The sequence below is a fragment of the Pseudomonas sp. FW305-96 genome (assembly GCF_058783825.1).
The window spans coordinates 1-54,923 of record NZ_JBYSYW010000039.1; the positions used below are offsets into that span (position 1 = coordinate 1).

Sequence of the window (54,923 nt, forward strand, 5' to 3'; positions counted from 1 at the left end):
CGGGCTAAGGGGTCAGGCCGGCTGGGTGTAGGCGGCCAGTTCCTGCAGGCGTGGGTCTTCGCTGGCACGGTGGTCCTTGGCCAGCAGCGAGTACACGGTGGGCAGGATGAACAGGGTGAACAGCGTACCGACCAGCATGCCGATGACGATCACCAGGCCCAGGCTGAAGCGGCTGTGGGCACCGGCGCCGCTGGCCAGCAGCAGCGGCACCAGGCCCACGACCATGGCCGCGGTGGTCATCAGGATCGGCCGCAGACGGATCTGCGCGGCGCGTTCGATGGCCGTGCGGCGGTCGAGCTGGTCGGCCTGCTGCAGCTCGTTGGCGAACTCGACCATGAGGATGCCGTGCTTGCTGATCAGGCCGACCAGGGTCACCAGGCCGATCTGCGTATAGATGTTCACCGTGGCATAGCCCAGGTACAGCGGGATCAGCGCGCCGCATACCGACATCGGCACGCTGACCAGGATCACCAACGGGTCGCGCAGGCTTTCGAACTGCGCCGCCAGCACCAGGTAGATGACCAGGATGGCGAAGATGAACGTCACCACCAGGGCGCTGCCTTCCTGGACGAACTGGCGGGCATCCGACAGCCAGTCATGGCTGAAGCCGGTGGGCAGGGCATTGGCCTGGGCGGCGAGGAACTGCACCGCGTCGCCGATGCTCACGCCCGGCGCCGGCACCGCCTGCAGGGTGGCCGAGTTGAGCTGGTTGAACTGGGTCAGCTTGTTGGGCTCGATCGACATGTCGAAACTGACCAGGGTCGACAGCGGCACCTGGGCGCCGTTGGCGGCCTTGACGTACTGGCCGACCAGCATTTCCGCCGACAGGCGCTGGGCCCGTGCCACCTGCGGGATCACGTCGTAGGAACGGCCGTCGAGGGCGAAGCGGTTGACGTAGTTCTCGCCCACCAGCACCGCCAGGGCGTCGCCGATGGCCTGCATGCTGATGCCCAGGTCGTTGGCCTTGCTGCGGTCGATGTTGATGTTGACCAGCGGGCTGTTGAAGTCCAGGTCGCTGTCGACCACGGCGAACAGGCCGCTGGCCATGGCCGCCTGCTTGATCTTGTCCATGGCGTCGAACACCACGCGGTGGTCTTGGGAGCTCTGGATCACCATCTGCACCGGCAGGCCGCCGGTGGAGCCGGGTAGCGGCGGCAGCTGGAAGGCGAAGATGGCCACGCCCTCGATCTCGCCCACGGCTTTCTGGATCTCGGCCTGCAGCTGGTCGGCGCTGCGCTGGCGCTTTTCCCAGGTGCTCAGGTTGGCGCCGCCGAACGCGGTGCGCGGGCCGTCGTTGCCGTTGACCACCCAGGTGATGTCGGTTTCCGGGAAGGTGGCGAACAGGCGGTCCATGCGGTGCGCGTACATCTGGGTGTAATCGATGTTGGCGTACTGCGGGGCCTTGGCCACCGCCAGCACCTGGGCCTGGTCCTCGACCGGCGCCAGTTCGCGCTGGGCGCCGAGGTAGAGGATCGGCAGGCTGACGAACACCGCCACGGCGATGGCCAGGGTGACCCAGCGGTGGTGCAGGGACACGTCAAGCAAACGGCCATAGCCGTTGCCCAGCCAGTGGAAGAAACGCTCGGCGCCACGCGCCATCGGCCCTTCGCTGGCCTGGCGGTTGAGCAGGAAGGCGCTCATCACCGGCGACAGGGTCAGCGCCACCACGCCGGACACCACCACGGCGCCGGCGAGGGTGAAGGCGAACTCCTTGAACAGCGCGCCGGTCAGCCCGCCCATCAGGCCGATGGGGGCGTACACCGCGGCCAGGGTCAGGGTCATGGCGATCACCGGGCCGGCGATCTCGCGGGCGCCGACCAAGGCCGCCTGCAACGGCGACTTGCCTTCCTCGATATGCCGGTGCACGTTCTCCACCACGACGATGGCGTCGTCCACCACCAGGCCGATGGCCAGGACCATCGACAGCAGGGTCAGCAGGTTGATGCTGAAGCCGAACAGGCTCATGATCGCCGCCGCGCCGATCAGCGACAGTGGGATGGTCACCAGCGGGATCAGCACGCTGCGCAGCGAACCGAGGAACAGGAAGATCACCACGGCGACGATCACCACGGCCTCGACCAGGGTCTTGACCACCTCGTCGATGGACGCCTGGATGAAACGCGCCACCTCGAACACGATGTTGGCGGTCATGCCCGGCGGCATGGTCTCGCGGATCTGCGGCATCATTTCCTGCACGGAGCCGACGATGGTCAGCGGGTTGCCGGCGGGGGTGGCGTGCAGGCCGATGAACACCGCAGGCTCGCCGTCCATGATGCCGCTGGTGTCGTAGGAGGTGGCGCCGAGCTCGGCGGTGCCGATGTCGCTCAGGCGGATCAGCGTGTCGCCGTCGCGGCGCACCACCATCTGGCGGAACTGGTCGACGCTGGTCAGGTCGGTGTTGATGTTGATGTTGGCCGAGACGTACTGGCCCTTGGTCTGCCCGGGGGCAGCCTGGAAGTTGTTCTGGCGGATGGCCTCGGCCACGTCGCTGGCCGACAGGTTGCGCGCAGCCATGCGCGCCGGGTCCAGCCACAGGCGCATGGCCAGTTTCTGGCCGCCGAGGATCTGCGCCTCGGCCACGCCATCGATGGCCGCCAGGCGCGGCTGCACCACGCGGGAGATGTAGTCGGTGATCGCCGGCAGGCCGATGTCCTTGCTCGAGAAGCCGACGTAGATCACCGCCGTGCCTTCGCCGGAAGACTTGGCCACCACCGAGTCGTAGGCGCCTTCGGGCAGGCGGTACTTGACCTGGTTGACGGCGGCCATGATCTCGGTGAGGGCCTTGTTGGAGTCGGCGTTGAGCTTCAGGCGCACGCTGATGACGCTCTTGCCCTGGGTCGAGGTCGAGCTCAGGTAGTCGACGCCGTCGACCGAGGCCACGGCCTGCGAGATGGGCTGGGTGACGAAGCCCTGCATCAGCTGCGAGCGGGCGCCGGGGTATTCGGTGGTGATGGTGATGGTCGCGCTTTCCAGCTGCGGGTACTGGCGGATCGGCAGGTTCAGCAGCGCCAACAGGCCAAGCATGACGATCATCGCGCAGACCACCAGGGTCAGTACCGGGCGGCGGATGAACAGGTCGGTGAATTTCATGGTGCTACAGGTCCTTTTCAGTGGCACGCAAACCCATTACTGCTGGGCCAGGTCCGGCTTGCGCGTGGTGCTGGCGGCCAGGGTGTCATCGGTGACCCGCACCGGCATGCCGTTGCTCAGGCGGATCTGCCCCGAGACCACCACGCGGTCGCCCGGGGTCAGCGCGTCGAGCACCACCACGCGGTCGTCGCGGCGCGCGCCGAGCTTGACGAACACCTGCTCCACGCGCAGGGCGCCGTCCTTCTCGCGCAGCACGTACAGCGAGTTGCCGTAGGCGCTGTAGCTGATGGCCGTCTCCGGCACGCTCAGCACATCGGCGTGGCTCGGCAGTTCGATGCTGACGTTGGCGAACATGCCCGGCTTGAGTTGCTGGCCGGGGTTGTCGAGGGTTGCCTGCACCAGCATGGAGCGGGCGCCCGGGTCGATCTGCGGCTCCAGGGTGGTCACCGCGGCGTCAAAGCGCTGCTGCGGCCAGGCGTCGACCTTGAGGGTGATGGCCTGGCCCGCCTGCAGGGCGGCGGCGGACTGCTCGGGTAGCGGGAAGTTGACGTGCAGGCGCGACAGCTCGGTGAGGGTCACCAGGCTGTCGCCGGGGCTGACGTATTGCCCGAGGTTGACCTTGCGGATACCCAGCACGCCGGCGAACGGGGCGCGGATGGTCTTCTGCGCGATCTGCGCCTGGACCTGGGCGATCTCACCGAGCAGCTGGTCGTAGTTGGCCTGGGCCTGGTCCAGCTGGGCCTGGGTGGAGGCCAGCGGCAGCACCTTGCGCGTGCGTTCCAGGGCCAGCTTGGCGTTCTTGGCCTGGGCCTGCAGCTTGGCCAGCTCGCCGCGCTCGGGCGCGTCGTTGAGCTTGACCAGCACCTGGCCTGCGGTCACGGCCTTGCCGGCGGTGAACTCCAACGCGGTGATACGCCCGCCGACCTCGGGCGAGACATTGACCTGGTGTACCGCCTCCAGGGTGCCGACGGCGCTGAGCACCTGCGGCATCGGGCCCGACTGCACACGGGCGATTGCCACCGGGGTGGCGTTGGCCTGGGCGGCGGGGGCGTCGTTGGCCACTACCGCCGGGGCGGGCAGCAGGGCCATGGCCAGCAGCGACAGGGAAGTGCCGGCGGCGATCCAGTAACGGCTTTTCATTGGGCGGCTCCTTGTGCCTGGTTCTGGTTGGCACGGACCTGGATGAAGGTCTGGCGCAGTTGCTCGAGGCTCAGCGCGCCGGGGACCAGGTAGCGGCCGTCGATCACCAGGCTGGGCACCGAACTGATGCCCAGGCGCCGGCCCTGGGCCAGTTCTTCCTCGAGCATCTGCGGGGCCTGCTGGTCGAATGCCGTGGCGAAGGCCTGCGGGTCGAAACCGGCTTCGGCGGCCACCGCCAGCACGGTGGCGCGGTCACCGATGTTGCGGGCCTGCACCAGGTGGGCTTCCTGCAGGCGGTCGAACAGGCGCTCGTGGCCTTCGTTGCCGCCCAGGGCCTTGGCGGTCTGGCAGGCCAGGCCCGCGAGCAGGCCGGTGGGGTACTCGAAGTCCTGCTGGCGCATGGCTTCGATGTTGATGCGCTTGACGTCCTCGGCGCGCGAGCACGACAGCCAGTGGCTGAGGATGGTCTCCTTGGCCTTGGGCATCGAGCCGAAGCGCTCGACCATTGCCTCGCGGCTGGTCTGCAGGATGAAGCTGCGGTGCTGCACGTCCAGGTTCAGTTCGTCCTGCAACTGCTTCAGGCGCGGGGCGAGGACGAAGCACCAGCCGCAGACGACATCGTGGAAGAATTCGACTTTCAGGGGTGACATGGCAGTGATCCGGTTTCAGGGAGGGATGGCCGCACTATCCACAGCGCCCCGGCAAGAAAAAAGCGACAAAAGTGCCGCAAACCCTCTCATCCCCTTCATCGATGGCCGCCCGGCCCGGCCGCGAGCGGGTAGAATGGCGCTTTTGCCTGACCGTAGCCGACATGAGCCCAGCCATTGCCACCCTCGAGCAGCACCTGCTCGCCGCCCTCGACCCCGCCCCCCAGGAGACTCGCCGCCTGTTCCATGGCCGTGGCCGCTGCTGGCCGGGGCTTGAACAGATCACCGTCGACTGGCTCGACGGCGTGTTGCTGGTGGCGTTGTTCCGCGAGCCGCCCGAGGGCCAGCTGGCCGAGCTTGAAGCAATGCTGATGGCGTTGGCCGAGCGCCCGCAGTGGAGCGGCCAGGCCATCCTGCTGCAGCACCGCTACCTGCCCGACAGCCCTGGGCAGTGGCTGTGGGGCGCGCCGTGCCAGCAGCGCGAGGTGGTCGAGGATGGCCTGAAGTACCTGCTCGACCTGGGCGTGCGACAGAACAATGGCCTGTTCCTCGACATGCGCTACGGCCGGCGCTGGGTGCGCGAGCAGGCGGGCGGCAAGCGCGTGCTCAACCTGTTCGCCTATACCTGTGGTTTCTCGGTGGCGGCGATTGCCGGCGGCGCCGAGCAGGTGGTCAACCTGGACATGGCCAAGTCGGCGCTGTCCCGGGGCCGCGACAATCACCGGCTCAATGGCCATGACGCCTCGCGGGTGGCGTACCTGGGGCATGAGCTGTTCAAGTCGTGGGGCAAGGTGCGCAAGTACGGGCCGTACGACCTGATCATCATCGACCCGCCGACCTTCCAGCGCGGCAGCTTCGTGCTGACCCAGGACTACGCCAAGATCCTTCGGCGTTTGCCGGAGTTGTTGACTGAAGGCGGCACGGTATTGGCCTGCGTCAACGATCCTGGGATCGGGCCGCAGTTTCTCATCGAGGGGATGGCCGAGCAGGCGCCGGGGCTGGCGTTCGTCGAGCGGCTGGAGAATCCGCCGGAGTTTCCCGATGCGGATCCGGAGGGTGGGCTGAAGGCGCTGGTGTTTCGCCAGGGGTGATCAGTAGCCCTTACCGGCCTATCGCCGGCAAGCCGGCTCTCACAGGAGATCGCGTTCCCCGTCGGAGCAACTGTCTTGTGTTGCTTGTAGTGGCCTCATCGCTGGCAAGCCAGCTCCCACAGGCATAGCGCAAGGGTTGAGGTTTGCGCGGTCGGTGTGGGAGCCGGCTTGCCGGCGATAGGCCGGTACAGGTCAGTGATCAATGGCTGGTATAGATCTGGTCGAACACGCCACCGTCATTGAAGTGGGTCTTCTGCACGGTGCGCCAGTCGCCGAAGGTCTTCTCCACCGACAGGAAGTCGACTTTCGGGAAACGGTCGGTGTACTTGGCCAGCACGGTGGCGTCACGCGGACGCAGGTAGTTGTTCGCGGCGATCTCCTGGGCCTCCGGCGACCACAGGTACTTCAGGTATTCCTCGGCCACGGCCTGGGTACCTTTCTTGGCCACCACCTTGTCGACCACGCTCACCGGCGGCTCGGCCTCGGCCGACACGCTCGGGTAGACCACTTCGAACTGGTCGCGGCCGAACTCGCGGGCGATCATCTCGGCCTCGTTCTCGAAGGTCACCAGCACATCGCCGATCTGGTTGGTCATGAAGGTGGTGGTGGCGGCGCGGCCACCGGTGTCCAGTACCGGGGCCTGCTTGAACAGCTTGCCGACGAAGTCGCGGGCCTTGCTTTCGTCACCGCCCTGCTTGAGCACGTAGCCCCAGGCCGAGAGGTAGGTGTAGCGGCCGTTACCCGAGGTTTTCGGGTTGGGCACGATCACCTGCACGCCATCCTTCAGCAGGTCGGGCCAGTCCTTCAGCGCCTTGGGGTTGCCCTTGCGCACGATGAACACGGTGGCCGAGGTGAACGGCGCGCTGTTGTTCGGCAGGCGCGTTACCCAGTTGTCCGGCACCAGTTTGCCATTGTCGGCCAGGGCATTGATGTCGGTGGCCATGTTCATGGTGATCACGTCGGCCGGCAGGCCATCGATCACCGCGCGCGCCTGCTTGCTCGAGCCGCCGAAGGACATCTGCAGGTTGACCTTTTCGTTGTGCTCCTTCTCCCAGTGCTTCTGGAACGCCGGGTTGTAGTCCTTGTAGAAGTCGCGCATCACGTCGTACGACACGTTGAGCAGGGTAGGGGCGGCCTGGGCGAGGTTGCCCAGGGCCAGGCCCGCGGCGAGCAGCGAGGCACTGAAGAGTTTTTTCACTAGGGGCATTCCTTGTTCTGATTCAAAGGGTTGGCGATATGCCAGCGACTATAGCGTTTGGCGCTAGGGTGGCTAAAGACCAAATGGCTCTTTGCTTATGCTTGCCCTGCATTGGGGGCGCTGCCTATTGCTTGGGAAACAACGCATTGCCACAGCGCGAACAGAACGCCGCGCCATGCTCGTGGTGGTGCTTGGCGCAGGTCGGGCAGTCATGCTGCAACTGTTCGCCGCGCATGGCATTGGCCAGTTCGGCGGTGAAGATCCCGGTGGGCACGGCGATGATCGAGTAACCGGTGATCATCACCAGCGACGACAGCACCTGCCCCAGCGGCGTGGTCGGCACGATATCGCCGAAGCCCACGGTGGTGAGGGTGACGATGGCCCAGTAGATGCCCTTGGGGATGCTGGTGAAGCCATGCTCCGGCCCTTCGATCACGTACATCAATGTGCCGAACACGGTCACCAGGGTCGACACGCTGACCAGGAACACGATGATTTTCTGCTTGCTGCCCTGAAGTGCCGCCAGCAGGTAATGGGCCTGCTTGAGGTAGGGGCTGAGCTTGAGCACGCGGAAGATCCGCAGCATGCGCACCACGCGGATGATCAGCAGGTACTGGGCGTCGCTGTAGTACAGGGCGATGATCCCCGGCACGATCGCCAGCAGGTCGACCAGCCCGTAGAAGCTGAAGGCATAGCGCAGTGGCTTGGGCGAGCAGTACAGGCGGGTGATGTATTCGGCGAGGAAGATCGCGGTGAAGCCCCACTCGATCCCGGCCAGCAGCCCGGCGTAGTTCTGGTGAACGTCGTCGATGCTGTCGAGGATCACCGTCACCAGGCTGGCGAGGATGATCAGCAGGAGAATCTTGTCGAAGCGTCTGCCAGCCGTGGTGTCGGTCTGGAAGACGATGACGTAGAGCCGCTCGCGCAGGCTCGCAGGGTTGTCCATGGGCTCGTTCCAATAGGTGGATGGGCAGAGCCTAGGGGCTGGGTATCAGCTGTGCAAGCGGGGTGCGTTGCGGCGCTGGTTGACCTGGACCAGGTGGTTGCCCAGGTGCATCAGCCAGCACGCGGTCACAAAAGGCGCGGTCAGCCCGGAAATCGGCAGCAGGTTGAACAGCGGCTGCAGCAGCAGGGCGCAGGCGATGGCGAGCAAGGTCATCCAGGGTTTCTCACCCTGGCGACTGAAGGCCAGGGCCGCCAGGGCGGCGTTGAAGCCATACAGCCCCAGCCACGCGGCCTGCGTTTCTCCAGCCAGCAGCGCGACACCACCGCCGATGGCCGAGCCGATCAACGCCCAAGTGGCGGCATACGGGTTGGCGAAGTACATGCCGATGACGATCAGCAGGCCGGCCATGGGCTTGTCGAGCAAAAAGATCTGCCCCACGCCGCGCAGCAGGGCATACACCGGATCCGCTTCGACATAGCCGTTGGCCGACGGCTCGGTCAGCAGCAACGCGGCCCAGCCCAGCAGCACGAATGGCGCGGTGTAGGCGATCAGCAGCTTGCCGCCGCGCTTGCGCCATTGGTGGGTGAGCATGCTCGACAGGCCGCCGGCGGCGATGATCAGCGGTGGCAGGATTGCCGACCAGGGCAATACGGCGCTGATCAGGATGCCGATCAGCACGCCGTTGTAGCAGTACAGCCCGGCTTGGCGGTCGGCGCGGTCGTAGCCGCGGCGCTGGGCGGTGAGCAGGCCGGCCAGGGCGCCGAGCAGGGCGCCGCCGACCAGGTTCGGCGCGGTCAGCAGGATGGCCAGCAGGCAGCACAGGCCGCACAGGGGGTTGCGCAGCAGCAGCACCTGGCTGAAGCCGTTGAGCAAGGCCGTGGCCCAGTCGGGGCACGGGTTGACGAAATTCTTGGTGTACATGGGCAGTCGGTAAGGTGAGTGGGGGAGCGGTGGCCTCTTCGGGCCTCGGTTTTCCGCGATGTCATGGGTTGCTAGCACGTCTCGTGGGAGCGGCGCACCGCCGCTCCCACAGGAGTCGTGCAGGTTGTTACACCAGCGTCTCGATCCGCAGCGTATTAGTCGAACCCGGCTTGCCGAAAGGCACACCGGCGGTGATCAGCAGCGTGTCGCCACGGCTGGCCATGCCTTGGGCCTGGGCGATTTCCAGCGCCGTGGAGACCACCTCGTCGACCTGGCGCAGGCGGTCGTTGACCACCGAGTGCACGCCCCAGGCCACGCTCAGGCGGCGGGCGGTGTTCAGGTTCGGCGTCAGGTTGAGGATCGGCGCCCGTGGCCGCTCGCGGGCGGCGCGCAGGGTGGAGTTCCCCGACTCGCTGTAGTTGACCAGCACCGCCACCGGCAGGATGCCGCTGATGCGGCGGATCGCGCAGCTGATGGCATCGGACACCGTGGCTTCGGCCTTGGGCCGGCCAACGTCGAGCTGGGCCTGGTAGTCCGGGCCGTTCTCTACCTGGCGGATGATCTTGCTCATCATCTGTACGGCCTCCAGCGGGTAGTCGCCCGAGGCGGTCTCGGCCGACAGCATCACCGCGTCGGCGCCTTCGGCCACGGCATTGGCCACGTCGGTGACTTCGGCGCGAGTCGGGGCCGGGGAGAAGCGCATGGATTCGAGCATCTGCGTGGCCACCACCACCGGCTTGCCCAGCTGGCGGCAGGTATTGATGATGCTTTTCTGGATCTGCGGCACGCTCTCGGCCGGCACTTCCACGCCCAGGTCGCCACGGGCGACCATGATCGCGTCGGACAGCTCGGCGATGGCCTGCAACTGCTCGACCGCCGAAGGCTTCTCGATCTTGGCCATCAGGTAGGCGCGGTCGCCGATCAGCTCGCGTGCTTCGAGGATGTCCTGCGGGCGCTGCACGAACGACAGGGCCACCCAGTCCACGCCCAGCTCGAGGCCGAAGGTGAGGTCGCGGCGGTCCTTTTCGGTGAGCGGGGAGAGCTCGAGCACGGCTTGCGGCACGTTGACGCCCTTGCGGTCGGACAGCTCGCCGCCGGCCAGCACTTCGGTGTCGATGGCGTCGCTGTGCTTGGCGGTGACGCGCAGGCGCAGCTTGCCGTCATCGAGCAGCAGGTCCATGCCGGGCTCCAGCGCGGCGATGATCTCCGGGTGTGGCAGGTTCACGCGGCGGCTGTCCCCCGGGGTCTTGTCCAGGTCCAGGCGCAGGGCCTGGCCGCGTTGCAGTTGTACCTTGCCGTCGGCAAAGCGGCCGACGCGCAGCTTCGGCCCCTGCAGGTCCATGAGGATGCCCAGCGGGTAGTTGAGCTGCTGCTCGACTTCGCGGATCCACTGGTAGCGCAGGGCGTGGTCGGCGTGTTCGCCGTGGCTGAAGTTGAGGCGGAAGATGTTCACCCCGGCCTCGACCAGCTGGCGGATGTCGTCGATGCCCTTGATCGCAGGCCCGAGGGTGGCGAGGATTTTTACTTTTTTATCAGGCGTCATGAGGGGTCGGTCTCGAGGATCAGGATGGCGCGGAAGTCGTTGACGTTGGTGCGGGTCGGCTCGGTGACGATCAGCGCGTCGAGCGCGGCGAAGTAGCCATAGCCGTTGTTGTTGTCCAGCTCATCGCTGGCCGACAGGCCCAGGGCCTCGGCGCGGGCGTGGCTGTCCGGGGTCATGAAGGCGCCGGCGTTGTCCTCGGAGCCGTCGATGCCGTCGGTATCGCCGGCCAATGCGTACACCCCCGGCAGGCCCTTGAGGCTTTCGGTAAGGCTGAGCAGGAACTCGGCGTTGCGCCCGCCACGGCCATTGCCGCGCACGGTGACGGTGGTCTCGCCGCCGGAGAGGATCACGCAGGGCGCCTTCAGCGGCTGGCCGTGCAGGACGACCTGGCGGGCGATGCCGGCATGCACCTTGGCCACCTCGCGCGACTCGCCTTCCAGGTCACCGAGGATCAGCGGGCTGAAACCGGCCTGGCGGGCTTTCACCGCGGCGGCCTCGAGCGACTGCTGGGGGCGGGCGATCAGCTGGAAGTGGCTGCGCGCCAGCGTCGGATCGTCGGCCTTGACGGTTTCCGAGGCCGGGTTGTTGAGCCAGTCGATGACGGCCTTGGGCGCTTCGATGTTGTAGCGCTTGAGGATCGCCAGGGCATCGGCCGAGGTGCTCGGGTCGGCCACGGTGGGGCCGGAGGCGATGACCGTGGCCAGGTCGCCCGGTACATCGGAAATCGCGTAGGTGTAGACGGTGGCCGGCCAGCAGGCCTTGGCCAGGCGCCCGCCCTTGATGGCCGAGAGGTGCTTGCGCACGCAGTTCATCTCGCCGATGGTGGCGCCGGATTTCAGCAGGGCCTTGTTGATCTGCTGCTTGTCGGCCAGGGTCAGACCTTCGGCGGGCAGGGCCAGCAGGGCCGAGCCACCGCCGGAGAGCAGGAAGATGACGCGGTCGTCTTCGCTCAGGTTGCTGACCAGGTCGAGCACGCGCTTGGCCACGGCCAGGCCGGCAGCGTCGGGGACCGGGTGGGCGGCTTCGACCACCTCGATCTTCTGGCAGCTGGCGCCATGGCCGTAGCGGGTCACGACCAGGCCAGAGACTTCGCCCTGCCAGCTCTTCTCGACCACTTCGGCCATGGCGGCAGCGGCCTTGCCGGCGCCGATGACGATGACCCGGCCGCTACGGTCGGCGGGCAGGTGGGGTTCGAGGACCTGACGGGGGTGGGCGGCGGCGATGGCTGTGTCGAACAGCTCGCGCAGGAATTTTTGTGGATCGACCGACATGGCAGGCTCCCAGATTCTTGTTGTTCTGCAAAATCGAAAACGCCCCTGGAACTGCCTCCGTGCAGGCCGAACCAGGGGCGGGTGTTGCTCGGGGTCACCCTTCGACCTGTGGTTGCAGGAGAACGGTGTTGGATTCATCGCCGGCAAGCCGGCTCCCACAGGTACAGCGCAGAATTCAGCAATTGCGCGGTCCTTGTGGGAGCCGGCTGGATTTTCCTACTGTGCTGAGTAACGCCTGGTTTCACAAAGCTTAGGGCTTGCCGCCGTTGCCCGACCCTCCGCCATCACGCCCCATCCCCTCCGAGCCGCTGTCCCCCATCCCCGGCAGATCACGATCATCGTTCTGCTCGGCTGGCGGGCTGTCCGGGTCATTGCCTTTGATCCGCGGGTCGGTATCCCGTGGCATGGGCTTCTCGATCGGGTTGAGGGTGCTGTCCACGCCGGGCTTGGGCGCCGGGTTGTGCGGGTCGTCAGGGTAGGTGGAGCCGGTACCGGCGGCGAAGGCCAGGGGCGAGGCGAGCAGGGCGGCAAGCAGGAAGGAACGGTTCATGCGGGCAAGCTCCTTTGCGGTGACAAGAAGTCGGCCCCGCCTGCGCAGGGCCTCGTTCTCATATGGGCCATGGGCCCATCAGCAAGGTGCCATCACGGCGACCAACGGTCACACCACCATCGACAGCAGCATGATGAAGATGATGCCGACCACCGAGAGGATGGTTTCCATCATGCTCCAGGTCTTGAACGTCTCGGCCACGGTCATGTTGAAGTACTGCTTGACCAGCCAGAAGCCGGCGTCGTTGACGTGGGACAGGATCAGCGAGCCGGCGCCGGTGGCCAGCACCAGCAGTTCGCGGTTGACGCCCGGCACCAGGTCGATCACCGGGGCGACGATGCCGGCGCCGGTGATGGTGGCCACCGTGGCGGAGCCGGTGGCGATGCGGATCACCGCTGCCACCAGCCAGGCCAGCATGATCGGCGAAATCTCGGCCTGCACCGCCATCTGCCCGATCACGTTGCCCACGCCGGTGTCGACCAGCATCTGCTTGAAGCCACCGCCAGCGCCGACGATCAGCACGATGGCGGCGGTGGGGGCCAGGCTCTGGTCGAGCATCTTCATGATCTGCTGGCGGTTGAAGCCACGGGCCGAACCGAAGGTGTAGAAGGCCAGCAGCAGTGCGGCGAGCAGGGCGGTGATCGGGTGGCCGATCAGGTCCATCCACTGACGCACGATGTGCTCGGCCGGCAGCACCACGTCGGCGAAGGTCTTGAGCAGCATCAGCACCACCGGCAGCAGCACGGTGATCAGGGTCACGCTGAAGCTGGGCAGGTTCTGCTGGTTCGACTCGCGGGCGATCTGGTCCATCAGCTCCTGGGACGGGTTGCCCGGGATGTAGCGCGAAATGAAATTACCGAACAGGGGGCCGGCAATCACCGCCGTAGGCAGGGCCACCACCAGGCCATAGAAGATGGTCTTGCCGATGTCGGCGTGGAAAATGCCGATCGCCAGCAGCGGGCCCGGGTGCGGCGGTACCAGGCCGTGCACCACCGAAAGGCCCGCCAGCAGCGGGATGCCGATCTTCACCAGCGATACGCCGGAGCGGCGGGCGACGATGAACACCAGCGGGATCAGCAGCACGAAGCCGATCTCGAAGAACAGCGGGATGCCCACCAGGAAGGCGGCGAACATCATCGCCCAGTGCACCTTCTGCTTGCCGAAGGCGCGGATCAGGGTCTGGGCGATCTGGTCCGCGCCGCCGGAGTCGGCCATCAGCTTGCCGAGCATGGTGCCCAGGGCCAGGACGATGCCGACGAAGCCGAGCACGCCGCCGAAGCCGTCCTGGAACGACTTCATCACCTTGGCCACCGGCATGCCGGAGGTCAGGCCGAGAAAGCCCGCGGCTATGGTGAGGGCGACGAAGGGGTGGACCTTGAAATGGGTGATCAGCAGGATGAGCCCGACGATGGTGACCAGCGCGTCGAGTAGCAGGAAGGTATCGGTAGCCAGTCCGAACATGGTTCGTGAACCTCGGTCTTTTCGTTGTTGTTTTGGTATCGCATGTCTTGCGGTAATCAGCCTTGAGAGGCCTGGAGACAGCGCTGTCTTTGGTGAGCCGGAAAAACCGCCGGGTCAGGCAGTCCGCGCCAGCGCCTGCTCACCGCAAGGCTTTAGCCACTGGTGCACGTCCTCGGCCAGCGTGGGCAGCGGGCGGGTGGCGTCCAGGGCCAGGGTCAGGGGCTCTGCGTGCGGCGGCTCGAGCGCTGCGAACTGGCTGTCGATCAGGCTGGCCGGCATGAAGTGACCGGGGCGCGCGAGTACGCGTTTCTCGGCTTCCTGCGGGGTCAGCTCGAGGAACACGAAGCACAGCTCGGGCACGGCCAGGCGCAGGGTGTCCCGATAGCGGCGCTTGAGGGCGGAGCAAGTGAGGATCGGGCGTTCACCGGCGGCGAGGGTGGCCTGCAGCTCCTCGCCCAGGCGCACCAGCCAACCGGCACGGTCGTCGTCGTTCAGGGGAATGCCGGCGCTCATCTTGGCGATGTTGGCGGCGGGGTGGAAGGCATCGCCTTCGATCAGGCGGCCGCCGCTGCGGGTGGCAATGGCAGCACCGACGCTGCTTTTACCGCAGCCGGCCACGCCCATGACCACGATCGCGGACAGGGAAGGGTTCATCTGTACCTCCTGCTGGGTGAGATAGCGCTGTCTCGGTCGCGACGAGCCGAACACCATGCGCCACCCTCCCGGGTGTTATTGATCTTGTCTTTGGCAGTATGGACGCTGAACGCATGCCTGCTACCAAGATTGCATTGCCTGCATCCAGAGACAGCGCTACCTTAGTGACCGTTCCCCATTCCTGCAAGCAGTAAAATTACAATACTCATGTCCCGTACTGGCTCGCGTACTACCGGTCGTCCCACCCTGGCGGAAGTCGCCAGGCTTTCCGGGGTTTCCCCCATCACCGCCTCCCGCGCCCTGCGTGGCGTCAGCACGGTCGCGCCGGAGCTTGCGCAGAAGGTCATGGCTGCGGCGGCGAGCCTCGGCTATGTCGCCAACCCGGCCGCCCGTGCCCTGGCGTCGGCGCGCAGCCAGTCGGTGGTGGTGTTGATCCCCTCGTTGTCCAACCAGCTGTTCATCGACACCCTCGAGGCCATTCACGAGGTGATGCGCCCCCGTGGCCTGGAGGTGCTCATTGGCAACTATCACTACGATGTCGCCGAGGAAGAGAACCTGATCCGCAACTACCTGGCCTATCAGCCGTGCGGCGTGCTGCTCACCGGCTTCGAGCGCAGCGAGGCCTCGCGGCAGATGCTGGCCGCGAGCCAAGTACCGTGCGTGCACATGATGGAGCTGGGCGGCGAGGGCGATGCCTTGTCGGTAGGGTTCTCCCAGCACGCGGCCGGGCGCGCCGCGGCGCGGCACCTGATCGAGCGTGGCCGCCGACGCCTGGGGTTCATCGCCGCGCAGCTCGACCCTCGGGTGATGCAGCGCGCCGAAGGCTTCCGTCAGGCCCTCGCCGAGGCCGGTCTGCAAGCCCCCGAGCTTGAAGTGCTGGACCCGCAACCCTCGTCCATCGGCCTGGGCGGCACGCTGTTCAGCCGCCTGCTGGCCCAGGCGCCGGATGTCGACGGTATCTTCTTCTGCAACGACGACCTGGCCCAGGGCGCGGTGCTGCAGGCCCTGCGCGAAGGCATCGAAGTGCCGCGCCGGGTGGCGATGGTCGGTTTCAACGACCTGCCGGCCTCGGCGCACATGGTCCCGCGCCTGACCTCGATCCGCACCCCGCGCGCGGCTGTCGGGCGCGGCGCGGCGCAGGCTCTGCTGGCGTTGCTCGATGGCAAGCGGGTGGCTACCGGTCAGCAGGACCTGGGCTTCGAGCTGATGGTCAGGGAGAGCTCCTAGCACGCTTGGCTGGGGACGTTCATTGATGGGATTGGCCTGTTATTTTTACCAGTTTCGTCCTTCTTGCAGGCCGGTCATCCTTTCCGGAGACAGGGAGAGGACCAATGATGGCAGAAACTTGTTTATTACAGGTGGACTACAGCGGTACTGTCACCTACGCCCACACCAACTCAGGCGATGTGGGCCTGGCATATAGCGTCTACGGCCTGGATGCCGCATCTTTGATTCGCGCACCTTACTTGAGGTTCAACGGCCAATGCCTTGAATTGGCTCTTGGTTACTATCTGCTGGGAAAAGGCTACCGGGGATACCATCCGGTGCTCATGCGTTTCAACTCGCCGGACAGCTACTGCCCATTTGGTCCCGGTGGATTGAACGCTTACACATACTGCGCTGGCGACCCAGTTAATCGCTCAGACCCATCCGGACATGTGGGGCGCACCAAGTCAGCGGTTAACAAACTGTTCAGACAGAAAGCAGACAATGGCAAACCGACCCTTTCAGGCTTTCGACGCCTGTTGGAGGAGGGCGAGCGACGGCCCGCATTCTCTGCCGGGGTACTTGCGATACCTAGCGCTCCTGTCATGGATGATTCAAGTTGGCGCGGCTCGCAAACATTAATTGCACCCGACTACACACCCAGCGCGCCGCCGGTAGCTGAATTTGTCAGGCGTGGTTCGAGCGCTTCACAGGAATCGGAGCACGTACCTTCTGCTCCCCCCGAGAGCGAGTTTGAGCGGCGAGCCCCGATGTCCGAAGGCCCTCCAGATCAAGTGCGGGAGGCGCCTGTGGCGGTTCACCCACACGCCTCAACAAGGACTGCGCTGATCTCGATCGCAGGGCTTGGACAACAAGTGAGAGAGGCTGATTGAACCTGCCTGCGTAAAACGGATAGCACTCTGCAGGATTCGGATACCTCCACCCAGGGACATAACCTGACCCGGCTTGAACAATAACGATCGAGGCTCTGACCATGTCCCTGGGATTCGACTATCTCACGATGGCTGCTCTGCCACGTTCTCCAGTGCTTGTCCGCGACTGACCCACCAGCCGAAACCTGCCGCGGTGAAGAACATGATCAGGCTGTAGATCGCCGCCGGCACCGCCATGGTCGCGTTGTTCAGCAGCGACGGGCTCAGGGCCAGCGCGATGGCCAGGGTGCCGTTGTGGATGCCGATCTCCATGCCGATGGCGATCGCCTGGCGTTTCGGAATGTTCAACAGGCGTGGCACCCAGTAGCCCACGCCAAGGCTGAGCAGGTTGAACAGCAACGCGGCGCAACCGACGATCGGCGCGTACTCGACCACGGTCTGCCAGTCCTTGGCCAGGGCGAGGACGATGGTGAAGGCCAGGAACAGCGCCGCGACGATCTTCATCGGCTTCTGCATGCGTGCGGCGAAACGCGGCGCCCAGTGACGGATCAGCATGCCCAGCGCCACCGGCAGCAGGACGATGGCGAACACCTGCATGACCTTGGCGAATTGCAGGGGGATGGCCTGGTCCGATGCCATGAACCACATCAGCGACAGGTTCACCAGCAGCGGCATGGTGAGGATGGCGATCAGCGAGTTGACCGCGGTGAGGGTGATGTTCAGCGCCACGTCGCCGTGGGCCAGGTGGCTGAACAGGTTGGCCGTGGTGCCGCCGGGCGAGGCGGCCAGCAGCATCAGGCCCACCGCCAGCGCCGACTCGAGGCCAAAGCCGTTGGCGATCAGAAAGCACACCAGCGGCAGCAGCAGGATCTGGCAGGTCAGGCCGATCACCACCGGCTTGGGGTACTTCACCACCCGGGCGAAGTCGGCGAGGGTCAGCGACAGGCCCAGGCCGAGCATGATGATGCCGAGGGCCAGCGGCAGCAGGGCGGTGAGCAAGGGGGAGGCGGTCATGGGCGGTCTCTCGGGCGAAGGATCCCGAGGAGTGTAGGTGGGGGCGCAATGATAGCTAATCGTGTCTGCACGATCTTGGTAACCGTTTGTTACTGGCCTGGTGACGCCATGTCGCGTTGCGATGCCGGGCCTGTGGCAGTAGCATTCGCGCTTTTGCCGAGGATTAGCCCGTCATGCCGTTCCAGCAAGGTCTGCTTGCCACCCCGGTGCCGGCCCACGCCCGTCACCTGTTCTTTGCCCTCGATTCCCTGGAAGCACTGCCCGCGGTACTGGATCAGCTGTTGCCGCAGGTCGATGGCCACAGCCTGATCCTGGCCGTCGGCGCGCCACTGGCCAAGGCCCTGGGCCGCGAGGTGCCGGGCCTGCGCAGTTTCCCGCAACTGGACGCGGTGGTGGAGAATCCGGCGACCCAGCACGCCCTGTGGCTGTGGCTGCGCGGTGCCGAGCGCGGCGAGCTGTTCCTGCGCGCCCAGGCCTTGCAGCAGGTAATGGCGCCGGCCCTGCGCCTGGTCGACAGCGTCGAGGGTTTCCTGCACCGCGGCGGCCATGACCTGACCGGCTACGAGGACGGCACCGAGAACCCGGTGGACGCAGACGCCGTCGCTGCCGCCATCGTGCCGGGCGACATCCCAGGCCTGTCGGGCTCGAGCTTTGCCGCCTTCCAGCTGTGGAAGCACGACCTTGGCTACTTCAAGTCGCTGCCCCAGGCCGAGCAGGACAACATCATCGGTCGCCGCCTGAGCGACAACGAAGAACTCGACGACGCCCCCGAATCCGCTCACGTCAAGCGCACCGCCCAGGAGAGCTTCGCCCCCGAGGCGTTCGTGGTGCGGCGCTCGGTGGCCTGGACCGATGAACGCGGCGCGGGCCTGGCGTTCGTCGCCCTGGGCTTCTCGCTGGACGCCTTCGAGGTGCAGCTGCGGCGCATGAGCGGGCTGGAAGATGGCGTGGTCGATGGCCTGTACCGCTTCAGCCGGCCGTTGAGCGGCGGCTATTACTGGTGCCCGCCGCTGGGTGAGCAGGGCGCCGACCTGAGCCTGTTGCTGGGCTGACAGGTCCTCATCGCGGGGCAAGCCCGCTCCCATGCCTCGGGCCTGATGCGCATCGGCGTGGGCTTGCCCCGCGATGACTCAGAACGGCACCGCCACCGTCAGTTGGCTATAAACGTTGGTCCCGCTACCCACCTGGTTGCCACCATTGCTTTCATCCTTGCGCGGCTTGAACAGCCCCAACAGCGGGGTGACGATCAGGTGCTCGTTGACCGCCCATTCCACATACAGGTCCAGCTCCTGCGCATCGAGGTCCAAGGTGTCGCGGCTACGCACCGTGTCGAAGTCGAAGAACAGCGCGCCGAGGGTCAGATTGTCCCGTGGCGTGGCCTTCAGGCCGACATGGTGGATGCCGCTGTTGGTGTTGAACGGCCCGGCGTAGTTGCCGGCGACCTCGCCCTGGATCCAGGTGCCGTAGCCGCTGGAAAGCCCCGTGAACAGCAGGTCCCAGCCTGCGGAGTAGCGGGTGTAGCGGTAGGTCAGCTGCGGCGTCCAGGGGGTGTTGGCGAAGGTGTAGGCCGCTTCGGCGTACCAGGCCGTCTCATGCCCGCCGCGCTTGTCCTGCCAGGCATACTCAAAGGCCAACCGGGTGTTTGCCAGGCCCGCGCCGCCTTCGCCGCGCAGGCTGTAGACATCCATGCCTTCGCGGGCCTTCTGGAACTCGCTGGCCCACTGGTCGGTCACGTCGATGCCGTGGATGTAGGTCAGGCCCAGGGTGCCCAGGTCATGGGTGTAGTCCAGGGTGCCGGCCGCCAGCTCGGTTTCGGCCTGGGCGCGGTTGTCGGACTTGAGCCACAGCACACTGCCATGCAGCCCCTCCTGGCCGCCCAGGCGCAGCACCGCGGTACGGTCGAAGGCGTGGCGCGCGCCCAGATAGAAGCCGCCACCACGGTTGAGCTGGCCGTCGGCCGGGCCCTTGCCCAGGTTGGGGCCGTCGTCGTTGATCAGGAAGCCGCTGCCCAGGCGGATCACCTGGCGGCCGCCGGACAGGTCCACGCCATCCTTGCCCAGCAAGGGGAACAGGTCGCCCGAGCGCCAGCCCAGGTAGGCGTCCTCGATCTTGGTGGTGCGTTCGGAGCCGTCCTGGTTGCCGCCGGCGTCGCCGTCGCCCCAGGCGCCTGAGCTGACCCAGTTGAGGGCGCCATACAGGCTGCCGTTGCCGGCCAGGCCCTGGTCGCCGCTGAGGCCGTACTTGATGAAACCTTCGCGCCAGGTCGAGCCGCCCGGGGTGCCGTCGTAGTTGTGGCGGCTGTTGAACATGCCCCAGACCGCGAGCAGATCGGCGTTCAGGTGGCTGTCGTCGTCGGCGTACAGCTCGTAGGCCGGGCTGGCCTGGCCATGGACCAGCAGGGTCAGTGCCGTGACCATTGCGGTGTGACGTGGAGTGAGACGCATGGATCGATCCTCGTTTTTTGTGTGCGGTCTTGAGTGCCGCGTTGTTGTGGAGGCAGTGTCGAAAGGCGACGGGCTATTAGCGCGTGGAACGCTGGCAGTGGTCTTGCCCGTGGCTGCCAGCGCCCTTGCATGTCGCCGCCATCACAGGCGTGCGGCGGTCTCCGGCAGGGTGGCGCCGCCGTCGACCACAAGGGTCTGGCCGGTGATGTAGCGGGCGGCGTCGGAGGCCAGGAACAGCATCGCGGCAGCGATATCGGCGGGTTCCCCCAGTCGTCCCAAGGGCACGCCGGCGGCGATCCGCGCGTTTAACTTGGTATCGCCGAGGTTGTCCATGGCCGGGGTGCGCACCATCCCCGGTTCCACGCCGTTGACCCGTACATTGAATTGCGCCAGTTCCAACGCGGCGTTGCGGATGAAGCCGTTGACCCCGGCCTTGGACGCGGCGTAATGGCTCAGGCCTGGATAGGCCACCCGCGGGCCGGTCACCGAGGAGGTGGCCAGCACGCAGCCGCCTCCTTGGTGGCGGAACAGTGGCAGGGCGCCCTGGGTGAGCCAGAACAACGCCTCCAGGTTCACCGCCAGGGTGCGTTGCAGCAGCGCCGGGTCAATCCTGGCGAACGCGGTGAGCGGGAAATACGCGGCGTTGTGCACCAGCACATCCAGGTGTTCCAGCTTGGCCAGCAAGGTGCCGATCGCAGCATGGTCGGCTAGGTCCAGCGTTTCCCCGCGCACGTCGTGACCCAGGGCCCGTTGTGCCTCCATCAGGCGCTCAAGTGCTGGCGAATCGAGATCCACGGCCAGCACCTGGGCACCGCCCCGGGCGAAACCTTCGACGATGGCCTGGCCAATCCCGCCCGCCGCGCCGGTGACCAGCACCGTGCGCCCCTCGAAGTCGTAGGGCGTGTTCATGCCGACGGCTCCAGGTGGGTGAAGGCCAGGGTCGGCAGGTCGACCACGGTCGAACCGCCGTCGGCGGCGATCACCGCGCCGGTGACGATGCTGGCCTCGGTGCCGACCAGGAACTGGCACACGGCGGCTATTTCATCACTGCTGGCCGGGCGGCGCAGCGGTACGTCGGCGGTGACCCGGCGGTAGGCAGCGTCGAGGTCTTCCTGATAGTGATGCATCAGTAACTGCATCTCCTGGTCCGCCATGGGCGTGCGCACCCAGCCCGGGCAGACGCAGTTGACCCGCACGCCGAATGGTCCGTAGTCGCGGGCCAGTGAGCGGGTCAGGCCGACCAGCGCATGCTTGGCGGTGGTGTAGCCGCACACCTCGGGCCCGGCGCCCAGCGCGGCGATGGAGCCCAGCAGCACCAGGCTGCCACGCCGCTCGCGCAGCAACGGCAGGCACGCCCGGGCGGTGTGGAAGGCGCTGTCGAGGTTGCTACGCAGAGCCTCGCGCCAGGCGCTGTCGCTGGTCTGCTCGACCGCGCCCAGGCCATGGCCGCCGGCGCAGGCAATCACCGCGTCGAGGCCGCCGAAGCGCGCGCGTACCTGCTCGATGAACCCCACCCAGTTGGCACTGTCCGCGGCATCGCCGGCCAGCACCAGGCCATCGCACTGCTGCGCGACGCGCTCCAGCGCTTCACGACGGCGGCCCGCCAGCGCCACCTGCCAGCCCTGGCGGGCCAGGCGCAAAACACAGGCTTCACCGATGCCGCTGCCGGCCCCGGTGACCAGCACGCTGCGGTTCACTGCGCATGCTCCGTGCGGTTGAGCACCCGGCAATGGGATGACACCGGGAAGTTGGCCAGCGCATCGAAGCCGCCGCCCTGGTAGCCGAAGATCTTGCCGTCGCTGCGGTGCCGCGCCAGGTCGATCATTACCAGGCCCAGGGTGGGCACGATCTTCTCGCACCAGACGAACAGGTACAGCTGCTCGGCGATCTTGTAGTAGTACGCCCGGTCGGTGTCGCACAGGCCTTGCTCGACACCCTTCAGGCATTGCCAGCTGTAGTAGTCGGCATTCAGGTAGACGTGCTCGTATTCCTCGGTGGGGCTGTAGCGGTAGTGGTTGCGCAGGCCCACCAGTTCGGTGGTCGGCGCGTGGGGGCAGGCGCCAGCCTGCCAGGGGCGGTCGAGGCTGCCGTGCAGGAAGCTGGCTTCGACGCCGGTCAGTGCTTCGCCAGCCAGGGCCAGGGCGTACAGGCCGCGCTGGGTGCGGGCCTGGTCGGGCAGGCGGCCGAGCACGGCGGTGAAGGCCTGCGCCAAGGTGTCGAGCACCAGTGACACCGACCAGGCCTGGCCGGCCTCGTGCTTGATGAAGTCGACCAGGTAGATACCGGGGCGCACCGAAGTGGCTCGGTAGTCGGCGCTGCCGCTGCTGTGGCCGTCCGCCGCGTGCCAGTGCAGGCGCTCGCTATCGAAGCGGTGCTCGATGATCCAGCCATTGGCGAAGTGCAGGGTGAGCGAGCGCCCGGACAGATCGGCCAGTTGCGGCAGGATGAAGGCCTCAGGTGCGAAGCCTTCGGCAAGGGCGCCCACGGTGATCCAGTCGGCTTGGTTCGGCATGCTGTTGACTCCTGTGTTGGGATGCCGACAGCGTGCCGCGCCGTTTCGCACGGGGGTATCAACCGGAAGGTTGAGTCACAGGTAGAGGGCCGCCACCAACTCGGTGCGGTTGCGCACGCCGACCTTGCGGAACAGGTTGATCAGGTGGGTTTTCACCGTCGGCAGGCCGACGCCCAGGGCGCGCGCAAGCAGTTTGTTGCTGGTGCCCAAGCGCAGCAGTTCGGCGATCTGCCGTTCGCGTGGGGTGAGTTCGACGTGCCCGTGGCCGGCGCTCAGCGGCTGGCTGGCCACGGCTAGCTGCATCAGCCCGTGCAGGGGCAGCAGGCGTTCAAGCTCGTCGCGCTGGAACTCACCCAGGCTTGGGCTGCGCAGCAGCGAGACGCCGGCCACGGGGCGGCCATCCGCCTGGGCGATGATCTCCACCACGTCCACCACCTGGTGCTGCGCAAGGAAGCGGCGGTAGGTCCGGCCCTGTGCTTCGGGCAAGCAGGCCAGGCCCTGGCGCAACGACACCACGGGCCGGCCGATGGCCAGGCAGCGCCCGGGCTGTAACGGGTCGAACGCCCGGTAGTGCGCAAGGTAGCGGGCGTGCATTGGCGCCTGCAGGTCCTGCAGCAGGAAATCGCAGGCCTGCTGCCCGGCATCGATACGGTAGAACGCCGCCAGCGACGCCGGTACCTGCTGACTGAAGGCCTGCAGGCAGTAGCGGCCCAGGTCGTGGTTGGCGCCGGCCATGGTCAGTAGCGGATCATCACCGACTTCAGCTCGGTGAAGTCGTCGATGAAGGCCGAGCCGAATTCGCGGCCGATACCGGAAGCCTTGATGCCGCCGAACGGCACCGCCGGGTCGAGCAGGGTGTGCATGTTGACCCACAGGGTGCCGGCCTGGATCTGCGGGATCAGGCGCATGGCCTTGCCCAGGTCGTTGCTCCACAGGCTCGCGCTCAGGCCGTAGGGCGAGGCGTTGATCAGCTGCAGCAACTCGTCCTCGTCGTCATAGGGCAGGAAGGTCGCCACCGGGCCGAAGGTTTCCTGGTTGAGCAGGGTATCGTCCGCGCTGTTGGCGAGGATCACGGTAGGCTCGACGAAGCAGCCCGGGCCTTCGCCAAGCCGCCCGCCATGAACGATGCGGTTGCCTTCGGCACGGGCGGTGGCGAACAGCTCGCCGAGCCTCTGTTGATGCGGCTTGTTGGCCACAGGGCCGAACTGAGTGGTTTCGTCCAGCGGGGAGCCGATCTTCAGTCGGCCCAGGCGCTGGGACAGCGCGTCGAGCAATGGGTCAAGGCGTGAGCGATGCACGTAGAAACGCTCGCCGGCGGCGCAGATCTGCCCGGAGTGCAGGAAACCGGCTTCGATGATGCCGTCCAGCGCCTTGTCGAGGTCGACATCGGGCAGGAACGCCACGGCGTTCTTGCCGCCCAGCTCCAGGGTCGCCCGCGTCAGCCTGGCGCCCATTGCCGCCTGGCCGACGGCGATGCCGGTGGGCACGGAGCCGGTGAACGACACCTTGTCGGTGCCGGGGTGTTCGACCAGCGCCTTGCCCACCTGGCCACCGCCGGTCAGCACGTTGAGGGCGCCCGGTGGCAGGCCGGCCTCGCTGGCCAGTTCGGCGATGCGCAGCAGGGTCAGCGGGGTGAACTCGCTGGGCTTGAGCACGATGCTGCAGCCGGTGGTCAGGGCCGAGGCCAGCTTCCACAGGGCGATCATCGTGGCGAAGTTCCATGGCACGATGCCCACCACCACGCCCACCGGCTCGCGCAGGGTAAAGGCGCTGTAGCGCTCGCCGGCGAAGGAGGGCAGCGACGGGGTGATGGTCTGGCCGGTGATCTTGGTGGCCCAGCCGGCGTAGTAGCGCAGGAAGTGCGCGGCCTGCTCCACCTCGAAGGCGCGGGCGATGCCGATCAGCTTGCCCGATTGCAGGGTTTCCAGCTGGGCCAGTTCCTCGCGGTTGGCCTCCAGCAGGTCGGCCAGGCGCAACAGCACCGCGGCGCGGGCGGCGGGGCGGGTGCGCGACCAGCTGGCAAAGCCCTGGCGGGACGATGCGACGGCGTGCTCGACATCGGCCGGGTTGGCATTGGCGACCTGGGCGATGGCTTCGCCGTTGGCCGGGTTGTGCACGGTGATGCGGGTGCTGGATTGGCTGGCGACCGTTTTGCCGTGGATGTACAGGCCGTGGTCACGGGCGAGGAAGGCGCTGACGCTGGGGAGGAGGGGGATATCGCTCATGGCAGGACTCCGGGTGGGTTGCCGAGGACTTCGTGGCAGTGGACTGCCCCGCGATGGGCCGCAGCGGCCCGATTTGCGCAGGTTAAAGCGCGGCAAAGGGGCGTTCTTGTCTGCCCATGCCAGCCACCATGACTCAGCCTGCCAGCCCCATGAAAAGTGCAATCCGAGGTGCGGAAGTTGCATTTTCGGCCTCGGCCACGGCTCCCATACTGACCCGGCATTCATCAGCGAGTCGCGCATTTCAGGCAGCGCTCGCCAGGGTCCAATAACAATGAGTCAGACCATGAAAAAGCCAAATTCCCTGCTTGAAGACCTCAAACCCCTGTTGCCGGCCATCGCCGCCCGCGCCGACCAGGCCGAGCAAAAGCGCAGCGTGCCCGCCGAGAACATCGCCGCGCTCAAGGCCATCGGCCTGCACAAGGCTTTCCTGCCCAGGCATTACGGCGGCCTGGAGATCAGCCTGCCGCAGTTCGCCGAATGCATCGCCGCGCTGGCCGGCGCCTGTGCCAGCACTGCCTGGGCGATGAGCCTGCTGTGCACCCACAGCCACCAGTTGGCGATGTTCCCGGCACGCCTGCAGGACGAGATCTGGGGCCACGATCCGGACGCCACCGCCAGTAGCAGCATCGCCCCGTTCGGGCGTACCGAAGAGGTCGAGGGCGGCGTGCTGTTCAGTGGCGAGATGGGCTGGAGCAGCGGCTGCGATCATGCCGAGTGGGCGATCATGGGCTTTCGCCGGACCAACCCCGAAGGCGGCCAGGACTACTGCTTCGCCGTGCTGCCGCGCAGCGACTACCAGATCCGCGACGACTGGTTCGCCGCCGGCATGCGCGCCAGTGGCAGCCGCACGCTGATCGTCGAGCGCGCCTTCGTGCCCGAGCACCGCATCCAGAAGGCCAGGGACATGATGGAGGGCCACTCGGCGGGCTTCGGGCTGTATCCGGACAGCGCGATCTACTTCAACCCGTACCGGCCGTACTTTGCCAGCGGCTTCTCCACGGTCAGCCTGGGCATCGCCGAACGCATGCTCGAGGCGTTCAAGGACAAGACCCGCCACCGCGTGCGCGCCTACACCGGCGCCGCCGTCGGCGCGGCCACTCCGGCGCTGATGCGCCTGGCCGAGTCCACCCATCAGGTCGCTGCGGCGCGCGCGCTGCTGGAAAAGAGCTGGGAGCAGATCGCCGAATACAGCGCCCGCCGCCAGTACCCGACGCGCACGGAGCTGGCCTACTGGCGTACCAACCAGGGCTATGCGGTCAAGCTGTGCATCCAGGCCGTGGATCGGCTGATGGAGGCGGCCGGCGGTGGCGCCTGGTTTGACGGCAACGAGCTGCAGCGGCTGTTCCGCGATGCGCACATGACCGGGGCGCACGCCTATACCGACTATGACGTCTGCGCGCAGATCCTGGGGCGCGAGCTGATGGGGCTGGAGCCGGATCCGGCGATGACCTGAGCTTCAACCGATGAACATGGCTGGAGCAATGTGAGAGCGCCCCAGCCAGACCAATAACAATGATGGAGCCTTGCATGTCCATTCCCTTCGATAGCCGCGCCTTCCGCCGCGCCCTGGGCAACTTCGCCACCGGCGTTACCGTGATCACTGCCACCGACCCTGCGGGGCGCAAGGTCGGGGTCACCGCCAACAGCTTCAACTCGGTATCCCTCGAACCGCCGCTGGTGCTCTGGAGCATCGACAAGCGTTCCAGCAGCCATGCGGTGTTCGAGGCTGCCAGGCACTTCGCCGTCAATGTGCTGGCGGCCGACCAGATCGACCTGTCCAACACCTTCGCCCGCCCCAGCGAAGACCGCTTCGCCGGTATCGAGCACGAGACCGGCGAAGGCGGCGCGCCCTTGCTGCCAGGCTGCGCGGCGCGCTTTCGCTGCGAGAAGTTCCAGCAGATCGACGGCGGTGATCACTGGATTCTCATTGGCCGGGTATTGGCCTTCGATGACCTCGGAGGGGCGCCACTGCTCTATCACCAAGGCGCCTATTCCAGGGTCCTGCCGCATGAGCTGATGGATCGCTGCGCGCAGGGGTAACTGCGTCGAGGTGTTCGACGCAAGGGGTGTAGTACCTGGCACCTGGCAACACGGATCAAGATCGGCGGCAGACAGTGGCAAGACCTGCCTGGGTGGAGGCCGCAAAGTGAAGGGGAAGACCCGGCGCACGCCAGCACTTGCGGCGCGCCGGGTAAGCGGTCATCTTTCTCTCGTCCACCCAGGGCCCACCCATGACATCCAATAATAAGCTCACCGAGCACTTGAACCGCGGCAGCGTCGGCTTCCCCACCGCGCTGGCAAGCACCGTCGGCCTGATCATGGCCAGCCCGGTGATCCTCACCGCGACCATGGGCTTCGGTATTGGCGGCAGCGCCTTCGCCGTGGCCATGCTGATCGCCGCAATGATGATGCTGGCGCAATCGACCACCTTCGCCGAGGCGGCGGCGATCCTGCCCACCACCGGCTCTGTCTATGACTACATCAACTGCGGCCTGGGCCGCTTTTTCGCCATCACCGGTACCCTGTCGGCGTACCTGATCGTGCATGTGTTCGCCGGCACCGCCGAGACCATCCTGTCCGGGGTCATGGCCCTGGTGAACTTCGAGCACCTCAATACCCTGGCCGAGTCGGCCGGCGGCTCCTGGCTGCTGGGGGTGGGCTTCGTGCTGGTGTTCGGCGTGCTCAACGCCTTTGGCGTGAGCGCTTTCGGCCGCGCCGAGGTGGTGCTGACCTTCGGCATGTGGACCACGCTGATGGTATTCGGCGTGCTCGGCCTGATCGCCGCGCCCGCCGTCGAGCTGGAAGGGCCATTCGGCGTGTCGCTGGTCGGCACCGACCTGATGACCATCCTGTCGTTGGTGGGCATGGCCATGTTCATGTTCGTCGGTTGCGAGTTCGTCACCCCCCTGGCCCCGGAGCTGCGCCGCTCGGCCTGGGTGATGCCCAAGGCCATGGCGCTGGGGTTGTTCGGCGTCGCCAGTTGCATGTTCATCTACGGCGCGGCGATGAAGCGCCAGGTGGAGAACGTGGTGCTCGATGCGGCAAGCGGCGTGCACCTGCTGGACACCCCCATGGCCATCCCGCGTTTCGCCGAGCAGGTGATGGGCGATATCGGCCCGGTGTGGCTGGGCATCGGCTTCCTGTTCGCCGGCGCGGCCACCATCAACACGCTGATGGCCGGGGTGCCGCGGATTCTCTACGGCATGGCGGTGGATGGGGCGTTGCCCAAGGTGTTCACCTACCTGCACCCGCGCTTCAAGACCCCGCTGCTGTGCATCCTGGTGGTGGCGCTGATCCCGTGCCTGCATGCCTGGTACCTGGGCGGCAACACCGACAACATCCTGCACCTGGTGCTGGCGGCGGTATGCGCCTGGAGTACCGCGTACCTGCTGGTGACCCTGTCGGTGGTGATCCTGCGCATCCGTCGCCCGGACCTGCCGCGGGCCTATCGCTCGCCGCTGTTCCCGCTGCCGCAGATCGTCTCCAGCATCGGCATCCTGCTGGGCATGTGGTTCATCACCCCGCCGGGCATGAACCCGGCCGATGTCTATGTGCCGTTCGCCGTGATGCTTGGCGCCACCGCCGTCTACGCGCTGTTCTGGACCCTGTGCGTGCAGAAGGTCAACCCGTTCCGGCCGGCCAGGGTCGAGGATGTGCTGGAGAAGGAGTTCGCCGCCGAGCCCGGTCAGCCTCATAGCGAGCAGGTGCGCCATGTCGGCAAGCTGGCTTGAGCGCCTGAGCGGGCCACGCGCTCCGGCCGGGTATCGGCCTGGGGCGACCCTGGCGCGTTTGGGGCGCAACCTCGGAATGCCGGATTTGCAATCCGCAACATCCTTTACCTACCGCGAGGATGGTCCGCGTATCGAGGTGCGTGAGCGCACCGAAAGCCACCTGCTGATGCACCTGGTCATGTGCGAGTTCATCCTGCGCGTGCCAGCCAGTGGCCAGGGCACGCTACGCGCCGAACTGCACCACACCGGCATGCTGCGGCGCAGCGGGCTGGGCTGCCGCCTGCGCAGCGGTGACCGGCTATTGTTCGAAGCGCTCAAGGCGCGTCTGGCAGCAGTGCAGGCCGCCCTGATGCCCTTGGACTTCAAGCGCCTGGCCATCGACTGCAGTAACGGTCAGTGGCAGGTGACCCTGGAGCACATGGGCGCTAGCGAAGTGGTCAACCGGATGCCCGCCTTGCGTCGCTATATCCCCCTCACAACCGAACAGCGCCACTATCTCTGGCTGGCGTTCGACGGGTTGGCGTACGCCCTGCGCGACCTCTGAATCCTGTAGGAGCGGCTTTAGCCGCGATCACCCGCAAAGCGGGTGCCAGGCACCGCGACACCTGCATCGCGACTGAAGCCGCTCCTACAAGAGATGACAGTTGTACGTTCATTGATAACATGTTAACAATTGCCCCATAACAACAACCGTTGCTGTGGAGGTCGCCATGCCCATGCCCCAGCCCGCTTCAGTTCACAGCGCAAGCCCGCCCCAGGACGGCCTGGAGCGCTGGACGACGGCCATGCAGAAAGTCTGCGGCCAGTTCCAGACCGAACTTGCCTTCAACCGCTCGCTGTTTATTGGTGAGATATCGACCTACAACCGCGCCGGCCTGGCCCTGGCCAATCTGCGCACCAATGCCGGCAATATCCGCCGCCTGGGCGACAACCCCGACCGCGACGACGACCAGCATTGCTTTCTGGTCAGCCAGCGCATGGGCTATTCGCAAATCACCCAGGGCGGCGCGAGTATCCAGCTTTCGCCAGGCGAGCTGCTGTTGATGGATTCGGTGGGCCCGTGCGAGATCACTCCGTTCGGCCTGATCGAGCATGTTTCGCTGTCACTGTCCCGCGAGCAGGTGCGCAAGCATCTTGCGAAGCAGGGCGCGACCTTCGGCAAGATCTCCTCGACCAACGCCTGCGGGCGCATGCTGCACCTGCTGATGGACCAGCTGTGCCGTGAAGGCGACGAGGCCGGGGCAACCCAGGGTGAGGCGCTGCAGGCGGCGTTCATCGCTCTGCTGGAGCCGGGCTTCGAGCGCGGTGATGACAACCCCGGCTCGGTGGCCGGGCTCGGCGGCGTCAGCCTGCGGGGCTATGTGCAGAAGGTCATCGACGAGTCGCTGAGCCAGCCCGGGTTGACCCCGGCAAACCTGGCCGAGCGCCTGAGCATTTCGGTGCGCCATCTATACCGGTTGTTCGAGGAGGAGGGTGACAGCGTGTGCCGTTACATCCAGCGCTCGCGGCTCAAGCGCAGCGCCGATGATCTGTCCAACCCGTTCCTCAAGCGCGAGTCGATCACCTCGATCGCCTACAAGTGGGGGTTCACCGATTCGGCGCATTTCAGCCGGGCATTCAAGAAGCAGTTCGAGCAGTCGCCGAAGGATTTCCGAGCGATGGCGTTGATGGCGGGGCGCTAAAGCATCGCCGGCTTGTCCTTGCGACAAACCGCGTGGAAAGGGCCGCAAAGCGGCCCCAAGGATTTATCACGCTAGGGCAAGGTAATGCTTCACAAATGTCTCGCTCAACACTTCCCACAGCACCGGTGTGCCCTTGGTCACGAACCACGCATCACCCGCTTTGTAGCGTGTCACCTGCCCGGTGGATTCATCGGTCAGCTGGATCTCGCCGGTCACGATCACCGCCTGCTCGCTGAACGGATAGACCATGCGGAACTTGCCCTGGGTGGTGCCGAAGTAGGCGCTGCTGACCGGGTCGGTCGGGGCGCCGTGGGTCATCTTGCCGTAGCACTTGACCTCGCCTTCGAGGATGGTCGAGCCAAGGTCGGCAACGGTGCCCCAGGCGTCGAGTTCGGACAGCTGCACACCCTGGCGGACGGCGGTGAGGGTCATGGTGGTTCTCCTGGTCTTGTTCAAAAGGAATCAACGGCGGCCGTTGAAGAAGCCCGACAGCTGATGCACGGTCTTGCCGGCGGTCAGCAGCAGTGGGCGGATATGGTCCTTGCCGAGGATGCGCGCGTGCTTGACCGAACTGATCAGGTCGTAGCGGGCCGAGCCTTCGCTCATGCCTTCGGCGAGGATCTTGCAGATGATGTGGCTGGGGGTGACGCCGAAGCCCGAGTAGCCCTGCACGTAGAAGGCGTTGGGGCGGTTGCTCAGGGTGCCGATCTGCGGGAACAGGTTGGCGCTGGTGGCCATCGGCCCGCCCCAGGCCAGGTCGATGCGCACGTCCTTGAGGTAGGGGAAGATCTTCAGCATCAGGTTGCGGTTCCAGGCCTTGAGGTCCTTGGGAATATGCTCCACGAACGGCGTGGCGGCACCGAACAGCAGGCGGTTCTCGCGGGTGACGCGGTAGTAGTCGATCACCGGGCGGATATCGCTGTAGGCGCCGCGGATCGGGCTGATGCGCTGGATGAGCTCGTCCGATAGTGGCTCGGTCATCAACTGGAAGGCATAGGTGTTGACGGTGCGCGCATGCAGTTCGGGTTCGAGCTTGTTGAGGAAGCTGTCGCAGGCCCACAGCAGCTTGCTGGCCTTGACCGAGCCGCGCCCGGTGCGCACGGTGATGCGCTCGCCGTAGTGCACTTCCAGGGCCGGGCTGTGCTCGAAGATCCGCGCACCATGGCCGACCAGGGCCTGGGCCTCGCCAAGCAGCAGGTTTAGTGAGTGCACGTGGCCGCCGCCCATGTGCAGCAGGGCGCTGCTGTAGGCGTCGGAGCCGATGATCTGCCTGACCTCCGAGCCACCGAGGAAGCGGATCTCGTCCTTGCCGTTGATGGCCTTGAAGTCCTTCTCCCAGGCGCGCAGGGTCTTTTCCTGGCGGGCGTTGAAGCCCATGTAGCCGTAGCCGTGGCAGAAGTCGGCGTCGATCTGGTAGCGGGCGATGCGCGCCTTGATGATGCCGGCGCCCAGCTCGCTGATCTCGAAGATCTCGCGCAGGCCTTTGTCGCCCACGCTGCTCTTGATCTTCTCCAGGTCGTGGCCGATGCCGGCCATGATCTGCCCGCCGTTGCGCCCGGTGCCGCCGAAGCCCAGGTAGCGGGCCTCGAGCACGACGACATTGGTGATGCCTTGCTCGGCCAGTTCCAGGGCGGTGTTGATGCCCGAGAAGCCGCCGCCGATCACCACGACATCGGCTTCGATGTCGCTTTCCAGGGTGGGGAAGCTGAGGTTGTACTTCTTGGTGGCGGTGTAGTACGTCGGCGTTTCGATATTGATCATGGCGCAGCCTGGACAGTTGGAATTGTTGGACAGCACGGCTTGCACAAGCGCTGGCGGTTACAGGTATTGAGCACCTAACGACAGGTAGGTGTCTTGCCTGGGACTGCCAGGGTTTTGCTTCAGGCTGCCACGTTGTCCATCGCGTCCAACACCGTAGGCATACGGCGGCAGCATGACCTCCACGGGAGAAGTGGTGATCATGCGCCTCATGAATATGTTAAGTAAATCAACCTCTGTGGCTAACGCCAGTCAGTTTAGCGATAGGGGCCGCTTTGCGGCCCATCGCCGGCAAGCCGGCTCCCACAGATTCAGCGCAGGCCTTACTAATTGCGCGGTCCCTGTGAGAGCCGGCTTGCCGGCGATAGGCTGCGTAGCAGCCCCTGTGACGCTTGTTACTTGAAATCCCACTGCATCTGCGTGGCGATGCTCACACCGCTGGACGACCTGACACAGACGTCCAGGTAGTCGGTGAAGCGTGGCGGCATGGCAATGCCTTCTTCCAGCAGCCGACTGTTGTCGAACAGGTAGTTGAGGTCGGCGAAGCCGCTGTACAGGCGCAGTGCACGCAGCACCAGCCGTGGGTTGGCCGGGCCGATGCGGGTTTCGAAATGGCTGGCGAGCGATTTGAGGTCGTCCGCCTCGACCTTGCGATAGCGCTCGCCCACCGGCTCCGCGCCATTGGCCAAGGCGAAGGCCTGGTCGATCTCGGCGAAGGTGCAGGCTGAATGATGGCCGGCGGAGATATGGTAGAGGTCATGGCTCAGGCGTGGCTTGAGCGCCAGGCCGATCAGCGCCTCGGCGCAGTAGTCCACCGGGATCACGTCGATCTGCTCCTCCAGACCGCAGGTGAAGCTTTCCAGGGCGAAGCCCATGCGGAACACCCAGAAGATGCTGCCCGAGGCCTGGCAGCCGAGGCTGCGGTGGCCGACCACGATGGATGGCCGCGCCACCACCAGCGGCAGGCTGGGCAGCTCTTCACGCATGCGCCGTTCGATCTCCGCCTTCGAGGCGGTGTAGTCCACCAGTTGCTGCGCGGCCTCGGGGAACTCCCACGATTCGCTGATCGGTGACTCGCGCTGCGGGCCGCAGCACATGGCGGTGCCGACGTGGAGGAAACGCTTGAGACGGCTGGAGCGGCTCAGCACCTGGGCAAAGGCGTAGGTGCCCTCGACGTTTACCGGCCAGATATTGGGGTTCTTCGAGAACGAGGCCACGGCGGCGCAATTGATCACTCGGTCGAGCTGCATCAGACGCGGCGTCTCGCGAGCCAGCCAAGTGGTGTCGAGGAAGTCGCCGCAGAGGATCTGCGCTTCGCTCAGGGCCTGGCCCTGGCTGTCGTCGACACCGTGCTGGCGCAGGTTGTCGCGCAGGCGTTGCAGGCCCTGCGCCGGGTTATCGGCGCGAACGAGGAAGCACAGGGCCTCGGCATGCCCTTCGGCGATCATCTGGGCGGCGACGGCGCCACCGAGAAAACCTGTGGCACCGGTCAGCAGAATACGCTCCTGGGCTGGACACGGGAGGGTGGGCGTATGAATGGCGGGGGTGTTCATAGGTTTCCTCGGCAAGTAATTTGCCACTTTTCATTCTTTGGAATGGGTGTGAAAGTTGCGTGAAAAGTTTGCTCGCGCGACTAATTCAAGTCCGGAGCTATTGGTTTTTTGATAAACATGGCGCGATCCGATATCACGTCGGAAAGCGCGTCGTATGGGAATCATGGCCTTGCACCGCGCAGGCAGATAGCGGCGAAGAGCAGGGCGGCGAGACATTGTCTGGCGGGCCGATGGTTATTTCAATTAACTGTTGGCGCAGTTATGCAGGTTTTTGGTGAAACAATTTTAATGGGCTATGAGCAGATGTAAGCAGCTGTATCAAATGTGTAAATATATTTAAATTTTCACGCGGTTAATTGTTGGTGTCACTTCAATTGTCCGGGCACTTCCCAGATCCCTCCATCACCGATGACATAGACCCGCTGACCCGTTCCCGGCTGCAGCGTCATCGCGCCGGTGAAGCTGCCGAACGACGGCAACAAGGTCAGGTGCTCGCCGACCAGGAAACAGGGCAGGCGCACCTGTTGGCGGCCACGGCCGCGCAGGCGGTACGCCGGATGCACATGGCCCGCCAGTACATGCCGCTGCGGGTGCGCGCAGGGCTCGTGGTGCAGGGCGAACGGGCCGAGCGGCAGCGGCTCGGCCACCACCTCGATGCCCAGCCCGGCCGGCGGATCACCGGCCTGTCGGTCATGGTTGCCACGCACCAGGGTGATGGGCAGCGCCGCATGGCGGGCGCGCCACTCGGCAAGCGCTGCCAGGGTTCGCGGGGTCCTGCCTTTGGCGCTGTGCAGGAAGTCGCCGAGAAATACCAGGTGCTGGCAGGCAAAGCGCTGCAGCAGGGCATCCAGGCGTTGCAGGTTGCAGGCGGTGGTGCCACTGGGCACTGGCTGGCCCAGTGCCCGGTAGCCGGCGGCCTTGCCCAGGTGAAGGTCGGCGATCAGCAGGGTCCGCCGCTCTGGCCACCACAGGGCTTTTTCCGCCAGCAGGCAGAGTTCGGTGCCGGCCACCTTTACGCTGATGTGCGAAGGAAGGGTGCTGGCCATGGCCTCAGGACCGCTGCCTGGCCGGGCGTGGCCGGCCGTCCTTGCTGCGCCTGGCCTTGTGCGCGCGGCCAGGTTCACGCGTGTCAGCCTCGACCATCAGCGTGGTCAACGCCGCAGGCTCCTGTGCCCCGGCACCTGCGGCCTGCTCCAGGTCGCTGACCATGCGCCGGATCCGGTCGGCGAGTTTTTCCGAGCTGAGGCTCTCGCGAAAGCGCTCGACCATCAGCGGAAAGGCGAACGGTGTGGCGCACCTGATGCTTCGCAGTTGCAGCGGCAGAGGCTGCAAGCGCTGCAGGGTCTGGCGCAGGCGTTGCACATCCAGTTCCTGGCTCAGCACCTCCTGGCGGGCCTGGGTCAGCAGCAGGTTGTCCGGGTCGTGCTGCCTGAACACATCGAAGTACAGCCCGCTGGAAGCCTGCAACTGGCGCGTGCTCTTCGGCGCACCGGGGTAACCGGTGAACACCAGTCCGGCGATCCGGGCGATCTCGCGAAAGCGCCGGCGCGCCAGCTCACCGGCATTGAGGCTGGCAAGCACCTCGGGTAGCAAGTCTTGGCTGTCGAACAGCGCCGGGGTCAGGGCGCCAGCATAGTCGATGGCGCTGGCGCACAGCAGCTCCAGGCCGTAGTCGTTGACCGCGATGGAAAAACTCAGCGGTGTATCCCGGGCCAGGCGCCAAGCCAGCAGGCTGGCCAGGCCCAGGTGCACCGAGCGTCCGGCGAAGGGGTAGAGAAACAGGTGCCAGCCTTCGCGGGACTGCAGGGTCTCGGCCAGCAGGACGTTTTTGCCGGGTAGCGCCGACCAGGCTTTCTGCACCTCCAGCAACGGGCGCAGCAGGCGCATTTCCGGGCCTTGGAAGACACCCTGGTCCGCCGCGTCCAGTTCGGCCAGCATCGCCTCGGCCAGTTCGCCCGAGAGCGGCATGCGCCCGCCGTTCCAGCGCGGGATGGCGGCCTTGCGGTCGCTGGCGCGGCGCACGTAGACAGTCATTTCGCGCACCTCTACCAGCTCCAGGGTGCGGCCGGCGAACAGGAAATGGTCGCCTGGGCGCAGGCGGGCGATGAAGCCTTCCTCGACGCTGCCCAGCGATCCGCTGCCACCGCGCGCCCAGAACTTCACGGTCAGGCTGGCATCGCTGACCAGGGTGCCGATGCTCATGCGGTGACGCCGTGCCAGGCGTGCGTCGGGCACCCGCCAGCGGCCTTCGGCGTCCGGCTCGGCGCGGCGGAAATCGGGGTAGGCCGTGAGCGAGAGACCGCCGTGGCGGATGAACGCCAGGGCCCATGCCCATTGCGTGTCGCTCAGGTCGCGGTACGACCAGGCGCTGCGCACTTCGACGAGCATGTCCTGGGCCTCAAAGCCATCGCCGAGGGCCATGCTCACCAAGTGCTGGACCAGCACATCCAGTGGCCGCTCGGGGGCCTGGCGCGCCTCGACCTTGCCCTGGGCCACCGCCCTGCGTGCGGCTGCCGCCTCCAGCAGTTCCAGGCTGTGGGTCGGCACCAGCGTGGCGCGCGAGGGCCGGCCGGGGGCGTGGCCGGAGCGCCCGGCGCGCTGCATCAGGCGCGCCACTCCTTTGGCCGAGCCGACCTGCAGTACACGCTCCACGGGCAGGAAGTCCACGCCAAGGTCCAGGCTTGAGGTGCACACCACCGCCTTCAACTGGCCTTTCTTCAAGGCCAGCTCCACCCAGTCGCGCACCTCACGCGACAGCGAACCATGGTGCAGTGCCAGCAGCCCAGCCCAGTCGGGCCGCGCCTGCAACAGCGCCTGGTACCAGGTCTCCGCCTGCGAGCGGGTGTTGGTGAACACCAGCGTGGTGGCGCTGTCTTGCAATTGCTCGACGACCTGCCCGAGCATGCGCAGGCCCAAGTGCCCGGCCCAGGGAAAGCGTTCGATGGCGGGCGGCAGCAGGGTGTCGATACGCAGGTCCTTGGCGTCGTGCCCCTGCACCAGGCGGCCCGCCGGCATCAGCACTTGCCGCGCGTGATCCAGGTTGCCCAGCGTGGCCGAAAGCGCCCAGACCAGCAGCGACGGCTGCCAGCAGCGCAGGCGGGCGAGGGCCAGTTGCAACTGCACGCCCCGTTTGTTGCCGAGCAACTCGTGCCATTCATCCACCACCAGCATGCGCAGGCCGGCGAACGCCTCGCGCGCATTGGCCTGGGTCAGCAGCAGCGTCAGGCTTTCCGGTGTGGTGATCAGGACGCTGGGCAGGCGCCGTGCCTGGCGGGCGCGTTCGGCGCTGCCGGTGTCGCCGGTGCGCAGGCCGATGCTCCAGCCGATCCCCAGGTCGTCCAGGGGGGCCTGCAGCGCCCTGGCTGTGTCGGCAGCCAGGGCTCGCATGGGGGTGATCCATAACAGGGTCAGCGGCGCCATGGCGGGCTTACCGCGACGTGCGGGCATGGGCTGGGAGGCACACTGCCCGGCGAAACGATCCAGCGCGGCGAACCACACCGCATAGGTCTTGCCGGCGCCGGTGGCGGCGTGCAGCAGCCCCGATTCGCCGTCGGCCACGGCTTGCCAGACGGCCTTCTGGAAGCTGAACGGCTTCCAGCCGCGCTCGGCGAACCAGCGGCTGGAGGGCTGGCGGCGCTTGACCATCACAGCAGCCCCTGCAAGGTGGCCAGCGTGTCGGCCTGCTCGATGGTCTTGTCGGTGCGCCAGCGCAGCATGCGTGGGAAACGCACCGCGATGCCGCTCTTGTGGCGCTTGGACAGGGCGATGCCTTCGAAACCCAGTTCGAACACCAGGGTCGGGGTGACGCTGCGTACCGGGCCGAACTTGTCCACCGTGGTCCTGCGCACGATGGCGTCGACCTTGCGCATCTCTTCGTCGGTGAGACCGGAGTAGGCCTTGGCGAAGGGCACCAGCACCCGCTCGCCCGGGGCACTGTCGTCCCATACCGCGAAGGTGTAATCGCTGTACAGGCTGGCACGCCGGCCATGGCCGCGCTGGGCATAGATCAGCACCGCATCGATGCTGAACGGGTCGATCTTCCATTTCCACCACAGGCCCAGGTCACGGGTACGGCCCACGCCGTACAGCGAGTCACGGCGCTTGAGCATCATGCCCTCGACACCCAGCTGGCGCGAGGCCTCGCGCTGGCGGGCGAGCGCCTGCCAGTCGTCGCCGGTCACGCGCGGCGACAGGCGCAGGCGGGCATCGCCGATGCTATCGACCAGCGCCTCGAGCTGTGCCCGACGCTGGTCCTGGCTGCAGCTGCGCCAGTCTTCGCCTTTCCATTCCAGCAGGTCGTAGGCCAGCAGCGCCGCCGGCAACTCGTCCAGCAGCTTCTTGCCCAAGGTCTTGCGCCCGATGCGTTGCTGCAGCAGGGCGAACGGCTGGACGCCGAACGGGGAGTCGCCCTTGTCGGCAGGTGCTTTCCAGATCACCAGCTCGCCATCGAGCACGGTGCCGTCGGGCAGAGCGGCGGCGAGTTGCGCAATCTCGGGAAAACGCTCGGTGATCAGATCCTCGCCCCGCGACCACAGCCAGGCACGCCCATCGCGTTTCACCAGTTGGGCGCGGATGCCGTCCCACTTCCATTCCACCAGCCACTGCTGGGGCGGGCCGAGCACCGCGTCGAAACGCTCGAGCGGCTCCTGCAGCGGGTGGGCGAGGAAGAACGGGTAGGGCTGACCGCCGCGCTGGGCATGTTCCTCGGCCGACTCCTGGGCGACCAACGCCAGGTAGCGCTGGGGCGTCGGCTGGTGCGCAAGGTCGGTGTAGCCGACCATGCGCTGCGCGACACGCTTGGCGTCGACCCCGGCCAGCGCGGCTAGGGCGCGGGTCACCAGCAGTTTCGAGACACCGACGCGAAAACCACCGGTGAGCAGCTTGAGGCTGACCATCAGGCTTTGCCGGTCGAGCCGCGTCCACAGCGCCTGCAAGCGCGGCGCGAGTTCCTCGGGGGGCAGGCCGCGCAGCGGCAGCAGTTGCTCCAGCCACCACTGCAAACTTTCATCCGCGACCTGGGTGGACTCTGGCAGCAACAGCGAAAGGGTTTCGGCGAAGTCGCCGACGGCCTGGTAGCTCTCCTCGAACAACCACTCGGGCAGGCCGCACAGGCGGATCGCCAGGTCGCGCAGCACACGGGTCGGCACCACCTGGCGGGGGCGCCCGCCAGCGAGAAAGTACACCGCCCAGGCGGCATCGGCAGGTGGCGCGGTGGCCAGGTAGTCCTGCAGCGCGGCGAGCTTGGCATTGCTCGAGGTGGTGGCATCGAGCCGGGCGTAGAGTTCGGCGAAGGCTCTCATCAGTTGGTCGGCTCCAGGCTGTCGTCTTCCTCGCCGTACTCGGTCTGGAAGGCTCGGGCATCCAGGCCGCGCTCGGTCAGGTAGCGAACCAGCACGTTGACCTGGCCGTGGGTCACCATCACCCGTTCGGCGCCGCTCTGCTCGATGGCCCAGAGCAGGCCAGGCCAGTCGGCGTGGTCGGAGAGCACGAAGCCGCGGTCGACGCCGCGCCGGCGCCGCGCCCCGCGCAGCAGCATCCAGCCGCTGGCGAAGGCGTCGCTGTAGTCGCCGAAACGGCGCATCCAGGTACTGCCGCCCGCCGAGGGTGGGGCGAGGACCAGCGCCCGCTGCAGCAAGGGATCGCCCTTGGCGGTCGCCGTGGCGGGCAGGGTTTCGGGCAGGCGCACACCGGCGGCGCGATAGACCTGGTTCAGCGGCTCCACCGCGCCGTGCACCAGCACCGGGCCAATACTGGCATCGATGCCGTGGAGAATCCGCTGGGCCTTGCCGAAGGCGTAGGCGAACAGCACGCTTGGACGCCCGGCGGCGGCATTGGCGCGCCACCAGGCGTCGATGTCGGCGAAGATGCAGGCCTGGGCCTGCCAACGGTAGATCGGCAGGCCGAAGGTCGATTCGCTGATGAAGGTGTGGCAGCGCACCGGTTCGAAGGCTTCGCAGGTGCCGTCCGGCTCGACCTTGTAGTCGCCAGAGGCGACCCACACCTCGCCGCGGTATGCCAGGCGCACCTGGGCCGAGCCGAGCACGTGGCCGGCTGGGTGAAAGCTCAGGGTCACGCCGTGGTGCGCAAGCGGCGTGCCGTAGGGCAGGGTCTGCAGGTCGATGTCCTCGCCCAGGCGGGCGCGCAGTATCCCGGCGCCGGGCGCCGCGGCGAGGTAGTGGCGATTGCCGCGCCGGGCATGGTCACCGTGAGCGTGGGTGATCACTGCCCGATCGACCGGCCGCCAGGGGTCGATGTAGAAATCACCGGGTGGGCAGTACAGCCCTTCGGGGCGCGCGACGATCAGCTCCATGGCTCACCTTGGCCTGGGTGTTAACAGCTCAGAGCGTCGGCAGGCGCATCAGGTTCATAGTTCGTTGCAGGCAATGCACGTGCTGCCACCGTTCATCGTCTCTGTCGAACAGCTCGGGCGGGCGTGGCTCAACCGGAGGCAATGCCCATTCTCGATAACCGACGAGGTCTGCCATGAATGCCATCGAATTGCTGGAGCAAGACCACAAGAACGTGAAGAAGCTGCTCGACGAGCTGGCGGCCACCACCGAGCGCGCGGTGAAGAAACGTGGCGAGTTGCTGGCGCGTATCGAGCAGGAGCTGAAGATCCACACCGAGCTCGAAGAGCGCATCCTATATCCGGCCATCAAGCAGGCCGGGGGCCGAGAGGAGGCAAAGATGTACCACGAGGCCAAGGAGGAGCACCGCACGGTCGATTCGCTGGTCCTGCCCGACCTGCTGGGTACCGCCACCGACACCGTCGAGTTCGCAGGGCGGGTCAAGGTGATGAAGGAGTTGCTCGAGCACCATATCGAGGAAGAGGAGGGCGAGCTGTTCCCGACCGCGAGGAAATTGCTCGGTAAACAGGCGCTGGAGGACATGGGGCAGGCCATGCAGGCGCAGAAGAAACTGCTCGGTGCCGCGCAGTCTGCGGCCTGAAGTGGCGTCAGCCGGTGGCAGGGTTCATTCCTGACGGATGATCGAGACCTTGCCGTTGCGCTCGCGCCTGCGGTTTGGTGCAGCACCGCTGCGCGGCGCCTGTCCATCCCGGGCGCAGGATCCGCGCTGAACTTTGGCGAACACAGTAAAAGCCAGGAGATGAGCATGAAACAGCAGCCAGATCGTCGCCAGCCGCGCCCCGCCGGCGAGGCCGAACGCGACAACGACGCCCATCGACCGGATGGTTCCGGCGGTACGCAACATGACTCGACCGCGCAGAAAGCCGCGCGCGGCAAGGGGCGGCGCCAGGGATGACGCCGCCCGAGCCCAGGCCTTTCAGCTGCGGAAAAATGCCAGCAGGTCCTGGTTGATCACGTCGGCGTGGGTGGTGGGCATGCCATGGGGGTAGCCCTTGTAGGTCTTCAGGGTGCCCTTGGGCAGCAACTGTGCCGAGAGTGGCCCCGAATTGTCGTAGGGCACGATCTGGTCGTCGTCGCCATGCATGACCAGTACCGGCACCGTCACCTTTTTTAGCGATTCGGTGAAATCGGTCTGGGAGAACGCGACGATGCCGTCGTAGTGCGCCTGGGCGCTGCCCATCATGCCCTGGCGCCACCAGTTGAGGATCACGCCCTGATCCGCCTTGGCGCCGGGGCGGTTGTAGCCGTAGAACGGCCCCGCCGGGATATCGTGGTAGAACTGCGCGCGGTTGGCCTTGAGCTGGGCCTGAAGGTCGTCGAACACTGACTTGGGCAGGCCGCCGGGGTTGCTGGCGGTCTGGACCATCAGCGGCGGCACGGCGGCGATAATGGCGGCCTTGGGCACCTTGTCCTCGGGATGGCGGGCCATGTAGTGGATCACCTCGCCACCGCCGGTGGAGTGCCCGACATGAATCGCCCCCTCGACACCCAGGTGCTTGACCACCGCCGCCACGTCGTCGGCGTAGTGGTCCATGTCGTGGCCGTCCCAGACCTGGCTCGAACGGCCATGGCCACGGCGGTCATGGGCGACCACGCGGTAGCCTTCGGCGACGAAGAACAGCAGTTGCGCGTCCCAGTCGTCGGCGCTGAGCGGCCAGCCGTGATGGAAGAAGATCACCTGGGCGTCCCGCGGGCCCCAGTCCTTGTAGAAGATCTCGAGTCCTTCCGGGGTTGTGACGTATGCCATTTCGCGTCTCCTGATTCTTGGGTGAGGAGCTGGTGAAGGTGGGCAGTGAGGGGGCACTGGCCACCGGACAACTCTAGGATTAAAGTGCACTTCAAGGTCAATGCAATTGCAAAGGTGCCGCATGAGAATAGGAGAGCTGGCCAAGCTCACGGGCCTGGCCCCGTCGCGTATCCGCTTCTACGAGGCCAGTGGGCTGATCAGCTCGGTCGAGCGCAAGGCCAATGGCTATCGCGACTACGACGCCGATGCGGTGTGGGTGCTTGAGATGATCACCAACGCCCAGGCCGCCGGGTTCTCGCTGGAGGAGATCCGCCAGTTGCTGCCGGCCAAGGCCAAGGGCTGGCAGCACGATGAACTGCTCGCTGGGCTCAGGCGCAAGGTCGAGGAAATCGAACGCCTGCAGGCGCGCCTGGCACGCAACAAGGCGCAGTTGTTGCTGGTGATCGAAGGGATCGAGAGCAAGCCCGAAGGCATGCAGTGCGTGGACAATTCGCAGCGGGTGCTGGAGCGGCTGCGTGAGGAAATGGCCCAGGAAAAGGCGCGGGTCGCGGACCTGTAGCAGCGCCGCTGCCACAGGGGGCCTGCATCGTTTCAGTCAAGCGCCGCCAATGGCTTGGGCGCATACAGCGCGCTCTGGAACTCGGGCACATACTCGTACTTGACCATCCGCCCCAGCTGCAGATCACGGATATAGCGCGACAGTTCGCCATCACCCAGCACCAGTTCCACTGAATCAGCCTTCATGCTGGAGGCATGGCTGACCTGCCGCGAGGTGGCGTAGCCGTAGGCCAACCGGCTCTGGTGGTCGAGGTTGGTGAAACTGTTGGTCACAAGGTCTGGCTCGTGGGACAACCCGTCGAGCTTCCTGGCCCTGAACACCACGTCCACCTCGCCGCTTCGCGCATCGCCGATGGTGTAGGTTACCGCCTGGGCGTCCTCGCGCCGGTCGATCCCGGTCAGCCACTTGGGCAGGTTGTAGCCCACCACGCCGCGCACCCGTGCAAGCTCGGTGTTGACCGGCAGCTTGAGCACATAGCCCCAGAAATCCTTGGCCATCGACTGCCCGACCAGAGAGAAGGGCCCGAGGTTCGCCTTGCCGGGCCTGTTGGTAATGACCGACACGGCCACCTCGTTGTAGCTGTCGTTGTCGCAATAGTCGTAGGTGTAGGCGGTGAACGCCACCAGGCCGCGCCCAGGCCATACCTGCAGGGGCTGCACCTGCTCCAGCACGGCGGCGGGCATCAACGCCCGCAGGTGTTCGAGATCGGCGGTGTAGACGGCGGTGACACGGCTGTTGCGGTAGTAGAAGTTTGGCGAGTACGACTCGAAACCCATGTCGACCCGAGTCTTCTCCAGGCCCTTGAACCAGCTCAGGTCAATGTCCGGCGCCTCGGCCTGGATCACTGGCAGCGGCGGGTTGGAGCGGTAACGGTCGTACAGCCCGCCCTTGAGCACGGGTACCGGGTGCCCGGCGATGTCGATCTGCGTTGTGGTGGCGTGCTCAGGGAGGCCATTGGCGGCGTGGGTGACGGGTATCAGCAGGGCGCCGGCCAGGGCGGTGGCGGTTCCGAGTTTCACGGTGCTGTATCTCCAGGGTAGATGATGTCGGGGCTGCGTAATCACCCTAACGTTCAACCCAACTTGAGAGTCAATGGCGAAATTTTTGCCGGTTCAGGGCTTGACCTTAAAGTTGACTTTAAAGCTAACGTCTGCGGCACCTACTTGTTGAGGTATTGCCGATGGACGTGTTCTCTCCCCTGACCCTGCCCAATGGCGCGGTCATTCCCAACCGCATTGCCAAGGCCGCCATGGAAGAAAACATGGCCGACGCCAACCATGCGCCCTCCGACCGACTGATGCGCTTGTACAAGGCTTGGGCGCAGGGGGGCGCCGGCCTGCTCATCAGCGGCAACGTCATGGTCGACAAACGCGCCATGACCGGCCCCGGCGGCGTGGTGCTGGAGGATGACCGGCACCTGGCGCGTTTTCGCCAGTGGGCCGCCATCGGCCGCTCGAAGGGTGCGCAGTTCTGGTTGCAGATCAACCACCCCGGCCGGCAGATGCCTGCGAGCCTGGGCCAGGAAACCTGGGGCCCGTCGGCCGTGGCGCTGGACCTGGGCAGCATGTCCAGGCATTTTTCCACCCCGCGGGCGATGACCCACGAAGTAATCGACGATGTGATCCGCCGTTTTGCCAACACCGCGCGGCTGGGGGAGCAGGCGGGTTTCAGTGGGGTGGAAATCCACGCGGCCCATGGCTACCTGCTCAGCCAGTTCCTTTCGCCCCTGAGCAACCAGCGCACCGACCAGTGGGGCGGCGCCTTGGAAAATCGCGCGCGACTGCTGCTCGAGGTGGTCAAGGCGGTGCGTGCAGTGGTGTCCCCCGGCTTCGCCGTGGCCGTCAAGCTCAACTCGGCGGACTTCCAGCGCGGCGGCTTCAGCGCAGACGATGCGCGGCAGGTGGTGGCCCTGCTCAATGAGCTGGCGGTCGACCTGGTGGAGTTGTCCGGTGGTAGCTACGAAGCCCCGGCGATGCAGGGCCAGGCCAGGGATGGCCGCACGCTGGCGCGCGAGGCGTACTTCCTCGACTTCGCCCGGGATATTCGCACGGTGGCGAAGATGCCGGTGATGGTCACCGGCGGCATCCGCCGCCGACCGGTCGCCGAGCAGGTGGTGCACAGCGGGGTCGAGATGGTCGGTATCGGTACCGCGCTGGCCATCGCGCCGGCCTTGCCCCGTGACTGGCAGGCGGGGGAGGAGGCGGTGCCGGACCTGCGCCCGATCACCTGGAAGAACAAGGCGCTGGCCTCGCTGGGCAATATGGCGATGGTCAAGTTCCAGCTGCGCAGGCTGAGCGAAGCCAAGGCGCCCGATCCGCAGGTGGCGCCCTGGTGGGCGCTGCTGCGCCAGCAATGGAGCGACGCCGCCCGGGCCAGGCAATATCGGCGGCACATGGCGCGGCAGTGAAGCCAAGGAGATGTGATAATGGCCGGGCTATCACAAGAGGCACACCATGCTGACCATCTCCAACAACGTGCAGGTACCGGATGCCGAGATCGAGCTGAGCTATATTCGCGCGCAGGGCGCCGGCGGCCAGAACGTCAACAAGGTCTCCAGCGCCGTGCACCTGCGCTTCGACATCGCGGCCTCGTCGCTGCCCGCCTTCTACAAGGAGCGACTGCTGGCACTGCGTGACAGCCGCATCACCGCCGACGGCGTGCTGATCATCAAGGCCCAGCAGTACCGCACCCAGGAACAGAACCGCATCGACGCCCTGGAGCGTCTGGCCGAACTGATCATCGGCGCCGGTAAGGTCGAGAAGAAGCGCCGGCCGACCAAGCCGACCCTCGGTTCAAAGACCCGCCGCCTCGACTCCAAGTCCAAGCGCGGCACGATCAAGGCGGGGCGCGGCAAGGTGGACTTCTGAGCTTGGCCAGGCCACCTATGCCTGCCTGTAGCATTCATGAATAAAAAACAGGATTGAAATTACCAATTGCACTGATGAGCAGGATCAATTTAGGGATCGGTCACGGGCTACTTACCCTTTTCGAGGCGCATCAAGACGCCTGAAAGAACCTTTAGGAGTACCCCATGATCCCTTTGCTCAAGCTGTTCCAACCCGGTCGCCTGCTGGTGGCGAGCAGTCTCGCCGCCAGTCTGCTGTCACTGTCCGTGCAGGCCGCGACCCTGACCCGTGATAACGGCGCGCGGGTGGGCGACAACCAGAACTCGCAGACTGCCGGCCCCAACGGCTCGGTGCTGCTACAGGACGTGCAACTGCTGCAGAAGCTGCAGCGTTTCGACCGTGAACGCATCCCCGAGCGCGTGGTGCACGCACGTGGCACCGGCGCCCATGGCCAGTTCACCGCCAGTGCCGACATCAGCGACCTGAGCATGGCCAAGGTGTTCCGCCCCGGCGAGAAGACCCCGGTGTTCGTGCGCTTCTCCTCGGTGGTGCACGGCAATCACTCGCCGGAAACCCTGCGTGACCCGCGCGGCTTCGCCACCAAGTTCTACACCGCCGACGGCAACTGGGATCTGGTCGGCAACAACTTCCCGACCTTCTTCATCCGCGACGCGATCAAGTTCCCGGACATGGTTCACGCCTTCAAGCCCGACCCACGGAGCAACCTCGATGACGACTCGCGTCGCTTCGATTTCTTCTCCCATGTACCGGAAGCTACCCGCACCCTGACCCTGCTGTACTCCAACGAAGGCACGCCGGCCAGTTACCGCGAGATGGACGGCAACAGCGTGCACGCCTACAAGCTGGTCAACGCCAAGGGCCAGGTGCACTACGTGAAGTTCCACTGGAAGAGCCTGCAAGGGCAGAAGAACCTCGACCCGAAACAGGTCGCCCAGGTACAGGGCCGCGACTACAGCCACATGACCCACGATCTGGTCAGCGCGATCAACCAGGGCAAGCTGCCGAAATGGGACCTGTACATCCAGGTGCTCAAGCCCGAGGAGTTGGCCAAGTTCGACTTCGACCCGCTGGACGCGACCAAGATCTGGCCCGACGTGCCGGAGCGCAAGATTGGCCAGATGGTGCTCGACCGTAACGTCGACAACTTCTTCCAGGAGACCGAGCAGGTGGCCATGGCGCCGTCGAACCTGGTACCGGGTATCGAACCGTCCGAGGACCGCCTGCTCCAGGGACGGTTGTTTGCCTACGCCGATACCCAGATGTACCGGGTTGGCGCCAATGGCCTGAGCCTGCCGGTGAACCGCCCGCGTGCCGAGGTCAACACCGTCAACCAGGATGGCGCGATGAACGCCGGGCACACCGACAGCGGCGTGAACTACCAGCCGAGCCGTCGCCAGCTGCGTGACGAGCAGGCCGACGCCCGTTATGTGCAGACCCCGCTGAGCGGCAGCACCCAGCAGGCGAGGATCCAGCGCGAGCAGAACTTCAAGCAGGCGGGCGAGCTGTTCCGTTCCTACGGCAAGAAGGACCAGACCGACCTGATCAACAGCCTCGGCCAGGCCCTGGCGACCGCAGATGAGGAGAGCCGCTACATCATGCTGTCGTTCTTCTACAAGGCGGATGCGGACTACGGCACCGGCCTGGCCAAGGTGGCCAAGGCCGACCTCGAGCGGGTCCGGCAGTTGGCGGCGAAGCTGCAGGACTGAGCGGCCACTGCTGCCCAGATCCATTGACATGACATGAACCTGCGGGAACGGATTCATCGGGGCAGCCGGATCGCCGCGACCACCGGTAAATCCGTTCCCGCACGACGACCATGTTGTCCGGCGCGTCTTATTTTCTGGTGAGCTTGTCACCCGGCACATGCAGATACGACATCACGCTTTCGGTCAGCTCCGTGGCCAGTTTCACCGCCTCCTTGTTGCGCGCCATGACCCCGGCCACCAACCCTTCGATCAATGCCAGCACGGCGATGTTGGAGCTGGTCAGCACCGGATGATCGGCGGGCGCGTACAACACATGGTGGGCCATGGGCGCCAGCGGCGAGGCGGGTGAGTCGGTGATCGCCAGTACCGTTGCGTTGCGCTCATGGGCGAAACGCGACAGTTGCAGGGTGTCCTGCGAATAGCGTGGCAGGGCGATGGCCAGCAGCACGTCCTGCTCGGTGATCGCCGCCAGGCGGTAGGCGGCATTCTCGTTGCCACCTTCCATGCTGATGGCACAGGTGTCCCTGCAGAACGGCACCAGGGTCGAGGCGGCCAGCCCGGCCAGGTACACGCTGTTGCCGAAGCCCAGCACGTAGACCTTGCGCGCCGCGATCAGGCTGTCGACGAACGCCTCGAAGGCATCGGCCTGGTTGTTGCTGGCGGTGGTCGCCAGGTTGCTGGTGGCGCTCTGGATCTGCTCATGCAAGCCAAAGTCGCCGCCCGGGCGTTGGGCCAGCTCGTTACGCAGCTTGTCCACCGGCGAGACCATCTGTTGCAGGGTGCTCACCAGCTCGGCCTTCATGCCGCTGTAGCCGCCCAGGTCCAGGGCCTTGGCCAGGCGATTGACCGCCGCCGGCGAGGTCGCGGTAGCCTGGGCCATGTCCTCGATGGTCAGGGTCGCGGCCTTCAGCGGGTGGCGCAGGATGTACTCGGCGACCTTGCGCAACGACGGTGGCAGTTCGGCCAGGCTCTCCGACAGCTTGCGCATGACCGGCGCGGCGTAGACCGTGGTGTTCTTGGTATGGCTCGACATCCGGCGCGAGGCTCCCTGTGAATTGCCGGGTAGTGTATCCCAAGGCGCTCTGCGGCGGGCCGCCACAGCGCGCCACGGGGGTCACTTCAGGCTGCCGGCGAGGAACTGGCGCAGGCGCTCGGACTGCGGCCGCGCCAGCACCTCGCGCGGGTCGCCGCGTTCCTCGGCCAGGCCCTGGTGGAGGAATAGCAGCTGGTTGGACACCTCGCGGGCAAAGCCCATCTCGTGAGTGACCACGACCATGGTCCGGCCCTCCTGGGCCAGGTCCTGCATGACCTTGAGCACATCACCGACCAGTTCCGGATCGAGCGCCGAGGTCGGTTCGTCGAACAGCATCACCTCGGGCTCCATGGCCAGCGCCCGGGCAATGGCCACCCGTTGCTGCTCGCCACCGGACATGTGCGCCGGGTAGGCGTCGCGGCGATGGCTGACGCCGACCTTGGCCAGGTAGTGCTCGGCCTTCTCGCGGGCCTCCTTGCGGTTCATGCCGAGTACGTGCACCGGGGCTTCCATGACGTTGTCCAGGGCGCTCATGTGCGCCCACAGGTTGAAGTGCTGGAAGACCATGCTCAACCGCGCCCGCAGGCGCTGTAACTGGCGTGGGTCCGCCGCGCGCAGCCCGCCACGGGGGCACTCGCGCAGCTTGAGCTGTTCGCCGTTGACCAGGATCTGCCCGGCGTTGGGTTGCTCGAGCAGGTTGATGCAGCGCAGGAAAGTGCTCTTGCCCGATCCGCTGGAGCCGATGATGCTGATCACGTCGCCGGCATCGGCCTGCAACGAAACGCCCTTGAGCACCTGGTGGTTGCCGTAGCTTTTGTGCAACTCGTGGATATGCAGTTTGTTCATCAGACGGTACTCGCAGGGTTCAGTCGCTGAGCAGGCGACCTTGGCGGATGGAGGTGTTGCCGGCAACCTTGGCCAGCCACAGGCCGGGCTGGGCGAAGCGCAGGCGTTCACGGGCATAGAGGATGCCGTCGGTGGTGGCCCTGACCACGCTGTGGCGGTCGCTGAGCGGGTCGAGCACTTCGAACAGCGGATCACCCACGCGCACCTGCGCGCCTAGCGGCTGCAGGTAGCTGACCACGCCCGGGTGCTCGGCGTAGGCGTATTGCGCGCCAGCGAAGGGCGTGGCTTGGCAGCAGTGTTGCGGGGCGGCCGGCCAGGGGCCGCGGATCATGCCCTGGTCGGCGAGGTAGCCGAGGATCTGCTCGGCGCTGGCCTGGCATTGCTCACGCCCGGTGTCGGCCATGCCGCGCAACTCGATGGTGGTCGCAACGCAGGCCAGGGGGATCTCGGCATCAGGGTAGTACTCGCGCAGGTGCAGCCAGGGCGCGGCGCAGGCCTCGTCGAAGGCATCGCCACCGGCGCCCTCGGCCAGCAGCGCCGCTTGCGCGCCGAGGCGAGCCGCCAGCGGACGCAGCTGCGCCCAGTGTTGCGGCATGGCGTACAGCAGCATCACCGACTCGAAATCGCAGTGCAGGTCCAGCACCAGGTCGGCATCGCAGGCGTGGCGCAGCAGCAGGCGGCGCAGGCCATCGAGCTCCGAGTGTGGCGCGGGCAGTTCATCAAGGAGTTCGAGCATGGCCCGGCGGATAGTCGTGACGTTGGCCTGGCCATCGCCGCCCAGGCGGCCTTCGAGGTGCGCGGCCAGCGCTTCGGTCAGTGCCGGGAAATCGCGATTGAAGTTCTTGCCGCTATTGAACTCGAAGCGGCCCTGGTGGGTGGCTTGGAACATCTGGCCGATACCGATCGGGTTGGCCAGGGGCACCAGTTCGATCACCGCGTCCAGCAGGCCCTGCGCCTCGAGCTCCAGCAACCTGCGCTTGAGTTCGATGGCCACGCGCATCCCGGGCAGTTCATCGGCGTGCAGCGAAGCCTGGATATAGGCCTTGCGCGGGCCGCTGCCAAAGCGCAGCACGCGCAGCGAACGCTCGGTGCCGCAGGCGCTCCAGGGCAGGGTATGGTCAATGTGCTGCATGAAAGCTCCTTAGTGCTTGCGCGGTGCCAGGTAGGCCAGCCAATGGCGCTCGGCCAGCTTGAACAGGCGCACCAGCATGAACGTCAGGGCCAGGTAGATCAGCCCGGCGGTGATGAAGGCCTCGAAAGGCAGGTAGTAGCGTGCGTTGAAGGTCTTCGCCGCCCCGGTGATGTCCACCAGGGTGACGATCGACGCCAGGCTGGTGGTCTGCAGCATCATCAGTACTTCGTTGCTGTACTGCGGCAGGGCGCGGCGCAAGGCCGAGGGCAGCAGGATGCGCCGGTACAGCGTCAACCGTGACATGCCCATGGCACGGGCAGCCTCGACCTCGCCCCGGGGCGTCGAGCGCAGGCTCCCGGCCAGCAGCTCGGCGCTGTAGGCGCTGGTGTTGAGGGCGAAGGCAAGGCAGGTGCAGAACGTCGCGCTGGAGAGGTAGGGCCACAACGGGCTCTGGCGCACGGCCTCGAACTGGGCCAGGCCGTAGTACACCAGGAACAGCTGCACCAGCATCGGCGTGCCGCGGATCACGTAGGTGTAGAGCCAGGCGGGGTAGCCCAGCAGGCACGTGCGCGAGACACGCATCAGCGCCAGGGGGATCGCCAGCGCCAGGCCACAGGCCAGAGAAATCAGCAGCACCTTGAGGGTCAGGGCAACGCCGTTCAGGTACAGCGGCAGGTTCTGCCAGATCAGTTGATAGTCGAGCGTCATCGGGCAGCTCCCCTAGAGTTCGGCGGCTTTGAAGCCGACCGAGTAACGTTGTTCAACACCGCGCAACAGCAGCAGCGACACGCTGGTCAGCAGCAGGTACAGCGCGGCCACGGCGAGGAAGAAGGTGAACGGCTGGTGGGTGGCGTCGGCGGCGTTCTTGGCCTTGAACATCATGTCCTGCAGGCCGATCACCGAGATCAGCGCGGTGGACTTGGTCAGCACCAGCCAGTTGTTGGTGAAGCCCGGCAGCGCCAGGCGCACCATCTGCGGCAGGCTGATCCGCCAGAACACGTGCAGGCCGCTCATGCCATAGGCAGCGCCAGCCTCGGCCTGGCCCTTGGGGATCGCCAGGAAGGCGCCGCGAAAGGTCTCCGAGAGGTAGGCGCCGAAGATGAAGCCCATGGTGCACACCCCGGCAACGAACGGGTTGATGTCGATGTACTGTTCGTAGCCCAGCGCCAGTGCCAGGCGGTTGACCAGGTCCTGGCCGCCGTAGAACACCAGCAAAATCAGCACCAGGTCGGGGATGCCGCGCACCACCGTGGCATACACCTCGCCCAGTGCCGCCAGCCATCGCAACGGTGATAACCGGCAGGCCGCACCGAACAGGCCCAGGCCGATGGCCAAGGCCATCGCCAGCAGTGCCAGGCTGATGCTCAGCCAGGCGCCATCGAGAATGCTCGATCCATAGCCATGAAGCATGATGAAAACCCTCGTCGGCCGGCGTTACTGGCCGTAGATGTCGAACGGGAAGTACTTGCCCTGCACCTGCTGGTAGATGCCGTTGGCGCGGATCGCGGCGATGGCGGCGTTGAGCCGCGCGAGGTTGGCGGTGTCGCCCTTGCGCACGGCAATCCCGGCGCCGCGGCCAAAATAGTGAGGGTCGCCGATGTCCGGGCCGACCAGGGCGAAGCCTTGGCCCGCCGGGGTCTTGATGAAGCTTTCCTCGGTGTTGACGATATCGGCGAGGGTGGCGTCCAGGCGCCCGGAAACCAGGTCGAGGAAGGCTTCGTTCTGCGAGGCGTAGCGCACGATCTCGACGCCCGCCGGTTCCAGTTGTTCGGTGGCGAAGCGGTCATAGGTCGAGGCCCGCTGCACGCCCACTTTGCGGCCCTTCAGGTCCACCATCGGGGTGTCCAGGCGGCTGCCGGCCTTCATCGCGAACTTGCCGGGGGTGTGGTAGTACTTGTCGGTGAAATCGACCGATTTCAAGCGATCCTCGGTGATCGACATCGACGACAGCACAGCGTCTATCTTGCGTACCTTCAGCGACGGGATCATGCCGTCGAACTCCTGGATCACCCACTGGCACTTGACCTGCATCTGCGCGCACAGCGCGTTGCCGATGTCGTAGTCAAAGCCGGCGAGCTCACCTTCTGGGGTGCGGTAGGAAAAGGGCGGGTAGGCGGCCTCGATGCCGATGCGCAGGCTGGCATCGTCGGCCTGGGCGAAGGCGCTGCAGGCACAGAGTGCCAGCGCGCCGAGAAGTCCGGTTTTATTCATGTTGTTGGCTCCGGTGGGGGCGTTACCAGCCATGGCCCGAAAGGAACCATGGGTTGGGTGCGGCCTGAAAATGACATGATTTATATCACAAATCAATATCGTGAAAATAAATGTGTCAGATCAGCGCTCGCCTTGAGGTCGCCGTCCTTCTTCCTGAGCTGCTCGATCTTGCGGATCACACCCAGCGTTCTGGCCTCCAGCCTGCCGGCGGTTTCCAGATACTGCTCGAGATCGATAGGACACATTGCGCTAAATTGGGGGCGGAATGCCTTCGGCTGATGCTACATGGTACGTACTGCAACTGCCTGAAAATGGCCTGAATCATTCAATTGTTTCATGCTTGATACGTACTGTTTGTGTACTGAACGGTAGGCTCGCCTGCACCACCAGATCGAGTGTGGGAATGGACAAGCATGGCGCCGGGTCAGGCAAATGAGCAGGGTCTTCTTATAAAGCGCGGGCCCGGCAGACAGCCCCCGGTATTGGGGCCGCCTCCCCAATGTTCTCGGGTTGTTTGGCTAACCCGTTGATTTAAGGGCGTTTGTTTAATGGCATAACGCTTGCTTCCCCCTCCACAGAACCGTGATTCCTGTGGAGGTGCAGCATGACCATTCCCCTCGAAGGCGCTACCCCATGCGTGCCGGCATGAACCGCAAGCTGCGCCCTGCATACCTGGGCTTGCTGCTGGGCACCGCGCTGATCGGCCTCGGCGTGGCCTACGAAAAGCTCTGGTGCGACCCCCGCGAACTGCTGCAGGAGGCCGCCGATCCCCAGGCCCTGCACACGCTCAGCCGCGATGGCGTCACCGTTGAGTTCGAGGCGCGCCCCCTCAGCGGCGGTGAACTGCGTGAGGGCGACTTTGCCAATATCCGCTTCAAGGTCAGCGACCAGACCAGCGGCCAGCCGCTGTCGGGCATGGCCCCCGGCGCCTGGCTCGACCCCGCGCAGTCGGCACCGGTCGGCGACCGCGACAGCAGTTGCAAGGCGCGCGTGGCGTTGTTTCTCAAAAGCAGCATCGGCGCTCGTCCTTTGCTCGATCTGAACAGCTACTTCCTGCTGGTGCTGAACAAGGACGCCAGCCTGACGGTGATCGACCCGACCGTGTCGGTGGGCGGGGTCACCAGCACGCTGGCGCGCATCGACCTTCCGGGGCGGCCCATGGACTGGGTGGCCACCGGCGATGACAAGCAGGTGTTCGTGTCCATGCCCGAACGCAACCAGGTGGCGTTGATCGACACCGAGACCTTCACCCGCGTTGCCACCCTGGAGGCCGGCGAGCAGCCGCTGCGGGTGGCGCTGCAACCCGACCAGCGCCTGCTGTGGGTGGGCAACAACAGCCATGACCCGGCCAAGGGCGGGGTGACGGTGATCGACGTGCCCAGCCGGGCCAAGCTCAAGTCGTTCGTCACCGGCTCCGGCCACCACGAGATCGCCTTCAGCGCCGATTCGCGCTTTGCCTTCGTCAGCAACCGCGACGGCCGCACCCTGAGCGTCATCGACACCGCCCAGATGCGCCTGGTGAAGACCCTCGAAGTCGGCCCGCATCCGTTGTCGGTGGCTTACTCGCCCTTGTCGCAGGCAGTGTACGTGGTCGATGGCCAGGAGGGCACGGTGCGGGTGATCGACGCCCGCAGCCACACCTTGCGCCACACGGTCAAGGCCGAGCAGGGCCTGGGGCCGATGCGCTTCAGCCAGGATGGTCGTTATGGCGTGGTGCTCAACACCCTGGAGAACCAGGCGCTGGTGATCGATGCCAGTACCGACCAGGTGCTCCATCGGATACCGGTGGCCGCCGAGCCGTACCAACTGACCTTCACCAAGGCCTACGCCTATGTGCGTGGGCTGGCTTCTTCGAAGGTGAGCATGATCAACCTGGCAAGCCTCGGGCAGGGGCGCGAACCGATCGTCCAGGGCTTCGAGGCCGGCCCGGCTGCGCCGCGCCAGGCCGGCGACCTGCCGTTGGCCCAGGGGGTGAGCATTTCCCGCGACGACAACTCGGTGTTCGTGGTCAACCCCGTGGACAACACCACCTACTTCTACGCCGAGGGCATGAACGCGCCGATGTCGGGCTACAACAACCGCGGCCACCAGGCCCGCGCCGCGCGGGTCATCGATCGCAGCCTGCGCGAGCTGGCGCCCGGGGTGTACGGCTCGACGGTGAAGCTGCCGGCCGCCGGCACCTTCGACGTCGCGTTCCTGCTCAATCAGCCGCAGATCATCCACTGCTTCAGCACCGAAGTCGCGGCGTTGCCGCAGTCGGGCGTGCCCAAGCGTGCCCGCGCCGAGTTCATCGGCACCGACCAGCCGCTGCTGCAGCACACCCCCTACCTGGCCCGGGTGCGCATCCTCGGCGAGGACGGAAAACCACGCCCTGGGCTTGGCGACCTGAGCTTGCGCTACTTCCTGGCGCCTTCGTCGCTGCCACGCAACGTGGCGCTGGTCGAAGTCGGCGAGGGGCTCTACCAGGCGCCGCTGGAGCTGGCCGAGGCCGGCGCCTGGTACCTGCACGTACAGTCGCCGAGCCTCGGGCGTGCCTTCACCGAAGAAAACTACACCAGCCTGCGCGTCCTGCCGGCCGCCGAGGCGCCCACCGCTTCCCAAGGGGAACCCAGGAGTGTGCGATGAACCGTCTGCAGGGTGGAAAACTGCTGGGCCTGAGCCTGCTGTTGGCGAGCAACCTGGCGCTGGCCCACGCCGGCCACGATCACGGCGGCACGTCCGCGCAACCACCGGCCGCTCACCAGGAGAAAGCCAGCGTGCGCTTCGCCGATGTGGCGCTGCTCGACCAGGACGGCATGCCGGTGCGCCTGGAGAAGGACCTGGTGGGCGATCACCTGGTGGTCATGGGGTTCATCTACACCAGCTGCACCACGGTGTGCCCGGTGGTGTCATCGATCATGAGCAAAGTCCAGCAGCAGTTGGGT

48 protein-coding genes and 2 pseudogenes are annotated in these 54,923 nt (G+C 66.0%); 16 read left to right on the forward strand and 34 right to left on the reverse strand.

Annotation, left to right across the window (positions count from 1 at the left end; translation table 11 throughout):
• Positions 1 to 12: 12 nt before the first annotated feature.
• From AC3WL2_RS22710 to AC3WL2_RS22720, 3 genes are read right to left on the reverse strand one after another with little or no spacing between them, the layout of a single operon-like run.
• Positions 13 to 3,090: a MexW/MexI family multidrug efflux RND transporter permease subunit gene (locus AC3WL2_RS22710; RefSeq protein WP_102683551.1), complete on the reverse strand. Its 3,078-nt coding sequence runs from the start codon at positions 3,088 to 3,090 to the stop codon at positions 13 to 15.
• A gap of 36 nt (positions 3,091 to 3,126) precedes the next feature.
• On the reverse strand, positions 3,127 to 4,230 hold the full coding sequence (locus AC3WL2_RS22715) for an efflux RND transporter periplasmic adaptor subunit (protein WP_102683550.1): 1,104 nt from the start codon (positions 4,228 to 4,230) through the stop codon (positions 3,127 to 3,129).
• Entirely contained in the window at positions 4,227 to 4,880 is a 654-nt protein-coding gene (locus AC3WL2_RS22720) for a DsbA family oxidoreductase (RefSeq protein ID WP_102683549.1), read from the reverse strand. The genes AC3WL2_RS22715 and AC3WL2_RS22720 overlap by 4 nt, the downstream gene beginning before the upstream one ends.
• Before the next feature lie 161 nt (positions 4,881 to 5,041).
• On the opposite strand from AC3WL2_RS22720, the gene AC3WL2_RS22725 reads away from it, so the two are divergent.
• Positions 5,042 to 5,968: a class I SAM-dependent methyltransferase gene (locus tag AC3WL2_RS22725; RefSeq protein WP_102683602.1), complete on the forward strand. Its 927-nt coding sequence runs from the start codon at positions 5,042 to 5,044 to the stop codon at positions 5,966 to 5,968.
• Between the two features lie 199 nt (positions 5,969 to 6,167).
• Here the strand turns inward: AC3WL2_RS22725 and AC3WL2_RS22730 are convergent, their stop codons facing one another.
• The 8 genes from AC3WL2_RS22730 to AC3WL2_RS22765 all read right to left on the reverse strand — a co-directional run bounded on the left by AC3WL2_RS22730 (position 6,168) and on the right by AC3WL2_RS22765 (position 14,512).
• Positions 6,168 to 7,166 carry a sulfate ABC transporter substrate-binding protein gene (locus AC3WL2_RS22730; RefSeq protein ID WP_102683548.1) on the reverse strand — a complete coding sequence of 333 codons (999 nt, stop codon included), beginning with the start codon at positions 7,164 to 7,166 and terminating at the stop codon, positions 6,168 to 6,170.
• 124 nt (positions 7,167 to 7,290) lie between these two features.
• Positions 7,291 to 8,112, reverse strand: a complete 822-nt coding sequence (locus AC3WL2_RS22735; protein WP_102683547.1) for an ion transporter — start codon at positions 8,110 to 8,112, stop codon at positions 7,291 to 7,293.
• 45 nt (positions 8,113 to 8,157) lie between these two features.
• A complete protein-coding gene (locus AC3WL2_RS22740; RefSeq protein ID WP_102683546.1) occupies positions 8,158 to 9,033 on the reverse strand; it encodes an urea transporter in 876 nt (291 codons plus the stop codon).
• A gap of 127 nt (positions 9,034 to 9,160) precedes the next feature.
• Entirely contained in the window at positions 9,161 to 10,576 is a 1,416-nt protein-coding gene (pyk, locus tag AC3WL2_RS22745) for a pyruvate kinase (protein WP_102683545.1), read from the reverse strand.
• Positions 10,573 to 11,847, reverse strand: coding sequence for a glycerate kinase type-2 family protein (locus AC3WL2_RS22750; RefSeq protein WP_102690681.1), 1,275 nt, complete (start codon positions 11,845 to 11,847; stop codon positions 10,573 to 10,575). Before AC3WL2_RS22750 ends, pyk begins: the two co-directional genes overlap by 4 nt.
• Positions 11,848 to 12,097: 250 nt before the next feature.
• The gene (locus AC3WL2_RS22755) at positions 12,098 to 12,397 is read right to left on the reverse strand and encodes a hypothetical protein (RefSeq protein ID WP_102690687.1); all 300 of its coding nucleotides are present in this window, start codon (positions 12,395 to 12,397) and stop codon (positions 12,098 to 12,100) included.
• A 108-nt stretch (positions 12,398 to 12,505) separates the two neighbouring features.
• On the reverse strand, positions 12,506 to 13,858 hold the full coding sequence (locus AC3WL2_RS22760) for a GntP family permease (RefSeq protein WP_102685266.1): 1,353 nt from the start codon (positions 13,856 to 13,858) through the stop codon (positions 12,506 to 12,508).
• Positions 13,859 to 13,972: 114 nt separating this feature from the next.
• Positions 13,973 to 14,512, reverse strand: coding sequence for a gluconokinase (locus AC3WL2_RS22765; protein WP_102685267.1), 540 nt, complete (start codon positions 14,510 to 14,512; stop codon positions 13,973 to 13,975).
• A 207-nt stretch (positions 14,513 to 14,719) separates the two neighbouring features.
• Between AC3WL2_RS22765 and gnuR the strand changes: the two genes are divergently transcribed.
• On the forward strand, positions 14,720 to 15,739 hold the full coding sequence (gene gnuR, locus AC3WL2_RS22770) for a transcriptional regulator GnuR (protein ID WP_102685268.1): 1,020 nt from the start codon (positions 14,720 to 14,722) through the stop codon (positions 15,737 to 15,739).
• A 107-nt stretch (positions 15,740 to 15,846) separates the two neighbouring features.
• Positions 15,847 to 16,179: pseudogene (locus tag AC3WL2_RS22775) on the forward strand (RHS repeat-associated core domain-containing protein); the annotation flags it as partial.
• A gap of 555 nt (positions 16,180 to 16,734) precedes the next feature.
• On the opposite strand, the gene AC3WL2_RS22780 reads toward AC3WL2_RS22775, so the two are convergent.
• The gene (locus tag AC3WL2_RS22780) at positions 16,735 to 17,625 is read right to left on the reverse strand and encodes a bile acid:sodium symporter family protein (RefSeq protein ID WP_102685270.1); all 891 of its coding nucleotides are present in this window, start codon (positions 17,623 to 17,625) and stop codon (positions 16,735 to 16,737) included.
• Positions 17,626 to 17,798: 173 nt separating this feature from the next.
• Between AC3WL2_RS22780 and AC3WL2_RS22785 the strand changes: the two genes are divergently transcribed.
• On the forward strand, positions 17,799 to 18,677 hold the full coding sequence (locus AC3WL2_RS22785) for a Dyp-type peroxidase (protein WP_102685271.1): 879 nt from the start codon (positions 17,799 to 17,801) through the stop codon (positions 18,675 to 18,677).
• 78 nt (positions 18,678 to 18,755) lie between these two features.
• On the opposite strand, the gene AC3WL2_RS22790 is transcribed toward AC3WL2_RS22785, so the two are convergent.
• The 6 genes from AC3WL2_RS22790 to AC3WL2_RS22815 form a co-directional block, all read right to left on the reverse strand.
• Positions 18,756 to 20,042, reverse strand: a complete 1,287-nt coding sequence (locus tag AC3WL2_RS22790) for an alginate export family protein (protein ID WP_256582611.1) — start codon at positions 20,040 to 20,042, stop codon at positions 18,756 to 18,758.
• Between the two features lie 168 nt (positions 20,043 to 20,210).
• Entirely contained in the window at positions 20,211 to 20,978 is a 768-nt protein-coding gene (locus tag AC3WL2_RS22795) for an SDR family oxidoreductase (RefSeq protein ID WP_102685273.1), read from the reverse strand.
• The gene (locus tag AC3WL2_RS22800; RefSeq protein WP_256582608.1) at positions 20,975 to 21,766 is read right to left on the reverse strand and encodes an SDR family NAD(P)-dependent oxidoreductase; all 792 of its coding nucleotides are present in this window, start codon (positions 21,764 to 21,766) and stop codon (positions 20,975 to 20,977) included. Before AC3WL2_RS22800 ends, AC3WL2_RS22795 begins: the two co-directional genes overlap by 4 nt.
• Positions 21,763 to 22,581 (reverse strand): molybdenum cofactor biosynthesis F family protein, encoded by an 819-nt coding sequence (locus AC3WL2_RS22805; RefSeq protein ID WP_102685274.1) that lies wholly within the window; start codon positions 22,579 to 22,581, stop codon positions 21,763 to 21,765. Before AC3WL2_RS22805 ends, AC3WL2_RS22800 begins: the two co-directional genes overlap by 4 nt.
• Positions 22,582 to 22,656: 75 nt before the next feature.
• Positions 22,657 to 23,316 (reverse strand): helix-turn-helix transcriptional regulator, encoded by a 660-nt coding sequence (locus AC3WL2_RS22810; protein WP_102685275.1) that lies wholly within the window; start codon positions 23,314 to 23,316, stop codon positions 22,657 to 22,659.
• 2 nt (positions 23,317 to 23,318) lie between these two features.
• Complete coding sequence (locus AC3WL2_RS22815; protein ID WP_102685276.1) at positions 23,319 to 24,806, reverse strand: aldehyde dehydrogenase family protein; 1,488 nt, start codon at positions 24,804 to 24,806, stop codon at positions 23,319 to 23,321.
• Between the two features lie 283 nt (positions 24,807 to 25,089).
• On the opposite strand from AC3WL2_RS22815, the gene AC3WL2_RS22820 reads away from it, so the two are divergent.
• The 5 genes and pseudogenes from AC3WL2_RS22820 (at position 25,090) to feaR (ending at position 30,219) form a co-directional block, all read left to right on the forward strand.
• Complete coding sequence (locus tag AC3WL2_RS22820; RefSeq protein ID WP_102685277.1) at positions 25,090 to 26,259, forward strand: p-hydroxyphenylacetate 3-hydroxylase oxygenase component; 1,170 nt, start codon at positions 25,090 to 25,092, stop codon at positions 26,257 to 26,259.
• 74 nt (positions 26,260 to 26,333) lie between these two features.
• A pseudogene (locus tag AC3WL2_RS22825) lies at positions 26,334 to 26,843 on the forward strand (flavin reductase family protein); the annotation flags it as partial.
• 194 nt (positions 26,844 to 27,037) lie between these two features.
• Positions 27,038 to 28,537, forward strand: coding sequence for an APC family permease (locus tag AC3WL2_RS22830; protein ID WP_102685279.1), 1,500 nt, complete (start codon positions 27,038 to 27,040; stop codon positions 28,535 to 28,537).
• Entirely contained in the window at positions 28,518 to 29,081 is a 564-nt protein-coding gene (locus tag AC3WL2_RS22835; RefSeq protein WP_102685280.1) for a DUF3156 family protein, read from the forward strand. Before AC3WL2_RS22830 ends, AC3WL2_RS22835 begins: the two co-directional genes overlap by 20 nt.
• A 172-nt stretch (positions 29,082 to 29,253) precedes the next feature.
• Positions 29,254 to 30,219 (forward strand): transcriptional regulator FeaR, encoded by a 966-nt coding sequence (feaR, locus tag AC3WL2_RS22840; protein WP_102685285.1) that lies wholly within the window; start codon positions 29,254 to 29,256, stop codon positions 30,217 to 30,219.
• A gap of 66 nt (positions 30,220 to 30,285) precedes the next feature.
• Here feaR and AC3WL2_RS22845 read toward each other — a convergent pair whose 3' ends face one another.
• The 7 genes from AC3WL2_RS22845 to AC3WL2_RS22875 all read right to left on the reverse strand — a co-directional run bounded on the left by AC3WL2_RS22845 (position 30,286) and on the right by AC3WL2_RS22875 (position 39,840).
• On the reverse strand, positions 30,286 to 30,651 hold the full coding sequence (locus tag AC3WL2_RS22845) for a cupin domain-containing protein (protein ID WP_023631207.1): 366 nt from the start codon (positions 30,649 to 30,651) through the stop codon (positions 30,286 to 30,288).
• Between the two features lie 30 nt (positions 30,652 to 30,681).
• Positions 30,682 to 31,980 carry an NAD(P)/FAD-dependent oxidoreductase gene (locus AC3WL2_RS22850; RefSeq protein ID WP_102685281.1) on the reverse strand — a complete coding sequence of 433 codons (1,299 nt, stop codon included), beginning with the start codon at positions 31,978 to 31,980 and terminating at the stop codon, positions 30,682 to 30,684.
• A 392-nt stretch (positions 31,981 to 32,372) separates the two neighbouring features.
• Entirely contained in the window at positions 32,373 to 33,530 is a 1,158-nt protein-coding gene (gene cprA, locus AC3WL2_RS22855; protein ID WP_102690688.1) for a cationic peptide resistance protein CprA, read from the reverse strand.
• A gap of 365 nt (positions 33,531 to 33,895) precedes the next feature.
• A complete protein-coding gene (gene pdeM / locus AC3WL2_RS22860) occupies positions 33,896 to 34,576 on the reverse strand; it encodes a ligase-associated DNA damage response endonuclease PdeM (protein ID WP_102685247.1) in 681 nt (226 codons plus the stop codon).
• A 4-nt stretch (positions 34,577 to 34,580) separates the two neighbouring features.
• Entirely contained in the window at positions 34,581 to 37,175 is a 2,595-nt protein-coding gene (locus tag AC3WL2_RS22865) for a ligase-associated DNA damage response DEXH box helicase (RefSeq protein WP_102685248.1), read from the reverse strand.
• On the reverse strand, positions 37,175 to 38,830 hold the full coding sequence (locus AC3WL2_RS22870) for an ATP-dependent DNA ligase (protein ID WP_102685249.1): 1,656 nt from the start codon (positions 38,828 to 38,830) through the stop codon (positions 37,175 to 37,177). Before AC3WL2_RS22870 ends, AC3WL2_RS22865 begins: the two co-directional genes overlap by 1 nt.
• Positions 38,830 to 39,840 (reverse strand): ligase-associated DNA damage response exonuclease, encoded by a 1,011-nt coding sequence (locus AC3WL2_RS22875; protein WP_102685250.1) that lies wholly within the window; start codon positions 39,838 to 39,840, stop codon positions 38,830 to 38,832. The genes AC3WL2_RS22870 and AC3WL2_RS22875 overlap by 1 nt, the downstream gene beginning before the upstream one ends.
• A gap of 173 nt (positions 39,841 to 40,013) precedes the next feature.
• On the opposite strand from AC3WL2_RS22875, the gene AC3WL2_RS22880 reads away from it, so the two are divergent.
• A complete protein-coding gene (locus tag AC3WL2_RS22880) occupies positions 40,014 to 40,478 on the forward strand; it encodes a PA2171 family ribosome-binding persister protein (protein ID WP_102685251.1) in 465 nt (154 codons plus the stop codon).
• 24 nt (positions 40,479 to 40,502) lie between these two features.
• Here the strand turns inward: AC3WL2_RS22880 and AC3WL2_RS22885 are convergent, their stop codons facing one another.
• Positions 40,503 to 40,742: a hypothetical protein gene (locus AC3WL2_RS22885; RefSeq protein ID WP_158247524.1), complete on the reverse strand. Its 240-nt coding sequence runs from the start codon at positions 40,740 to 40,742 to the stop codon at positions 40,503 to 40,505.
• A 72-nt stretch (positions 40,743 to 40,814) separates the two neighbouring features.
• Complete coding sequence (locus tag AC3WL2_RS22890; protein ID WP_102685252.1) at positions 40,815 to 41,645, reverse strand: alpha/beta fold hydrolase; 831 nt, start codon at positions 41,643 to 41,645, stop codon at positions 40,815 to 40,817.
• Positions 41,646 to 41,766: 121 nt separating this feature from the next.
• On the opposite strand from AC3WL2_RS22890, the gene AC3WL2_RS22895 reads away from it, so the two are divergent.
• Positions 41,767 to 42,204, forward strand: a complete 438-nt coding sequence (locus AC3WL2_RS22895) for a MerR family transcriptional regulator (RefSeq protein ID WP_102685253.1) — start codon at positions 41,767 to 41,769, stop codon at positions 42,202 to 42,204.
• Positions 42,205 to 42,236: 32 nt separating this feature from the next.
• Here the strand turns inward: AC3WL2_RS22895 and AC3WL2_RS22900 are convergent, their stop codons facing one another.
• Positions 42,237 to 43,187: an acetoacetate decarboxylase (ADC) gene (locus AC3WL2_RS22900; protein WP_371918116.1), complete on the reverse strand. Its 951-nt coding sequence runs from the start codon at positions 43,185 to 43,187 to the stop codon at positions 42,237 to 42,239.
• 197 nt (positions 43,188 to 43,384) lie between these two features.
• Here AC3WL2_RS22900 and AC3WL2_RS22905 point away from each other — a divergent pair, with 197 nt between their 5' ends.
• From AC3WL2_RS22905 to katB, 3 genes are all read left to right on the forward strand, one after another.
• Entirely contained in the window at positions 43,385 to 44,611 is a 1,227-nt protein-coding gene (locus tag AC3WL2_RS22905) for an NADH:flavin oxidoreductase/NADH oxidase family protein (protein ID WP_102685254.1), read from the forward strand.
• Between the two features lie 46 nt (positions 44,612 to 44,657).
• Positions 44,658 to 45,071: an alternative ribosome rescue aminoacyl-tRNA hydrolase ArfB gene (gene arfB, locus AC3WL2_RS22910; RefSeq protein ID WP_102685255.1), complete on the forward strand. Its 414-nt coding sequence runs from the start codon at positions 44,658 to 44,660 to the stop codon at positions 45,069 to 45,071.
• Between the two features lie 164 nt (positions 45,072 to 45,235).
• Positions 45,236 to 46,777, forward strand: a complete 1,542-nt coding sequence (gene katB / locus AC3WL2_RS22915) for a catalase KatB (protein WP_102685256.1) — start codon at positions 45,236 to 45,238, stop codon at positions 46,775 to 46,777.
• A 127-nt stretch (positions 46,778 to 46,904) separates the two neighbouring features.
• Here the strand turns inward: katB and AC3WL2_RS22920 are convergent, their stop codons facing one another.
• The 6 genes from AC3WL2_RS22920 to AC3WL2_RS22945 all read right to left on the reverse strand — a co-directional run bounded on the left by AC3WL2_RS22920 (position 46,905) and on the right by AC3WL2_RS22945 (position 51,999).
• Positions 46,905 to 47,810, reverse strand: coding sequence for a MurR/RpiR family transcriptional regulator (locus AC3WL2_RS22920; protein WP_102685257.1), 906 nt, complete (start codon positions 47,808 to 47,810; stop codon positions 46,905 to 46,907).
• Between the two features lie 81 nt (positions 47,811 to 47,891).
• Positions 47,892 to 48,656: an ABC transporter ATP-binding protein gene (locus tag AC3WL2_RS22925; RefSeq protein ID WP_102685258.1), complete on the reverse strand. Its 765-nt coding sequence runs from the start codon at positions 48,654 to 48,656 to the stop codon at positions 47,892 to 47,894.
• 19 nt (positions 48,657 to 48,675) lie between these two features.
• Positions 48,676 to 49,788, reverse strand: a complete 1,113-nt coding sequence (locus AC3WL2_RS22930) for a succinylglutamate desuccinylase/aspartoacylase family protein (RefSeq protein WP_102685259.1) — start codon at positions 49,786 to 49,788, stop codon at positions 48,676 to 48,678.
• A 9-nt stretch (positions 49,789 to 49,797) separates the two neighbouring features.
• Positions 49,798 to 50,496 (reverse strand): ABC transporter permease, encoded by a 699-nt coding sequence (locus AC3WL2_RS22935; RefSeq protein ID WP_102685260.1) that lies wholly within the window; start codon positions 50,494 to 50,496, stop codon positions 49,798 to 49,800.
• A gap of 12 nt (positions 50,497 to 50,508) precedes the next feature.
• On the reverse strand, positions 50,509 to 51,198 hold the full coding sequence (locus AC3WL2_RS22940; RefSeq protein ID WP_102685261.1) for an ABC transporter permease: 690 nt from the start codon (positions 51,196 to 51,198) through the stop codon (positions 50,509 to 50,511).
• Between the two features lie 24 nt (positions 51,199 to 51,222).
• On the reverse strand, positions 51,223 to 51,999 hold the full coding sequence (locus AC3WL2_RS22945; protein ID WP_102685262.1) for an ABC transporter substrate-binding protein: 777 nt from the start codon (positions 51,997 to 51,999) through the stop codon (positions 51,223 to 51,225).
• A gap of 645 nt (positions 52,000 to 52,644) precedes the next feature.
• Here AC3WL2_RS22945 and AC3WL2_RS22950 point away from each other — a divergent pair.
• Both AC3WL2_RS22950 and AC3WL2_RS22955 read left to right on the forward strand, forming a co-directional pair.
• Positions 52,645 to 54,624: a cytochrome D1 domain-containing protein gene (locus tag AC3WL2_RS22950; RefSeq protein ID WP_102685264.1), complete on the forward strand. Its 1,980-nt coding sequence runs from the start codon at positions 52,645 to 52,647 to the stop codon at positions 54,622 to 54,624.
• A partial coding sequence (locus tag AC3WL2_RS22955) for an SCO family protein (RefSeq protein ID WP_173928737.1) occupies positions 54,621 to 54,923 on the forward strand: 303 nt, incomplete at its 3' end. The genes AC3WL2_RS22950 and AC3WL2_RS22955, both read left to right, overlap by 4 nt.

Coding starts and splice junctions, on each gene's coding strand:
- AC3WL2_RS22710 (WP_102683551.1), bottom strand. CDS start 3,090: ATGAAATTCACCGACCTGTTCATCCGCCGCCCGGTACTGACCCTGGTG.
- AC3WL2_RS22715 (WP_102683550.1), bottom strand. CDS start 4,230: ATGAAAAGCCGTTACTGGATCGCCGCCGGCACTTCCCTGTCGCTGCTG.
- AC3WL2_RS22720 (WP_102683549.1), bottom strand. CDS start 4,880: ATGTCACCCCTGAAAGTCGAATTCTTCCACGATGTCGTCTGCGGCTGG.
- AC3WL2_RS22725 (WP_102683602.1), top strand. CDS start 5,042: ATGAGCCCAGCCATTGCCACCCTCGAGCAGCACCTGCTCGCCGCCCTC.
- AC3WL2_RS22735 (WP_102683547.1), bottom strand. CDS start 8,112: ATGGACAACCCTGCGAGCCTGCGCGAGCGGCTCTACGTCATCGTCTTC.
- AC3WL2_RS22740 (WP_102683546.1), bottom strand. CDS start 9,033: ATGTACACCAAGAATTTCGTCAACCCGTGCCCCGACTGGGCCACGGCC.
- pyk (WP_102683545.1), bottom strand. CDS start 10,576: ATGACGCCTGATAAAAAAGTAAAAATCCTCGCCACCCTCGGGCCTGCG.
- AC3WL2_RS22750 (WP_102690681.1), bottom strand. CDS start 11,847: ATGTCGGTCGATCCACAAAAATTCCTGCGCGAGCTGTTCGACACAGCC.
- AC3WL2_RS22755 (WP_102690687.1), bottom strand. CDS start 12,397: ATGAACCGTTCCTTCCTGCTTGCCGCCCTGCTCGCCTCGCCCCTGGCC.
- AC3WL2_RS22760 (WP_102685266.1), bottom strand. CDS start 13,858: ATGTTCGGACTGGCTACCGATACCTTCCTGCTACTCGACGCGCTGGTC.
- AC3WL2_RS22765 (WP_102685267.1), bottom strand. CDS start 14,512: ATGAACCCTTCCCTGTCCGCGATCGTGGTCATGGGCGTGGCCGGCTGC.
- gnuR (WP_102685268.1), top strand. CDS start 14,720: ATGTCCCGTACTGGCTCGCGTACTACCGGTCGTCCCACCCTGGCGGAA.
- AC3WL2_RS22780 (WP_102685270.1), bottom strand. CDS start 17,625: ATGACCGCCTCCCCCTTGCTCACCGCCCTGCTGCCGCTGGCCCTCGGC.
- AC3WL2_RS22785 (WP_102685271.1), top strand. CDS start 17,799: ATGCCGTTCCAGCAAGGTCTGCTTGCCACCCCGGTGCCGGCCCACGCC.
- AC3WL2_RS22790 (WP_256582611.1), bottom strand. CDS start 20,042: ATGGTCACGGCACTGACCCTGCTGGTCCATGGCCAGGCCAGCCCGGCC.
- AC3WL2_RS22795 (WP_102685273.1), bottom strand. CDS start 20,978: ATGAACACGCCCTACGACTTCGAGGGGCGCACGGTGCTGGTCACCGGC.
- AC3WL2_RS22805 (WP_102685274.1), bottom strand. CDS start 22,581: ATGCCGAACCAAGCCGACTGGATCACCGTGGGCGCCCTTGCCGAAGGC.
- AC3WL2_RS22810 (WP_102685275.1), bottom strand. CDS start 23,316: ATGGCCGGCGCCAACCACGACCTGGGCCGCTACTGCCTGCAGGCCTTC.
- AC3WL2_RS22815 (WP_102685276.1), bottom strand. CDS start 24,806: ATGAGCGATATCCCCCTCCTCCCCAGCGTCAGCGCCTTCCTCGCCCGT.
- AC3WL2_RS22820 (WP_102685277.1), top strand. CDS start 25,090: ATGAAAAAGCCAAATTCCCTGCTTGAAGACCTCAAACCCCTGTTGCCG.
- AC3WL2_RS22830 (WP_102685279.1), top strand. CDS start 27,038: ATGACATCCAATAATAAGCTCACCGAGCACTTGAACCGCGGCAGCGTC.
- AC3WL2_RS22835 (WP_102685280.1), top strand. CDS start 28,518: ATGTCGGCAAGCTGGCTTGAGCGCCTGAGCGGGCCACGCGCTCCGGCC.
- feaR (WP_102685285.1), top strand. CDS start 29,254: ATGCCCCAGCCCGCTTCAGTTCACAGCGCAAGCCCGCCCCAGGACGGC.
- AC3WL2_RS22845 (WP_023631207.1), bottom strand. CDS start 30,651: ATGACCCTCACCGCCGTCCGCCAGGGTGTGCAGCTGTCCGAACTCGAC.
- AC3WL2_RS22850 (WP_102685281.1), bottom strand. CDS start 31,980: ATGATCAATATCGAAACGCCGACGTACTACACCGCCACCAAGAAGTAC.
- cprA (WP_102690688.1), bottom strand. CDS start 33,530: ATGAACACCCCCGCCATTCATACGCCCACCCTCCCGTGTCCAGCCCAG.
- pdeM (WP_102685247.1), bottom strand. CDS start 34,576: ATGGCCAGCACCCTTCCTTCGCACATCAGCGTAAAGGTGGCCGGCACC.
- AC3WL2_RS22865 (WP_102685248.1), bottom strand. CDS start 37,175: ATGGTCAAGCGCCGCCAGCCCTCCAGCCGCTGGTTCGCCGAGCGCGGC.
- AC3WL2_RS22870 (WP_102685249.1), bottom strand. CDS start 38,830: ATGAGAGCCTTCGCCGAACTCTACGCCCGGCTCGATGCCACCACCTCG.
- AC3WL2_RS22875 (WP_102685250.1), bottom strand. CDS start 39,840: ATGGAGCTGATCGTCGCGCGCCCCGAAGGGCTGTACTGCCCACCCGGT.
- AC3WL2_RS22880 (WP_102685251.1), top strand. CDS start 40,014: ATGAATGCCATCGAATTGCTGGAGCAAGACCACAAGAACGTGAAGAAG.
- AC3WL2_RS22885 (WP_158247524.1), bottom strand. CDS start 40,742: ATGTTGCGTACCGCCGGAACCATCCGGTCGATGGGCGTCGTTGTCGCG.
- AC3WL2_RS22890 (WP_102685252.1), bottom strand. CDS start 41,645: ATGGCATACGTCACAACCCCGGAAGGACTCGAGATCTTCTACAAGGAC.
- AC3WL2_RS22895 (WP_102685253.1), top strand. CDS start 41,767: ATGAGAATAGGAGAGCTGGCCAAGCTCACGGGCCTGGCCCCGTCGCGT.
- AC3WL2_RS22905 (WP_102685254.1), top strand. CDS start 43,385: ATGGACGTGTTCTCTCCCCTGACCCTGCCCAATGGCGCGGTCATTCCC.
- arfB (WP_102685255.1), top strand. CDS start 44,658: ATGCTGACCATCTCCAACAACGTGCAGGTACCGGATGCCGAGATCGAG.
- katB (WP_102685256.1), top strand. CDS start 45,236: ATGATCCCTTTGCTCAAGCTGTTCCAACCCGGTCGCCTGCTGGTGGCG.
- AC3WL2_RS22920 (WP_102685257.1), bottom strand. CDS start 47,810: ATGTCGAGCCATACCAAGAACACCACGGTCTACGCCGCGCCGGTCATG.
- AC3WL2_RS22925 (WP_102685258.1), bottom strand. CDS start 48,656: ATGAACAAACTGCATATCCACGAGTTGCACAAAAGCTACGGCAACCAC.
- AC3WL2_RS22930 (WP_102685259.1), bottom strand. CDS start 49,788: ATGCAGCACATTGACCATACCCTGCCCTGGAGCGCCTGCGGCACCGAG.
- AC3WL2_RS22935 (WP_102685260.1), bottom strand. CDS start 50,496: ATGACGCTCGACTATCAACTGATCTGGCAGAACCTGCCGCTGTACCTG.
- AC3WL2_RS22940 (WP_102685261.1), bottom strand. CDS start 51,198: ATGCTTCATGGCTATGGATCGAGCATTCTCGATGGCGCCTGGCTGAGC.
- AC3WL2_RS22945 (WP_102685262.1), bottom strand. CDS start 51,999: ATGAATAAAACCGGACTTCTCGGCGCGCTGGCACTCTGTGCCTGCAGC.
- AC3WL2_RS22950 (WP_102685264.1), top strand. CDS start 52,645: ATGAACCGCAAGCTGCGCCCTGCATACCTGGGCTTGCTGCTGGGCACC.